Origin of the sequence: Pseudomonas sp. NIBRBAC000502773 (assembly GCF_006517195.1) — a bacterium.
Taxonomy (GTDB): domain Bacteria; phylum Pseudomonadota; class Gammaproteobacteria; order Pseudomonadales; family Pseudomonadaceae; genus Aquipseudomonas; species Aquipseudomonas marginalis.
This window is the reverse complement of sequence record NZ_CP041189.1, coordinates 6,632,668-6,689,964: the sequence shown is the minus strand read 5'-3', so window position 1 is coordinate 6,689,964 and position 57,297 is coordinate 6,632,668. Positions and strand designations below refer to the sequence as shown.

The window sequence follows — 57,297 nt, the reverse complement described above, 5'->3', positions numbered from 1 at the left end:
GAAGCGGCCATCGACCTGGCCGGTATCGTCAGCCATGTGACCTTGCTGGAGTTCGACAGCAAGTTGCGCGCCGATGCGGTATTGCAGCGCAAGCTGTACAGCCTGCCTAACGTTGACGTGATCAGCAGCGCGCTGACCAGTGAAGTCAAAGGTGATGGCCAGAAAGTGACAGGCCTGGCCTACAAGGACCGCGATACCGGTGAGTTCAAGACCCTGGACCTGGAAGGCATCTTTGTACAGATCGGTTTGCTGCCCAACACCGACTGGCTCAAAGGCACTGTGGAACTGACCCCCCGTGGCGAGATCATTGTCGATGCCCGTGGCGAAACTTCACTGCCAGGGGTATTCGCCGCCGGTGACGTGACGACCGTGCCGTACAAGCAGATCGTGATTGCAGTAGGCGAGGGCGCCAAGGCTTCCCTGAGTGCTTTCGATCACTTGATCCGTACCTCCGCTCCGGCGTAAGCCCAGGTCCGGAAACGAAAAACCCCATGAGTGATCATGGGGTTTTTTGTTGTGCGTTAGAAACTTACAGCGGTGCTGGCTGAATAATCTCAACCCAGTACCCATCCGGATCCTTGATGAACGCCAGGCTTTTCATGCGGCCATCGGTCAGGCGTTTCTGGAAATCGCAGCCCAATGCTTCGAAGCGTTCGCATGCGGCGACGATATCGGGCACCGAGATGCAGATATGGCCAAAGCCACGCGGGTCGGTGTTGCCGTTGTGGTAGGCGAAGTCGGCATCGTTTTCGGTGCCGTGGTTGTGGGTCAGTTCCAGGATGCCTGGGATCGACTTCATCCATTGGGTGCGCGCGGCGGCGTCGGCCGGGATCTGGGACTTGTCCACCAGGGCCAGGAAGTACAGGCTGAATTCGGCTTCCGGGAAGTCGCGCTTTTCAACCAGGGAAAAACCCAGGACCCGGGTGTAGAAGTCCAGGGACTTGGTGATGTCCTTGACCCGCAGCATGGTGTGGTTGAACACGAAGTTAGAGGTGGCGGTATCGGGTTGGGCGGTGACGCCCGGGAAGGTGTTCAGTTCGTGCAGGCTCATGGGCCCTCCAGAGAAAAATGGGGCAAACGCGGCTCCAGGTGCGAGGAGCGTTCCCTTGGCTTGCGGCTGGCGTCCGTGCAGCCGGAGCATGATACGCAAGGCTCGCCTGCTGCGCCAAATGAAAAAGCGCGCGCAGGTCTTGCGACCGGCCGGTGGCGGGGCTCACACTTTGTCGCTTGAACCTTGGGTGTCTTTTGCAATGATCGAATGTCGTTTACCGCTGTTGAGCGCTCTGTGTTTGCTGTTGGCCAGCCCTTGGGCGTGGGCGGGCGACCCGGAAATTCATTGGCCCAGCGGCTGGCAGGTCGAGGAGGTGGTGCCCGACGGCGACGCGCCGGCCACCCCGCAGCCGGTCTCGCGGCAGCGTGCGATCAAGAACGACGAAAATGGCAACACGTTGATGGTGATGGAGTTGACGGGGACGCCGATCGAAGCCGGACATAACGTTAATCTTCAGGGCGTATTGTTGGAGATGCGCAAGTCCATCCAGAAGGATTTTGCCCAAGGCGGTTACCAGAGTGTGTGCAGCAAGATGCACTCGACAACACTGAGTCGTCTTGAAGCCGTGGAAACTACGTGTGTGATTACCGAGAATGGACGGCACGTGCTTTCACAAACATTGGTCGGGGCTGTTGATACCGAAAAAGCGTATGTTTTTTCATACGCGGGTCAAGCCGACGCTTACGAAGCCAGCAAGGACGAAGTCAGTTTGGTGCGCGCCAGCCTCAAACTTTAAGTGCGTTTCGCCCGTCGATTCCGAACAAAGTGAAATGTTATTTAAGTTCTGTTTCAAACCCTTGAATAAAAAAGCCCCGCATGTGCGGGGCTCTTTGTTAGTGCGTTGTGATCAGCCGCGAAGCCAGGAGTCTACAGTGGCGGCGCCATACTGTTCTTTCCAGGCCTTGAGGCCACGGTGGTTACCGCCCTTGGTTTCGATCAGTTCGCCAGTGTGCGGGTTGTGGTAAACCTTGACCACGCGCGCACGGCGCTGTTTGGGTGCGCTGGCGGCGGCAGCGCTGGTCTTGCCCGGGTTTGGATCAAGGATCAGGATGATGTCGCGCAGGCCTTTGCCGTAGGTTTTCATCAGGCCTTGAAGCTTTTCTTCGAATTCGATTTCTTTCTTCAGGCCAGCGTCGTTCTTCAGGGACTCCAGCTGGGCAAGCTGCTCTTGAAGGGCTTTTTCTGCTGCGCGAAATTCGGCGAGTCTGGACAAAATCTGTACTCCAATAGTGTATTTGGCTGATGTCAACTACAGACAAAGCTATAAGCCAATAGCGTTAAGGCGACTCACAGAAGAAGTCGTCCTGCGAGTTCTGCACAGGCAAGAAAAATTGTAGTAGTTAATCCGCCACGAGTAAATCATGTCTTTTGTCTTATTAACATTATTTCAACACCGCTAGTGCATGGCTATTCAATGGCTGGCCAGATTTTTAATGAATTCATCGCTGGGTAATGGCTTTCCAAACAGATAGCCCTGGAGGAAATCCACGCCGTGAGCGGCCAGGTACTCGCATTGCTCGGCGGTCTCTACACCTTCTGCAACGATGCCCAGGTCCAGCTTGCCGGATAATTCGATGATGCTGTCCAGAATATGCCGCGATAGTGCATCGGCCCCGATCATGGCGACAAAACTCTGGTCGATCTTCAAGTAATCCACATTGAAGTTGCGCAAATAGCCCAGGCTGGAATGGCCGGTACCAAAGTCATCGATGGCAATCATCACACCCAGTTGATGCAGGGCGTCGAACAGTCGGCGGGTAATATCCGTGGGCTCGATCAGTTCGCGCTCGGTCAGCTCCAGCACCAAGGTCACCTGGCCCGGTGCAAAGGCGGCGAGAAACTCACGGCAATCCTCCACCAGGGCAAGGTCGTGGCAATGGCGCGCGGTGATATTCACGCCGATATGGAAGCCCGGGCTGAACTGCGTCGCATGGGGCGCCAGTTGGGCGGCGGTCTGGCGCAGCAGGGCGCGGGTCATCGGCACGATCAGGCCGGAGTGTTCAGCCAGCGGGATAAACAGGTCGGGCCGGACCAGGCCTTCCTTGGGGTGCTGCCAGCGCATCAGCACTTCGCAGCCGGCCCATTCGCGGGTGTCACCGCGTACCACCGGCTGGAAGTACGGGATGAACTCATTGGCCCCCAAGGCCCGCTGCAGCTCATGGGTGGGCGCCGAGGAGCGCTTTTGCAGCCAGTGCGCAAGCAGGCCCGCAAGGACGCCAAAGAACACCACCAGGCTGAACAGCGCCGGGTAACGCGCCTGCATATAGCGCCACACTTCACCGGCCGGCATGCCGGCGTCGACGCTGTAGCGATAGCGCTCGGACGCCAGATGATGATGGGCCACGGCAAATACCGGGACGGCGGTGTCGTGCACGTTGCCGTCCGCGCCGAGCCAGTGAGGCCCGACTTGCAGCACGAGCTGGGCATAGCGGCTGATCAGGCGCAGGGCGTTGGTCAGGTGATAGCCGTCGATGGAGGCAAACGCCGCTTTGTCGCCGTCGACCAGGCGGTAGACCAGCAACGCGGTATCCGGTGTAACCGGGTTGCCGTTCATCAACCACAGGCGGCCATCGACGTAGTCATCCGGGTTTACCGGTGACTCGTAGTTGCTGCCGAACAGGGAGCTGCAATAGATGTTTTTCTGCCAGGACAAGGTCGTCGCCCGCACAAACGGCCGGCGCGTGACCTGTTCACGCAGCGCCAGTTGCGCGCCACTGTCACACGGTTGTCCGGCCAGGGGCAGCAAGGTCTGGGCGGCGAGGGCGGTATTGTCGAGCATCAGGTCGAATTGACGTATGGCTTCCTGGGCGGTTTGCGCTGTGCTTTGTTCAAGGGTGCGCTCGGCCTGCCAATACAGGATGGCCGCACCCAGCAGGATCGGCAGCACACCCGCCAACAGGCTGATCGCATAGCGGGTGAGAAGTCTTCGCGGGCCTTTGACAGTGAGGGGCATGGGTTCAGGCCTGTTGCGCAGGGGGCGGGCTTTACCGGCAGGCCGGCGGGGAATGTTCCGATGATAGATGGCCCGTTTGGAATTTGCTCGCCCTGACAAGGTTTTGCGCAATCTCGATAAAGGCCAGGGTCGCCGGTGACGACTGCCGCCGATCCAGCACCGCCAGGCCGATCTGGCGCGGCACACGGGGCGAGAGCGGTCGCTTCACATAGCGCGGATCAAGTGCCTGGGGCAGCGACGCTTCGGCGACGATGCTCAGGCCGTCCCCACGGCTGACCGCTTCCAGGGTGCTCAGCAGTTGCGCGCAGCGGTAACGCACCTTTGGCCGCAGTTGGCCGACGTCGAACAGGCGGGTGACTAACTCCGAGGAGCCGGCTTCGGTCAGGATAAAGGCATCGTCACACAGGTCCGGCAGGGTCAGCGTGTCCCGCGCAGCCAATGGATGATCTGCCGGCAGCAGCGCCACCATCTGGTCCTCGAACACGGCAAAGGTGTCGAAGCGCTCCTGTTCCAGCACCACAAAGCCCACATCGATCCGTCGCTCATCCAGCCACTGCAGCACCTGGCGGTCGGGCCCTTCGTCCACATGCACCTCAATCCCCGGATGGGCGCTGCGAAACTGGCTGAGGATGGTAGGCAGCAGGCGAATCGACGCGGTCGGCCCGAACGAGCCGATGCGCAAAGTACCGCGTCGCATGCCACGGGCATCGGCCGCTTCTTGTTGCAGGGTGTTGGCCAGGCCGAGCATGGCACGGGCACGTCCGAGTAATTGCTGGCCGATGTCGCTGGGTTCTACCAGCGACTGGTGGCGCCGAAACAGCTCCACACCCAGTTCCTGCTCCAGGGCCTTGATAGCATGGGACACCGCCGATTGGCTGATGCCCAGGCGGTGGGCGGCACTGGTGAAGCCCTGCAGCTCGGCGACCAGCGAGAAGATTTCCAATTGGGTCAGGGTCATGAGTGAAAGCTCATTTTACGATGATCAGATATTAGCTGAAGAATACGCCAATTCTCTCCGTACTTAGAGCCATCCCCATGCATCCCGCCTCCGATTACCTGACTTATTGCAAACTCGCCGCCGTCACCATGATCTGGGGCGGCACCTTTGTCGCCGGGCGCTTCCTGGCCGACCAACTCAATCCGCTGCTGGCCGCCAGCCTGCGTTTTATCCTCGCCAGCCTGGCGTTGTTGCTGTTCATCGCCTGCGCGCGTATTCGTCTGTTACGCCCGAACCTTCGGCAGTTTGCGCAACTGGCGGTACTGGGCTTCTGCGGGATTTTTTTCTACAACCTGTGCTTCTTCTATGGCTTGCAGTACATCAATGCGTCGCGGGCTTCGTTGATCGTGGCGTTGAACCCGGCGGTGATCGGCCTGGCGAGCTGGCTGTTATTCAAGGAGCGGCTGAGTCGGATCAAGCTGCTGGGGATCCTGTTGTGCCTGGTCGGTGCCGGGACGGTCATTGTCAGTCGTAACCCGCAGTTGTTGCAGGCCACCGCCGATGCCTGGATCGGCGATCTGCTGATCCTTGGCTGCGTGGCAGGGTGGGGCGTTTATTCGTTGTGTGCCCGTGGGCTCAACCAAAGCCTGGGGCCATTGCAGACGGTCACCTGGTCGGTGCTGCTGGGCACGTTGATGTTGACCAGTACCGCGTTTGTTACCGCAAGCGTCAGCGTAGAAGCGCTCGGCCGCTTGCAGCTCACCCAGTGGCTCAGCCTGGCCTACCTCGGCGTGTTGGGCTCGGCGCTGGCGTATATCGGTTACTACGACGGCATCCGGCGTATCGGCGCGACGCGCTCCGGCGTGTTTATCGCACTCAACCCACTGACGGCGGTGATCTGCGGTGCCTTGCTGCTGGGGGAGCAACTGACGGCGCCCATGCTGGCGGGCGGGGCCGTCATCCTGCTGGGCATCTACCTGTGCAACAAACCCCTTGCACAGCCCAGGGCAATGGGGATTTGATAAGAGTACGGACAAATACGGTTACGCTGTGTAGAATCGATTTACGCATACAAGAATATGGACTTGCGCTCACGCAAGCCTCGGCCGTCAGAGACTGATGTAACCATGAAGCTACTCGGCTCCCCCCTCATCTTTGGTGACTTCCTCGCCCGCAGTGTGCGAGGCCTTTCCTGCGCGCCGCCCTCCGACCTCATCCTTGCTCGCACATAACCAATTGCTACCCACAAGAATGATGAGGCACCGGCCATGACCGACCACTACGAAAACCCAATGGGCCTGATGGGCTTTGAATTTATCGAATTCGCATCGCCGACCCCGGGCACCCTGGAGCCGATCTTCGAGATCATGGGCTTCACCAAAGTCGCGAATCACCGCTCCAAGAACGTCCAGCTGTTCCGCCAGGGCGAGATCAACCTGATCCTCAACAATGAGCCCAACAGCATCGCCTCCTATTTCGCCGCCGAGCACGGCCCGTCGGTGTGCGGCATGGCGTTCCGCGTCAAGGACTCGCAAAAAGCCTACAACCGCGCCCTGGAACTGGGTGCCCAGCCCATCCATATCGAAACCGGCCCGATGGAGCTGAACCTGCCGGCCATCAAGGGCATCGGCGGCGCGCCGCTGTACCTGATCGACCGTTTTGGTGAGGGCAGCTCGATCTATGACATCGACTTCGTCTACCTCGACGGCGTCGAGCGCAACCCGCAAGGTGCCGGCCTCAAGGTCATCGACCACCTGACCCACAACGTCTACCGCGGGCGCATGGCCTACTGGGCCGGCTTCTACGAGAAACTGTTCAACTTCCGTGAAGCGCGCTACTTCGATATCAAGGGTGAATACACCGGCCTGACGTCCAAGGCCATGAGCGCCCCGGACGGCATGATCCGCATCCCGCTGAACGAAGAGTCGTCCAAGGGCGCCGGGCAGATCGAAGAGTTCCTGATGCAGTTCAATGGCGAGGGCATCCAGCACGTCGCGTTCCTCACCGACGACCTGGTCAAGACCTGGGACGCACTCAAGAAGATCGGCATGCGCTTCATGACCGCGCCGCCGGACACCTACTACGAAATGCTCGAAGGTCGCCTGCCGAACCACGGCGAACCGGTGGATCAATTGCAGGCGCGGGGCATCCTGCTGGACGGCTCGTCCATCGAAGGCGACAAGCGCCTGTTGCTGCAGATCTTCTCGGAAACCCTGATGGGCCCGGTGTTCTTCGAGTTCATCCAGCGCAAGGGCGATGATGGGTTTGGCGAGGGTAACTTCAAGGCGCTGTTCGAGTCCATCGAGCGGGACCAGGTACGTCGTGGTGTGTTGACCGCCGACTGAGCATGAAAAAAGCCCGACCGAGGGACGCCTCGGTCGGGCTTTTTGTCGCTTGGCATTCAGGCCCGGCGCTGGCGCACCAAATGCTTGAACCCTTCGAACACCAGGACCATGACCGCCATCCAGATCGGGATGTAAGTCAACCATTCGCCAGCCTTGATGCCTTCACCCAGCAGCAGCGCCACTACCAGCAACAGCACCGGCTCGACATAACTGAGCAGTCCGAACAGGCTGAACGCCAGCAGGCGGCTGGCGATGATATAGCTCACCAGCGCCGAGGCGCTGATCAGGCCCAGCATCGGGATCAACCCGTACAGCTTGGGGTGGGCATCCATCACCGCGAAGCCCTGTTCGCCGCTTTGCACAAACCACCAGGCCACCGGCAGCATCAGCGCCATGTCCAGCCACAGTCCGCCAAGATGGTCGGTCTTGAGGTATTTGCGCGCAATGAAATACAGCGGGTAGCCGATGATCACCACCAGCGTCGCCCAGGAAAAACCGCCGGCCTGGAACAGCTCGTTGATTACCCCAAGGCCGGCAAAAAACACTGCAAGCTTTTGCAGGTAGGACAGCTGTTCGCCCCATACCAGGCGCCCGGTCAGCACCATGGTCAGCGGCAGCAGGAAGTAACCCACCGATACATCCAGGCTGCGCCCGTTCAGCGGCGCCCACATGAACAACCACAACTGCACGCCCAGCAACGCCGACGACAGCACCACACCGCCGATCAGCCGCGGCTTGGCTGCGAGTACTTGCAGCAATTCCCACACCCGCCGCCATTCGCCGCTGACGATCATGAACACCGTCATGCACGGCACGGTCAGCAACATGCGCCAGCCGAAAATTTCCAGGCCGCTCAATGGCGTCAGCAATGACGTGAAGTAATACATCACGGCAAACAACACCGAGGCCGACACCGATAACACGACACCTTTAGACACGTTGTCCTCGCGAAAACCGATTTCAAACAAGTAGAGGGAGTTTCAACAGGGGATTATGGTGCTTTTGAAGCGGGAAGGGTGCGCTGTTTTGGGGCGTTTTTCAGGAAAATGTCTCGCTGCCGCTGTCTGGGTCTGCTTGGTCGGGGCAGCCGGGGCAGTCGGGGTGTTGTTGTTGTTGTTGTTGTTGTTGTTGTGGTGGTGAGCGGGCTTGCCCCGCGCTGGGCTGCGAAGCAACCCTTCAAAGCCGTCGCGCTTTTCCAGGAAAACCTCGTCGCCAGTTATTGGGGCTGCTGCGCAGCCCAGCGCGGGGCAAGCCCGCTCACCACAGCAAGCCTGCTCACCACAACAAGCCCGCTCGCCACAGAAGGCCGCTGCGCAACCCTTACTTGGTCAATCAGGCTATGCGCGCGCCACTCGGCCCGAGACAAAATGGCCCACATCATTGAACCCCGGTGTGGATGAATGCCCCGGCGTTACCAACGAATCAATGAACGCTTCATCCTCAGCCGTGATCTTCACGTCCAGCGCACCGGTGTAGGCGTCCCACTGCGCCTCAGTGCGCGGCCCCACGATCGCCGAGCTCACCGCCGCGTTGTTCAGCACCCAGGCGATGGCAAACTCGACAATCCCCACGCCACGGCCCTGGGTGTATTGCTGAATCTGCTGGGCGATACGCAACGACTCCATGCGCCATTCGGTTTCCAGGATGCGTTTGTCCTGGCGTGCCGCGCGGCTGCCGGCCTCCGGGGTGACGTCCGGCGCGTATTTACCGCTGAGTACTCCACGCGCCAGAGGGCTGTAAGGCACCACGCCCAGGCCGTATGCGGCGGCGGCAGTGATCTGTTCGACTTCAGCCTGGCGGTTGACGATGTTGTAAAGCGGCTGGCTGATTACCGGCCTGTCCACGCCCAGGCGCTCGGCGACGCGGATCACCTCGGCAATCCGCCAGCCACGATAGTTGGACAGTCCCCAGTAACGGATCTTGCCCTGGCGAATCAGGTCGCCGATGGCCGATACCGTCACCTCCAGCGGGGTGTCGTGATCTTCGCGGTGCAGGTAGTAGATGTCGAGGTAGTCGGTATCGAGGCGGGTGAGGCTGGCTTCCAGCGCGTTGAAGATGCGCTTGCGGCTCAAGCCGCTGCGGTTGGGCAGGCCCTCGGTGGGGCCAATGGCGACTTTAGACGCCACCACCCAATCCTGACGATGGCGAGCGATGGCTTCGCCGACGATTTCCTCGGAGCGCCCTCCGGTGTAGACATCCGCCGTGTCGATGAAATTGATGCCCTGGTCCCAGGCCTTGTCGATGATGCGCAGCGAGTCCTCGGTGTGGGTCTGTTCGCCAAACATCATGGTGCCCAGGGTCAAGGCGCTGACCTTCAAACCGGACTGGCCCAATGTGCGGTAAATCATGCAAAGCTCCTTGCGGCTGTGAGACATGGCCTATGCAATAGCAGACTCGACGGCTCTGGAACAAGCCCTGCGCGCGTTTCTTCATGCACTCAGCAAGGCCTGGCAACGCACTTGTAGAAACCGGTGCAGCACTTTCACCCGCTCCGACACTTGCAGGCGGTGCGGGCACATCAGGTTGAACGGCGTGGGTTCGCCCTGCCAGTCCGGCAGCAGGTGCACCAGCCGTCCGGCCTTGAGGTCCCGGGCGATGTCGAGGTTGGCCTTGTAGGCAATCCCGTGGCCGGCCAGTGCCCAACGCCGCACAATCTCACCGTCATCGCTCAGGTAGTCGCCCGTCACTTCCACTTCCTGCAACGTGGTGCCCTGGCGGAAGTACCAGATGCTGTTGGCCCGGCCCTGGCGCATGTACCGCAGCGTATTGTGTTGCGCCAACTCCGCCGGGGTGTGCGGCGTGCCGTGGCGTGCCAGGTAGTCGGGGCTGGCGCAGGGCAGGCGTTGGTGATCGGGCACCACCGGCAGCGCCACCAGGCTGGAGTCCCGTGGGACGCCGAAGCGCAGGGCGATGTCGACGGTGTCGCGGAACAGGTCGGCATTGCTGTCGTTGAGCAGTAGTTGCAGGCGGATGTGCGGGTGTTCCAGCTTGAACTCATCCAGCCAGCCCAGCACCACATTACGGCCGAAATCCGAGGGTGCGGCCAACTGCAACAAGCCGGTCAGGCCCTGGCTCTGCTGCTTGAGCGCTTGCTCGCCTTCGGCCAAGGCGGCCAGGGCCTCGCGCACGCTGTCGAGGTAACGCCGGCCTTCTTCGGTCAGGCGCATGCTGCGGGTGGAGCGTGCCAGCAGGCGGGTACCCAAGCGGGTTTCCAGGCGCTTGAGGGCAATGCTCGCCGCTGCGGGGGTCAGGCCGAGCCCGCGTGCGGCGGCAGACAGGCTGCCGGTGTCGGCGGTGCGCGCGAACACTTCAAGGTCGAGGATTGAGCTCATTTGTAAAAATCCTTTAAAGATCTTGTCGTTTTACCGGGATTTTTCGCCGATTGCCAAGCTGGGAAGATGAACGCTCACTTTCTGACCCAGGACACTACCCCATGAATTCCTCACTCAACGGCAAAACGGTCATCGTCATTGGCGGCAGCAGCGGCATCGGTGCAGCCGTGGCCAAGGCCGCTGCTGCACGCGGTGCCCAGGTGGTGCTGGCGGGGCGGCGCCTATCGTCAGGCCGCGACAACGGCCTGCGCAGCGAACCGGTGGACGTCACCGATGCCGCGTCCCTGCAACGGTTGTTCGAAACCGTCGGGCGGTTTGACCATCTGGTGTACACCTCCGGCCCCTCGGTGCGCGCCAAGGCCCTGGCCGAAACCGATCTGGGCGAGGCTCAGGACAACTTTAACGTGAAACTCTGGGGCGCCTTGCGGGCGATCCAGCACGCGCTGCCTTTCCTCGATGAGCACGGCAGCATCAGCCTGACCTCCGGGCAACTGGGGCGTAAATGGGTGCCGGGGCAGTTCATCAAAGTCGGTATCAACGCTGCCACTGAAGCCCTGGGCAAGCAGTTGGCCAAGGAGTTGGCGCCGCGTCGGGTCAACGTGGTGAGCCCTGGTGTAATTGATACCCCGGCGTATGCGGGGTTGGCCGAGGACCAGCGCCTGGCGATGTTGGCCAAGGCGGGGGACGCGCTGCCGGTGGGGCGTGTGGGGCAGGCCGAGGACGTGGCGGCGGGGTATGTGCTGGCCATGGAAAATGGCTTTATGACCGGTGCTGTCATTGATATCAACGGCGGCGGCCTGCTGTAAACGCAGACCCATTGTGGGAGGGGGCAAGTCGAATCGACGCACCGCCCTCCCACATGGACCGCGTTAAACCTTCAAGGTCCGCGTCATCCGCAACGCCAGCACAACGCCCGCCACAATCACCGCCGCCAGCAGGTACAGCGCCACATCCGTGGACCCGGTGGTATCCTTCACAAAACCGACGATATACGGGCTGAGGAAGCCGGCCATCTGGCCCATGGAGTTGATCAGCGCCAGGCCGCCGGCGGCTGCGCCCGCGCTGAGCATGGCGGTCGGCACCGGCCAGAACATTGGCAGGCCGGTGAGGGCGCCCATGGTGGCGATGGTCAGGCCGAGTATGGCGATGGCCGGCGTGGTGGCGAAGTTCACCGCGATCACCAGGCCGATGGCACCCATCAGCATCGGCACCACCAAGTGCCAGCGACGCTCCTTGCGCAAGTCCGCCGAGCGGCCCACCAGCAACATGAACACCGCTGCCAGCAGGTACGGAATCGCACTGAGCCAGCCGATCACCAGGTTATCGCTGAAGCCCAGGTTCTTGATGATCGACGGCAGCCAGAAGTTGATGGCGTATACGCCACTCTGGATGCAGAAGTAGATCAGGCCGAACGCCCAGATCGCCGGGTTCTTGAACACTTCGGCGAGTGAATCGCTGGTGGTTTTCGGCTTGTTGGCCAGGTCGGTGGCCTGGTCGGCTTCCAGCACGGCGCGTTCGTGGGGCTTGAGCCACTTGGCATGGGCAAAGCTGTCGCTGAGCAGGAAGTAGGCGAGGGCGCCGAGGATCACGGTCGGGATGCCTTGCAGCAGGAACATCCATTGCCAGCCTGCCAGGCCGCCCTGGCCGGCGGCGAAGTGGTTGAGGATCCAGCCGGAAAACGGGCTGCCAAGCAAACCGGACACCGGGATCGCCGACATGAACAGCGCCATGATCCGCCCACGACGAAACGTCGGGAACCACTGCGAGAGGTACAGCACCACACCCGGAAAGAAGCCGGCTTCAGCCGCACCGGTAAACAGGCGCAAGGTATAGAAATGCGTCGGCGTGGTGACGAACAACAGGCAGGTGGACAGCGTGCCCCAGACGATCATCATCAAGGCAATCCAGCGCCGTGGACCGAATCTGGTCAGCGCCAGGTTGCTCGGCACGCCACACAGCACGTAGCCGATAAAGAAGATCCCGGCACCCAGGCCGTACACGGTTTCGCTGAATTTCAGCGCATCGAGCATCTGCAACTTGGCAAAGCCAACGTTGACCCGGTCGAGGTAGTTGAACAGATAGCAGATGAAAATGAAGGGGATCAGGCGCAGGGTAATGCGCTTGTAGATGGCGTTTTTATCGTCATCGGTGGCCAGTGTGACAGCGGCGCTCTGTGACATGGGAGTCTCTCTTTATTATGATTTTTCGCGATGCGAAGGTAACGTCGATCGCCCAATGAGTCTCGGCCACGTGGCGGGGTGCTGTCTTTGTGCTTGCGCACAGGGATGCATGCTTTGCGCTGTGCCGATGAACAACCACGCTTTCAAGGACTTTCTTTTAAGGAGATGGCCGCATGTTCGAGCTGGATCATGACCTGGCGCAGGATATCGTCAATCGCACCATGGCGATCCTGCCTTATAACGTCAACGTCATGGACAGCCAAGGCCTGATCCTCGGCAGCGGCGAACCCGAGCGCATCAACACCCGCCACGAAGGCGCACAACTGGTGCTGGCCAACGGTCGTGTGGTCGAGATCGACGGGCAGACCGCCAAGCACCTCAAGGGCGTGCAGCCGGGCATTAACCTGCCGCTGATGCACGATCAGCGCTTGATTGGCGTGCTGGGTATCACCGGCGAGCCCGAGCTGTTGCGCACCTATGCCGAATTGGTGCGCATGACCGCCGAAATGCTCGTCAGCCATCGTCATCAGCAAGCCGAGCAGCAATGGCGACGCCAGCGTTGCGATGATCTGTTGGCGTTGCTCCTCGCCGACAGCGGCGACTCACCACGCCTGGTCGACGAAGCCCAGCAATTGGGCCTCAAGCCGCAGCTGGCACGCACGCCGTACCTGTTCGAACTGGGGGCGGGCCAATCGGCGGAGGCCTTGAACACCTGGCTGACCTCGCGCTATCCGGACAGTTGGTGCGTGAGCTCGGCGCAGTTCTCGCTGCTGTGGTGCCGACCGGCGGCGCAGCAGGTGGACAATCCACGGTTGCTGGAAAAGCTCCAGGGCCTGGGCTGGAACATCCTGCGGGTGGCCGTCGGCGGCCAGGCGGATGGCCTGGCCGGATTGCGCCGGTGTTATCGGCGGGTCGGCGATTTGCTGGCCTACGGTCGCGATGTACTGCCGCACTCGCGGCTGTTGACCCTCAACCGCTACCGCCTGCCCGTGATGCTCTGGCGTCATCGCAACGACGATGCCCTGGACGAACTGCTCAACCCCTTGCGCAAGGTGCTGGCCAAGGACAGCAACGGCCAACTCCTGGCCACGCTGCGCAGTTGGTGCGAACACGATGGGCAAAGCCAGGCCTGTGCCGACGCCCTCGGCATTCACCGCAACAGCCTGCGTTACCGTATGGAGCGCATCGCCGAACTCAGCGGCGTCGACCCGCTGACCCTGGATGGCATGCTGGCGCTGTACCTCGGCGTGCAGCTGCTGCCCCAGGCTTTGTCGGAATGAACAACAAACCTTACCCGTACTTGTGCATCGGACCGGCGTCAGCGGCGGTGCCAACTGGCAGCATGGGCGTGATAAAAATCGGAGAAAGCCCATGAAAGTCATCATCGCCCCCGACTCGTTCAAGGACAGCCTGAGTGCCGAGGGCGTCGCCCAGGCCATTGCCGCAGGGCTGGCGCAAGTCTGGCCGGACGCACAGTTGATCCAGTGCCCGATGGCGGACGGTGGTGAAGGCACGGTGGACGCGGTGCTCGCCGCTTGTAACGGCCAATTGCGCCAACAGGCGGTGCGCGGGCCTTTGGGCACTGCGGTGGAAGCACGCTGGGGCTGGCTGGCCGACAGCCACACCGCGATCATCGAAATGGCCGAAGCCAGCGGCCTGCAATTGGTAGCGCCAGGCCAGCGCGATGCGTGCACCAGCAGCACCTACGGCACTGGCGAGCTGATTCGCGCGGCCCTGGATCTGGGGGCCCGGCGCATCATCCTGGCGATTGGCGGCAGCGCCACCAACGACGGCGGCGCGGGGGCGATGCAAGCCCTGGGCGTGCAACTGTTCGACGCTGCGGATCAGGCCTTGCCACCGGGAGGCCTGGCCTTGTCGCGGTTGGCGCGTATAAACCTGGAAAAACTCGACCCGCGCCTGGCCCAGGTACGCTTTGAAATCGCCGCCGATGTGAACAACCCGCTGTGCGGCCCCCACGGTGCCTCAGCGATATTCGGCCCGCAAAAAGGCGCCAACCCCGAGCAGGTGCAACAACTGGACGCCGCCCTCGGCCACTTCGCCGATCACTGCGCCAACGTCCTGCCCAAGGACGTGCGTGACGAGCCCGGCAGCGGCGCCGCCGGCGGCCTGGGTTTCGCCGCCAAGGCGTTCCTCGGCGCGCAGTTCCGCGCGGGCGTGGAAGTCGTCGCCGAGTTGGTAGGCCTTGACGACGCCGTACGCGGCGCCGACCTGGTCATCACCGGCGAAGGCCGCTTCGACGCCCAGACCCTGCGCGGCAAAACCCCCTTCGGCGTGGCCCGCATCGCCCGGCAACACGGCGTACCGGTGATTGTCATCGCCGGCACCCTGGGCGACGGCTACGAGCAGATGTACGCCCATGGCGTGGCAGCGGCGTTTGCCTTGCCGAGCGGCCCGATAAGCCTGGAGCAGGCCTGCAGTGAGGCGCCGCGTTTGCTGCGCGAGCGCGCGGCGGATATTGCGCGGGTGTGGCGTGTGGCGGCCAAGCGCTGACGCATCACGTCGAACATGGGACAATCCGCGCCATTTTTCGACACGGAGAGTCCCCATGCTGCGCCCCGTACTCCTCGCCCTGCTGCTGACCGGCAGCGCCAACCAGGCCTTCGCTCAACCGCCCGCTGAAACCGTACCGCTGCTGCGGGAAATCAAGAACTGGGTCACCGGGTGCGATAACCTGCGCAATTGTCATGCCCTCAGCGCGCCCAGTGGCGTCGATGAAGAAGACTACAGCTCCCTGACCTTGCATATCTGGCATCAGGCCGGTCCCGAAGGGTATCTGCGCTTGCGCTTCGACCACCGCGGCGAAGCGCTGGACCTGTCGACCTTGCTGTTGGACGGTCAGCCGCTGGGCCTGGAGCTGACCCGGGATCTGCATGTGGAACTGGACGATCAGGGCGGCGATCCCGAAGTGCAGTCTTACGGCGTGATCGAGGACGCTGCGGCGCGGCGCTGGTTGCAGCGTTTGCGCAATGGCCAGCGCCTGCAATTGCCGGGCGATGAGCAGGCCCATGTGTCGCTGAGCGGCCTGAGCGCTTCGCTGCTGTTGATGGATGCGGTGCAGGGGCGGGTGGATAACGTGACGGCCCTGGCACGCCCCGGAAAAGCGCCGGCCCATGAGGTGCCGCCACGTTTGCCGACACCGGTGCTGCGCAAGTTCCCTGTGCCGCCGGCGTTGACCGCGCAGGAACAGGCCGGCCTGGTGGCCGCTGCATTGCAGGCCGTCACGCCGGAGGAGGGTGAGCCCGAGGCAAAGGCCGGGGCGCTGACGGCGCAACAGGCGATGACGGTGGTGCGTTACGACTGCGCGGCCTACAACTGTGAGTTCGACGTGGTCAGCCGCCAGCGTCAGGCGCCCTATGCGCAAACGCCGCTGGAGATTGAGCCCTTGCCGTTGGACGGCGCTGCGCTGCAAGGCTCGGTGGGCTATGACGAAGCCACCGGCACCTTGAGTTATTTCTACAAGCAGCGCGGCATCGGTGACTGTGGCGGCGGTGGTGTCTGGGTGTTTGACGGTAAGGCGTTCCAGCTCAGTGAGTTTCATAGGATGCCGCGCTGCACCGGTGTCGGTTACGGCGACTGGCCGTCGTTATGGACGACCGTGCCGGCGCCCTAGCCAGGGAGCAGGCACGGCCTCTACACTGGTCGGCCACGTGTCTTTCAAAGGATGAAACCCCATGCACGCACCTGAACCCCATATCGTGATCCAGCGCTTTACCGAGGCCCACCTTGAAGGTGTGGCGGCGCTCTATAACGAACCGGCCGTGTGCCGGCAGGTGCTGCAGATGCCGTTCCAGTCGGTGGATGTCTGGCGCAAACGCCTGGTCACCGACAACGAGCGGCGCCTGCAACTGGTGGCGGTGCACGGCGGCGAGGTGATCGGCCAACTGGGCCTGGAACAGTACCTGCGCGTACGCCAGGCCCATGTCGGTTCGTTCGGCATGGGCGTGGCGACGGCCTGGCAGGGCAAGGGCGTGGGCTCGCGGCTGTTGACGGCCGCGCTGGACGTGGCCGACAACTGGATGAACCTGCACCGGGTGGAACTCACGGTGTACGCCGACAACGACGCCGCGCACCACCTGTACCGCAAGTTCGGCTTCGAGGTCGAAGGGCGCTTGCGTGATTACGCCCTGCGCGATGGGGTGTTTGTCGACACCCTGAGCATGGCGCGCCTGCGCCAGTCGGCTTAATCCGCGAGTGCAAACGCCACCGCAGCCTGCGCATGCAGCTCGGTGGTGTCCAGCAGCGGCAGGTCGCTGTGTTCGGGCTTGACCAGCAGGCTGATTTCCGTGCAGCCGAGGATGACCGCCTGGGCACCCCGTGCGGCCAGGGACTCGATGACCCGAAGGTAAACCTGGCGTGACGCATCGCTGATCACGCCGACGCACAATTCCTCATAGATAATCCGGTGCACGGCGCGGCGCTCCTCCGCGTCCGGCACCAGCACGGTGAGGCCCTGGGCGGCCAGGCGCGACGTGAGAAAATCCTGCTCCATGGTGAACGCGGTGCCGAGCAAGCCGACGGTCAAGGTACCGGCCGCCACCGCCGCCGCAGCGGCCGCATCGGCGATATGCAGGAACGGAATCGACACCGCCGCCTCGATACGCGGCGCCACCAAATGCATGGTGTTGGTACACAGCACCACACACTCGGCGCCGCCGGCCTGCAAACGGCGCGCGGCGTCTTCCAGGATCAGCGCGGTGTCATCCCAACGCCCGGCGTGCTGGGCCTGTTCCACCGGGCCGAAGTCCACGCTGTACATCAACACCTGGGCCGAGCGCAGCGGGCCGAGCTGGTCGCGCACGCGCTGGTTGATGATACGGTAGTACTCGGCGCTGGACTCCCAGCTCATGCCGCCGATAAGGCCGATGGTGCGCATGCGATGCTCCTGACAGGGAAAGTCGCTTCACCTTACCCATCAGCCGCTGAATAGTCATACGCAGTTGCCCGCCAAATGACCGGAGCAGTTTCACATGTCCAGGTTGACCCATCCCGGCCGGGGTTGCTCCGCGGCAATGGCGTGGATGGGTTTACCCGTGGCCTGCTCCACGCGCCGCGCCACCTCCGGGTCGTCGGTGAACGGCAACATGCTGGCTTCGTCCAGGCTCGTCTCGGACTGCCCGCGCAGGCAATACTCCACCGCAGCGTACAGGCACACCACGATCAGCAAGCTCCACATATCAGGCGATCCGCGCATCGAGCCGGGCCACGTTCAAGTCTGCGACCCGCACCGTGCGCCAGGTGTTGTAGGCCATCAGCAACATGCCCGTGAGGAAAAACACGCCCCCCGTAAACCGCACCACAAACCCCGGATGGCTGGCCTGCAAGGCTTCGACAAACGAGTAGGTGAGGGTGCCGTCGTCGTTCACCGCGCGCCACATCAGGCCTTGGGTGATGCCGTTGACCCACATCGACGCGATGTACAGCACCGTGCCGATGGTTGCCAGCCAGAAGTGCAGGTTGATCAGCGCCACGCTGTGCATCTGCTCGCGGCCGAACAGCTTGGGGATCATGTGGTACAGCGAGCCGAAGGTGATCATCGCCACCCAGCCCAGGGCTCCGGCGTGTACGTGGCCGATGGTCCAGTCGGTGTAGTGGGAGAGGGCGTTGACGGTCTTGATCGCCATCATCGGACCTTCGAAGGTCGACATGCCATAGAACGCCAGGGACAGCACCAGGAAGCGCAGGATCGGGTCGGTGCGCAGCTTATGCCAGGCACCGGACAAGGTCATCATGCCGTTGATCATGCCGCCCCAGCTCGGGGCCAGCAGGATCAGCGACATGGCCATGCCCAGTGACTGCGCCCAATCGGGCAAGGCGGTGTAGTGCAAATGGTGCGGGCCGGCCCAGATGTACAGGGTGATCAACGCCCAGAAGTGCACGATGGACAGTCGATAGGAGTACACCGGCCGGCCCACTTGCTTGGGCACGAAGTAATACATCATCCCCAGGAAACCGGTGGTCAGGAAAAAGCCCACGGCGTTATGCCCGTACCACCACTGCACCATGGCATCGGTCGCGCCGGAATACACCGGGTAGGACTTGAACCAATCCACCGGGATTGCCAGGTGATTGACCACGTGCAACATGGCGATCACCAGGATAAACGCGCCGAAAAACCAGTTGCCCACGTAGATATGCCGGGTCTTGCGCCTTACCACCGTGGTGAAGAACACAATGGCGTAGGCCACCCACACCACGGTCATCCACACCGCGCCGGAAAACTCGATCTCGGCGTATTCCTTGGTGGTGGTGTAGCCCAGGGGCAGGCTGACCAGCATGATCACGATCACCGACTGCCAGCCCCAGAAGGTAAACGCGGCGAGACGGTCGGAAAACAGGCGCACCTGGCAGGTCCGTTGCACCGCATAGTAGCTGGCGGCAAATTGCGCACTGCCGGCGAAGCCAAAGATCACCAGGCTGGTGTGCAACGGCCGCAGCCGGCCGAACGTGGTCCAGGGCAGGTCCAGGTTCATCTGCGGCCAGACCAGTTGTGAGGCGATCCACACGCCCATGGCCATGCCCACCACGCCCCACACAAGGGTGGCGATCACGAATTGGCGGACGACTTTATAGTTGTAGGCCTGCTCGGTTGTTGCGGTGCTCATGCTCAGTCCTCCCACGGTTCCAAGTGGCGGGCACTGTAGGAAACGCGGGAAAAACAAAACAGGCTCAGAAAAAGCTCATTACAGCGGATCAGTCGACAAGCACGCCCACTGGCCTGTCAGCGTTAATCGTACGGTGAGTGGCCGCATCTGCCATGATCGGGCATCGCAACCTGGCACACCCAAGGAAATCCGCAATGGACGATGTACAGCAACTGGGCGAGATGCTTCGTCATTACGCCGATAGCGAAGCGCACAAGAAGCAACAGTTCGATGTGCAGTCGGCGCGCTGGACGCACAAGCTCGACGAGCTGTTCGGGCAGATCGAGCAATGGCTGGAACCGGTCAAGACTGTCGGCCTGCTGGAGGTGCACCGTGAAGCCTATGTCGCCAGCGGGCCGGGCGTGCCGGTGGAGACCTCGACCTTCAAGACCGAAAAGCTGCTGGTGCAGATCACCGGTAAGACCGTGGAGTTCGTGCCTGAAGTCATGGGCGTGGGCGGCTTGATCTCGGTGTCAGTGATGGGCTTGACCGCTGCCCGCCACGGCAGTGTGTCGCTGGTGCTGCCGGCCGACAAAAACGACTGGCTGTGGAAGAAAACCAATGGCCTCAAAGACCCGGACACCTTTGGCTTCGACGCCAATTTCCTGGCCTCGCAGTTGCAGAGCCTGATTCCGCGCGAACGCGGCTGAGGGGCTCCCGCTTCGCGCAACGTCGATGGGGACGCCGGTGTGTCAAACACTGGGTGGAAATACGTATTTTTTGCCCAGGATTGGCTATACCTACAGCTCCATGTTTAGATGATGATCGCCAGGGAGTTCAATGATGAAACTAAGGCTAATGATCAGTACGCTGTGCGTGGCTTCCATCGCAATGGCCGGCTGCGCCAGCAAGGTCACCCAACCGGACGAGTACTCAGGCTTTCTGTCCGACTACAGCCAACTCAAGGAAGCCAAGTCGCCTTCGGGGGTCGAGGTGATGCGCTGGGTAGACCCCCAACTCGACCTGAGCCGCTATAACGCGGTGTATATCGAACCGACGCAGTTCTACCCCAAGCCCCAGGCCACCACGAAAATCCCCGACAGCACCCTCAATGGCATCAACACCTACTTCAACCAGGCGCTCAAGCGTGAGCTGGGCAAATCACTGCCCCTGGCCAACGGGCCCGGCCCCGGTGTGATGGTGGTACGTGCGGCGATCACCGCCGTCAGCAGCAAGACCGAAGGCCTCAAACCCTATGAATTCGTGCCCGTGGCCCTGGTGGCGGCAGCGGTGAGTACCGGTACCGGCATCCGCGACCAGGAAACCACCCTCGGCACCGAGGCGCAGTTCCTCGACGGTGCCAGTGGCAAGGTGCTCGCCCAAGTGGTGCGCAAGGGCACGGGCAAGCCGCTGTCCAACGACTCGCAGGTGATGAAGGCCGATGACGTGAAAGGCGTGATCGATGGCTGGGCGTCGGACTTGCATCAGTCGTATGTGAAGCTGAAAAAACACTAGGGACTAGAACGCATTCCTGGCGGGTTTATTGTAGTAGCTGAGCAGGGCGTCGTAGCGACGGGTGATGACGTAGTAGTCGTCACTGAGTTGCTGCGGCGAGGCATGTTCCCGCCAGTGCTGATGCAGGGTGCGCAACGCCTGGAGGTACGCGTCGGCTGATGAGCGGGTGGCGTACCAGAGGTGAGTGGCTTCCTCCTCACGTTTGCTGCGCGGCATTTTTACCAGGAAGTCCCTGCTGGCATCGCTGGCCTGTTGCAGCGTCTCGATCAAGCTGAGCAGTTGCTGGGGCGTCAGGCTGGCGTCGCGGACACCCTGGTCAATCCGGTTCATCGCCTGGCGGGCCGCGATCATATGGTTGAGCAGGTGCCAATGCAGGTCCCGGCCGAAGCGCGATTCGATTCGCGCCAGTTGTACCGGACGCAGATGGATGTCTTCGTTTTCCAACTGGGTGCGTAACTCGGCGGATGCCTGCAGGTATTCTTCGCCCCGCTGAGCCAGTTTCCCTTCCAGACTCTTGTTCATGGCCTGCGCCACAAACTGGCGCATGTTCGACGGCATACCTTCGGTTTGTATCGGGTCAACCATGTCCGCCAGCGAGGTGAATTTATTCAGCTTGTCGGCATACACCGTGGCGAGAGTACCGAGGTGGCTTCCGGGCTGCTGGCGCTCCAGTTTGAGTGTGTACAGCTGCGAACAGACCGCCGCCTGGATAAGGCGTGGCTCGGGCTCGTCACGGTCGCCAAACTTATCCTGGGTGGGCGCTTCGGGCTGTGTCGAACGCATACGGTAGTACGCCAGGCGCGTATCGCGATCAATGCGGTTCACGCAGTCAATGATCGGCGCCAGTGCGCTGGCCGTCGCGGTGGAAGGGCTGTCCCGTTGGTCGAGCCATAATTGCATGCGTTGCAGGGGTTTGGTGGCGCCGGCCACACCGAGCAATCCCAGGCCCAATACCAGGCTGATGGGTAACAACCATTTCGGATTCATTGCGCGGCCTCCTGGCCATACCACTGTGCCTGGGTGGCGGGCGCCTGACAGTCGGGGGCGGTGCGAGGCATGCGGCTGCACAGGCGTTCGGGCCACTGTTGCAGGCCCTGGTTACGGGTCACGTGTTGCTGGTTGTCGAGCACCTTCAAGCCGGCGTACAGCACAATCCCACTGGTGACCAACAGCACTATGCCCAGGGCCGTCCAGCGCGGGTGGCGAGCGGTCCAGGGGGTGTGGCTGTTCATGAAGGGCCGCTTGATCACCCCGATAACCGCCAGCGTCGCGGCCAGCGCCAGGCTGGCAAACGGGCCGAACGCGTAACCCAGCGCTGCGGCAAGGACCAGCCCTGGCAGCAGATCCCGTATCGGCAGCAACGGCAGGTGAGTAGGGCTGAGCCAGCGCGGCAGGTGCTCACTGAGTCGTTCATCGAGCACGCGGTACTGATGAGCCAGCGGGCGCCAGACCTGCCAAGCCAATCCGGCACCTATCACGGCGCCCAACGACCACAGCAGGCCGTAGCCCAAGGTCGGCAGCACATTGCCGGCCAGGGGCTCGGCATTCACCAGCACGCCCACCAGGCAGCTCAATACCAGTGCGACAATCCAGGGCCAGGTGTCCATGGCCGTGTCCCAGCCTTGCCAGAAATACACGGTACCGCCGGGCATCGCTTCGGCTTCGGCCACATGGTCGGCGTAGATATCTGCGCTGAGTGCCTGGCAGGCTTTCCAGTCATGTTCATCGAAGCGTTGGGCGAAGGCACGGCGCTGACCCAGGCTCATCGGAGCCAATAGCAGCCGGGCGGCACGTTGTTGCGGGCTGTTGGGCGCTTCGGCGGCCAGTGCCCGTTGACGTGCCATGAAGACCGGGCCTTGCTGGCGTTGCAACAGCCGCGCCCAATCCCCCGCCGGGCAGTCGTGACCGGCGCCGCCATGCCAGTGCTGGCCGGCGCATACCGCGTCGAACACGGCGCTCGACCAGTAGTGACTCTGCGCAAGCAGGCGGGCCAGCCATTGGTTGAACCACTCGGCATGGGGATGATTGTTCACCCAGGGATGTTCGGAACGTGCGGCATAGGCAGCCAGGAAAGCGGCCTCGTCCTTTTGCTCAAGGGCCTGGCGCAAGGGTTGCTGCAACGCGCCGCGGTGCTTGCGCTCTAGTCTTTCGATCAGTTCACCGGGCAACTCCAGGCGCTGCCAGGCCGTCAGCCAGTTGAAGGTTTCAAAGGCCCAGCGGGTGTCTTCGGGGTTGAGATGCCCCTCGATGTCGCGTAACAACAGCTGGATTTCAAAGTGCAACGCATTGCCATGGGCCATGGCTGCCTGGTAGTGGTCGGCAAGGCCGTCGCCCAGGATGTCGATGGCCACTTCGTCAGCTTCCTGCTGCCCCTGACTCCACTCCAGCGCGGCCTCATAGGCTTCGCGCAGGCGCTGGAAACCCTCGGGATCATCATCCGGTCGGGTTTTCTTCAGCAGGGCGGCGTATTGGCGCTTGATCGCGCGGCTATCGGCATCCGGGGCCAGGCCGAGGACATGCCAGCAAGTCATGTGCAGTGCAACTCCATAGACAATCGCGCGCACGTTACCCGTTTTACGGGTTGATAAACCAGCGGTAGCACGGGTTGGCGCTTACAGCAGAAATGGCCTGGCCTGACGCGGTCGCGACCGGGCACGCGTCGTCACTTGAGCGGCGTCAACGGCGGCAGTTTCCACTGGCCGTTACCCACCTCAGGCGTGGGCAGGTAAATCCGCAGGGTTGCGTAGAAGGGCCCGGGAGGGGCAGGCAACCAGTTGCTCTGCTCGGCTTTTGGCGGCTCGTGGTGCTGCAGGGCCAGGGTCAGGCCGCCATCGGCGTCGCGCTTGAGGCCGGACAGCATGTGCGAGTTGATCAGGTAGCGTTTCTTGTGGTTGGGCACCAGTTGCTTGGTCTTGGCGTCGTACATGGTCAGCGACCAGAACGCATCGGCCGGTGGCAACTGGTCCTTGGCGAAATGCACGGTGTAGCTGTGGCGTGCGCCGTTGGCAGGCTTGCCCTCGCTGTCGATGACGTAGTTCAGGTACGCGACCTCATCGCCGGAGTTACCGAAAATCCCCATGTCCGCACCGGCGTAGCGGTACAGGTAGTTGTTGTTCAGGTGGTCGCGGCTGCCGTACAAATCGGCACTGGAGACCTGATGGGTGTCGATCTTGTCCTTTTTGAACGCGGCAAACTCGGCGCGGGCATCGGAGATACCGTCTTCCAGGGCCTTGCGCTGTTCAGCGGTCAACGCCTTGACCTTGAAGGGCGCGCCTGGGGCGATACCGATCTTGGCGAAGCGTGCCAGCAGGTCTTTCTCGCTGTCCTGGGGCGCGGCGAAGGCCAGCATGAAGTTCAGGTAGCGAAACAGTTGCGGGCCTTCGGTCATGGTCGCCATGGGCTTGGGCCACTCCACTTTCGGAGCCTTGGCCGGCGCGGCTTGCTTCACGTAGCTGCTCAGTGACTGCACTTTGTAGCCGTTCTGGATCTGCTTGACCTTGTTCAGGTCCTTCTCGTCGAACAACTGCGTACGGTAGAGGGCGTAGGCGATGTTGCTTTCGCTGTACACCACACGGTCCACGTTGACCGGCTGCTGACCTTTCCAGTCAGGGCCGGCGATCATGTAGTGGCCGCCGTTGTTGCCGGTGCTGCGGGTGCCCAGGTAGGCGATGTTCTGTGTGTAGAGATCGATCAACTGCACCGAGTAATAACGGTTGTCTTCGATCCTGGGCAGTGTCAGGACCTGAGGCTCGCTGCGCAGGTCCAGCCAGACAAAGGAGTAGGGCGTGTCCAGGTTCGGGGTGACGACCGCGGTGTCCTTGGGGGTGAACACCTGAGCTGTATTGCCGATATGGTTGAACGGCGCCTTGAAGTTGGCGCCGCCCTTGTCGACGGCCTGGGTGTAGAGCGTCTTGTACATCTCCACCACTGGGTAGCCATACAGGTAGGCTTCCTTGGCGATGGCCCGGGCTTCGCTGGGGGTGGCGGTGAAATCGGCCCAGGCGCCGGTACTCATGAGTATCGAGAGGCTCGCCAACAGCAGGCGCGTCGGTTTTCCAATCATGTTGTCGCGTCCTTCCAAAGTGCGTTTGACTGACGGGGAATAAAGGCGATGAGTTTCCTGTTTTATTTCCCGAACGTCACGTTAATCCCTGCGAATTATGCGAACTCATCAATGCCGATCCGTACGGCGGCTTGAACCTGTGGGTAAAGACGCACAAATAGCCGCCTTGATGGGCGGCACTGTGTAAAAGAGGGGGCTCAGGCGGCAGGCAGCATCGATTTGACTTTGTCGCGCAATTGATCGATGGAGAACGGCTTGGCGATCACCTGCATGCCGGCAGGTACATCGATGTTCTCGGCATAGCCGCTGGCAAACAGGATCGGCAGGGTGGGCCGCACTTCACGCACCTTGGCTGCCAATTGCTTACCGTCCATATCCGGCAGGCCGACGTCGGTCATCATCAGGTCGAGGTGCTGCGCGGCATTTTCGACAATCTTCAAGGCTTCTTCAGCGTCCGCAGCTTCAAGCACCAGGAACTCCAACTCTTCGAGCACATCAACGATCAACATGCGCACGATGGCATCGTCTTCGACGACAAGGAGGGTGGAGGGGGCTGCGGACATAATGAGGGTTCCCGAAAAAAATGGAGGTGCAGGTCTTTAGCGGTTGAAAGACCATTCTCTAATGAGTCGCGTCAATCTCGGCAAGTTCCGTTGGCGCGGGCATTGTGACGGGATTGGAGGAAAATGTCGCGTTAACCACGAGGGTCCGCGAGCTGTCAGTGGCACCTTCCTGCGCGCCGTTCAACACCTTGCTTTTTCAGAAGCCCCCAGCCCTGACAGGGGCCGGGGCAATCCCATGCATCAGGACGGCAAGGGCGTGGACACCATCATTGAAACCGCAAAACTGTCGACCTTGTCTGTGACGATGTCATCGGGATGGAAAGCGCTCACGTGGAATTCCTTTTTGCCCGCCGGCGAAACCTTAGGCTTCAAGGTCGCGCTGACACCGCCGCTGTTGAGGATTTTTTCGATGCCTTCGCGCATGGACTCTACGTTGTCAAAACTGACCAGCCCGCCATTGGGTTCGAAGAAAAACCACTCTTTTTGGCCATCCTTGACTCTGACACCTGCCAGCATGGCGTGATCTTCCGTGCTGATTCTCAGGTATTTTGACGTCGTGGACTTGCTCAGGTCGTCGATGATGGACTGATGACTGATCAGTGAAGGGGCGGCGTTTATATGGAAGGTGTCCTTTGTGTTTACGGCGTACTGCAGTGTTTTTATATCGTGATTGAATTTGTCATGCAGCGAAGAGGGCAATTTAGTGGTGGAGGCCTTGCGAAGATTGTCGAGGAATATTTTTTCGTCGCCTCGATGCAAGGCGAGCGCCATGGCATTCGAGAGCCCGGCGCAATCGCCCCTGGAGGTCAAATCAACACGGCCGAGGTAGTCCGCCTGGGCAAAGCGATTGATGGAAACCCCGGGATTCCCGACGTCGCTGGCAAGCAGCGCCGTGAAATACTCGCCCTCTTCAATTCTTCTGGCCTTCAACTCCCTGGCCAGAATTCCCATTTCTTCCGGTGTCCTGCCAGGTTTTGCCGCTAACGCCACCAACGCCTCGAAACTGCGCTCTCCAGCGTAATCCGACAGGTCATCCAATGCACCGCTTCGATAACCGTGGTTGAATTTCGGAAGCGCGTTGGAGGTCCTCGCGTTAGCGATATTCGTTCCGACACTCGTCAGGTGCGTATCCGCGACGCTATCGAACAGACTGCCGCGCAGGGGGGAGAAATCCTCGATTGGCGGGCCATAGGGCAGGTTCCGGACAGGGTCATAACTGAACCACTGATCGTTTTTCAACACGGCAAAGCCTTCGACGCTTTGCTCTCCGACCTTATAAGACCCTATCAGCGTCGGGCCATATTGCTTGTTTGCCGCCTTCAACAGGTCATAGCTTCCCGATGCGCCACGCACCTTGTTGATCAGCACCTGCCCGGAATCGCCGAGAAATCTTGCGCCGCGCGTGGTCAGCTTGACGGCTCCCGTCGCCGCGCTCCTCACTCCGCTCAGCGGGTTGAGCGAGCTGATAAGGCTGCTGCCGATGACGCGACCCGCTTGCAATGCCTTTACGGCAGCGGACGCCGAGGACGAAGCCACCTTGGCGACCTTTGCGGCAGCACCGTACCCCATGGTCAGCAGCCCTAGAGCATCCAGGCCAAGGTCCATAAGCCCAGCTTCATAGTCACCGTCGCGAAAGTTGACAATGGCCGATCTCAAGGGAATCAAGTTGAGAAAAAACTGCCTCACTCGCTCATCACCTTCTTTCTGCTGATCGAGTGTCGTGCTTCCATTGGCTTGCTGCCATTGGTTCCTGATACCAAGGTGCTCAAAAAAAGCGTCTGCCAAGTGGTGTGTTCGGGCTGAGGTGAAACTCGGTGGGGGACGAGAAGGGTCCTCCGGTGGCTGTTCCTGTTCTAGCAGGACCTGGTGCTTAGGTTTGAATTGTTCTACCTTGGTCAATATATTCGCGTCGCGCCACTCACCCCGTTTGATGGCTGCCTCACTCTGTCGCTTGACGATGCGTTTGTTCGTGATATCGATCTCATAAACACTGACCTCGGTTTTTCCGTCAACCTGCCTTTCGGTTCTTACCAGCAATTCATTGAGCTTGGATTGGAAGGTGGGCGGATTTATGAAACCCCTGCCAATCTTGTATTGGTTGTATTGAAATAAATCGACTTTACCGAACTCCAGGTTTTTCCGATCCTCCAGTGGCAGCTCGGAAATCATGTGTTTTACCTGGGTCTCAATGCCATCTTTGAGTGATTCGATTGCCGATTCGTATTGCCCTAGAAATATCCCATTGACGTTGAGCCGGGGTTGCTGATTGATCACATCGATCGGGAGGTCAGGGTCGTCGGTTTTCCAGTTGACGTTGATGCCCATCATGGCCATGTCCAGCATCGAGTGCTTGCCATCCAGTTGCTTGGCTTTGTCATCGGTGACGGTTGAGAGACTTTTCGACTCAAAGTCCGTGCGCTCACCAAAATGCTCCTTGAGTCTTTCCAGGGCGATGGCTTTTCTACTTGGAATCTCGGCAGTGATTGATTGGGAGGCCTTGATTCTGGCACTTAACTGGTCATTGAACGCGGTCCGGATGCTGTCCACTTCCTCAGGGGTGTAGAGGGCGTCGTCCTTCTTTGCAACCAGCCCGTTGGACACGCCCCAATCCAGCAACAGGGCCGTGATGGTGTGTTCCGCAGGATCATTCAAGGCTTGTGCGGCACTCATGACGTGGCCGTAGCTCATTTGTGATGCGGTACCCGGCGCACTTGATTCCACCTTGGCCACCGCAAGGCAGAAACTCACCCAGGCCTGGCTGCCGTTCACCAGCGTATCGGGAATATCCTTGACCAGGAACTGGGGCGCTGTGTACGACAGCAACAGGTGGGTGGCCAGCTTGGCCGTGGCTGGCGTAGCCCGGCCTTTAGCCACCAGATGATCACTGAGCCCCTTGACGATGGCTGACGGTGGCAGGCCCCAATAGTCTTGATGGCTCAAGTCAAAGCCGGCGATTGAGTTTCTGACAGGCAACCCGACGGATTCACGATCGAGACCGATGTGAAGGGCGGCCAACACGTAATCGCTGATGCTGGTTGGCGTGGCGATACCATTCAGCCCGTCCTGGATCCCTTGCCCTATTGTCTGGGCCATCGGGGACTTGAGCAGGGTGTCCAGCGCCCGGGTCGGGTCTTGCAGTTCGACGTCCGAAAGAGCGCTGGCCTTGATAAGCGCACCCAGCGCCGCTTTGGCCAGCTCCGCCCGGGCTAATGAGGGCTCTGCCTGGATATTGCGGCGCAGGATGCTGGACTCGACGATGACCCGTATCTTGCGGCGTTGTTCCTGGGTCAGGGGAAGAGGCCAGGATAATCCCCCGCCGAGATCACCCAGCGGCGGTTCCAGGGCGCGGGCGTTCGCGGCATCTGCCAAGTGAACCAGGTCGGCTCGGGTTTCAGGGATAGGTAAATCATGGTGCTTGATAAAGCTTTCCAGGTTGACAGTGGAGTCGCTGCCCGGCGCGCCGGACGGGTGAAAGGCCGAGTGTGGATCAATGACTGTTTGAGTGGTTTTCAAATGTGACAACACGGCTGCTGGAGTCGCGTCCTCTCCCAGGCTCTTCGTCGCCTCGGTGAGCTGGTGCGCGAGGTTTTTCCAGTTCTGTGCGTTTGCCTGTGCGCGTGCTTTTGGTGAAAGAGGCAGCGACTCATCCGAGGAGCGCCGTGCAGGTGTGGAAGTTGGGTCGCTGTGTATGGACAGGGTGTTACCAGGGGTGGCCTGCGACTGAGCAGGCGTCGATGCGATGGAGTGATCTATAACCTGGGGCCGTGGCTGGAGGCTCAATGAGGATGCCATCTTCATTACCTTTGGTTGTTGGTCCTCCCTGGACCTGATTCAGACCTCCGTTGAGTGTTGGGGACGCACCAAAGTGTTCCTCCAGCATTGGTTCCATAAATGTCGGGCATCGGCACTGGCAAGTTTGGGGTGTTCATGTGTTTAAACCTTAATCCGCGTCAGAAACGTAGCCCTCTACCGGCACTTTGGGGCAAACTCCCGGTTTTTCCCTATTTGGCCAAGGCATGCCCATGACTCCCGCGTCGTCCGTCGATGAAAAGAGCTTTCGTACACTGCTCAGCCGAAACGTGGCATTGCCCCTGGGTGTGGGCGTGCTCAGCGCGGTGTTTTTCGTCTGTCTGATCACCTATTTGCTCTCGGTGATCCAGTGGGTGGAACACACGGACCGGGTCATCAACAACCTCAACGAGTCGTCCAAGCTGACCGTCGATCTTGAAACCGGCATGCGTGGTTTCCTGATCACCGGGGATGAGCACTTCCTCGACCCGTACGAAGTGGCCAAGCCGCGCATCATTGCCGACCTGCGTAACTTGCAGGAGCTGGTGGCGGACAACCCGCAACAGGTGGACCGCCTGAAACGCCTTGAAGCCCTGCAAGCCGAATGGAACAAATACGCCCAGTCGATGATCGACCTGCAGCGCGAAAGCGGTGACTACCGCAACGCCGTCAAGTCCGGCCGGGGCAAGCGCCTGACCGACGAAATTCGCAAGGAATACGAAGACGCGGTGGCGATGGAGCAGCAGTTCCGGATCACTCGCAATGAACAAGTCACGCGCACCACAGTGATCAGCGTCACCCTCTATCTGTTGTTCGTTCTCGGCCTGAGCGGGATCCTGGCCTATATCGGCAGGAAAAATTTACTCTCTCTATCAGATAGTTATAGTGCAAACCTCGCGTCGCAACAGAAGATCGCGCAGCGCCTGGAGCGGCAGGCATGGCTGCGTAACGGGCAGACCGAACTGGCCGAACAGGTGCTCGGCCAACTCACCCTGAACATGTTGGGACGCAATATCCTGCAGTTCTTTGCCCAATACATGGGCTCGGCGGTGGCGGCGCTGTATGTCCGCGAAGAGCACGGCGGCCTCAAGCGTGTGGCCACCTATGGCTTCTCCCGCGAGCAGGAGCAACTGGAGCAGTCGATCTACAGCGATGAGGGCATCGTCGGGCAGGCCGCCCAGCTCGATCGCCTGATTCGTCTGGACGACGTGCCGGTGGACTACTTCAAGGTCAGCTCCGGCCTGGGCGAAGGCTCGACCCGCAGCGTGCTGGTGGTTCCCACCAGCGATGACGACCGCGTCAACGGTGTGATCGAACTGGGCTTTTTGCGCCCGCTGGAGGAGCGCGACGTCGAACTGCTGGAGCTGATCGCCGGCAACATCGGCACCTCCATCGAAGCCGCCCGTTATCGCCAACGCCTGCAGGAAGTGCTGGCCGAAACCCAGCAACTGAACGAAGAACTGCAGGTACAGCAGGAAGAACTCAAGACCGCCAACGAAGAACTCGAAGAACAGTCGCGCATTCTCAAGGAGTCCCAGGCTCACCTGGAAACCCAGCAGGCCGAGCTGGAGCAGACCAACGAGCAACTGGCCGAACAGACCCAGACCCTGGCTGAGCAGCGCGACGCCATGGACCGCAAGAACGTCGAACTCAACCAGGCCCAGCTGGAGCTGGAAGATCGCGCCGATGAATTGCAGCGCTCCAGCAAGTACAAGTCCGAATTCCTCGCCAACATGTCCCACGAACTGCGCACGCCGCTGAACAGTTCGTTGATCCTGGCCAAGTTGCTGGCGGAAAACCCCCAGGAAAACCTCAGCGCCGAACAGGTCAAGTTTGCCGAGTCGATCTATTCGGCGGGTAATGATCTGCTCAACCTGATCAACGACATCCTGGATATTTCCAAGGTGGAAGCCGGCAAGCTGGAAGTGCGCCCGGAAAACTCAAGCGTCACACGCCTGGTCGATGGCCTGCGCGGGATGTTCGAGCCGTTGGCCGCCGACCGTAAGCTGGGCTTCCAGGTACAGGTGCAGGCCGATGCACCGATCATGCTGTTCACCGACCGCCAGCGCCTGGAACAGATCCTCAAGAACCTGCTCTCCAACGCGATCAAGTTCACCGAGCAAGGCGAGGTCAGCCTGTCGGTGTCCCGCGCGCCGGGGGAAGGCATCGCCTTTACCGTGCGCGATTCGGGCATCGGGATTGCCCCGGACCAGCAGGAAAGCATCTTCGAGGCGTTCCGCCAGGCCGATGGCACCACCAACCGCCGTTACGGCGGCACGGGCCTGGGCCTGTCGATTTCCCGTGACCTGGCCGCGTTGCTGGGCGGCTATATCAGCGTGACCAGTGAGCCTGGCAAAGGCAGTACCTTCACCCTGGTGCTGCCGGAGCAGTATGTCGAACGCGAGGAAGATGCCGCGCCGATCGAGCAACCGCGCCAGGTGGTGACAGCGCCCGCACCCACGCCCATCGCAATTTCGCCGCTGCCGGTGGCCGACGCCAAGCAGATCCCGCGCTTCGCCGATGACCGCGATAAAGCGCCGTTCACCACCCGCTGCATCCTGGTGGTGGAGGACGAACCGAACTTCGCCCGCATCCTGTTCGACCTGGCCCATGAGCTGGGTTACCAGTGCCTGGTGGCCCATGGCGCGGACGAGGGCTACAGCCTGGCCGAGGAGTACATTCCCGATGCAATCCTGCTTGACATGCGCCTGCCGGACCATTCCGGGCTGACTGTGTTGCAACGTCTCAAGGAGCATGCCAACACACGCCATATCCCGGTGCACGTGATTTCCGTGGAAGACCGCGTCGAAGCCGCCATGCACATGGGCGCCATCGGCTATGCGGTAAAACCGACGACGCGCGAAGAGCTCAAGGACGTGTTTGCGCGCCTTGAGGCCAAGCTGACCCAGAAGGTCAAGCGCGTATTGCTGGTGGAGGACGATGACCTGCAGCGCGACAGCATTGCCCGCCTGATCGGCGACGATGACATCGAGATCACCGATGTCGGCTATGCCCAGGCGGCCCTGGAGCTGCTGCGCACCAACGTCTATGACTGCATGATCATCGACCTCAAGCTGCCGGACATGCTGGGCAACGAGTTGCTCAAGCGCATGGCCACCGAAGATATCTGCTCGTTCCCGCCGGTAATCGTCTACACCGGGCGCAACCTGACCCGCGATGAAGAGGCCGAACTGCGCAAGTATTCGCGCTCGATCATCATCAAGGGCGCCCGTTCGCCAGAGCGCCTGCTCGACGAAGTCACACTCTTTCTGCACAAAGTCGAATCCCAGCTGTCCCATGACCGCCAGAAGATGCTCAAGACCGCCCGCAGCCGCGACAAGGTCTTCGAGGGGCGCAAGATCCTGTTGGTGGACGACGATGTGCGTAACATCTTCGCCCTGACCAGCGCCCTGGAACACAAAGGTGCCGTGGTGGTGATCGGGCGTAACGGCCGCGAAGCCATCGAGAGACTCAATGAAGTCGACGATATCGACCTGGTGCTGATGGACGTGATGATGCCGGAGATGGACGGCTACGAGGCCACCGCCTTGATCCGCCAGGACCCGCGCTGGAAGAAACTGCCGATCATCGCGGTGACGGCCAAGGCCATGAAAGACGACCAGGAGCGCTGCCTCGCGGCGGGTTCCAACGATTACCTGGCCAAGCCGATCGACCTGGATCGCCTGTTCTCGCTGATTCGCGTGTGGCTACCGAAGATGGAACGCATTTAAGTGGAGCAACGTTTTTTGGAGAAGAGCAGCGATATTGAGCTGCGCCTGTTGATCGAGGCGATTTACCTCAAGTACAGCTACGACTTTCGCGATTACTCCGGTGCGTCGGTCAAACGCCGCGTGGCCCATGCCTTGCGCCAGTTTGACTGCGCCACGATTTCAGCGCTGCAGGAGCGGGTGCTGCACGACCCGGCGGCGTTCATGCAGTTGCTGCAGTTCCTGACGATCCCGGTGAGCGAGATGTTTCGCGATCCGTCGCACTTCCTGGCGATCCGTCAGGAAGTGGTGCCGCTGCTCAAGACCTACCCGTCGATCAAGATCTGGATTGCCGGCTGCAGCACAGGGGAGGAGGTGTACTCCATGGCCATCCTGCTGCGTGAGGAAGGGCTGCTGGAACGTACGATCATCTATGCCACCGATATCAACCCCGCGTCCCTGGATAAAGCCAAGCAAGGCATCTTCTCCCTGGAGAACGTGCGGGCCTACACCGCCAATTATCAGCAGGCCGGGGGGCAGCGTTCATTTGCCGACTACTACACGGCGGCTTACGATTACGCGATCTTCGACAAATCGCTGCGTGAGAATGTGACGTTTGCCGACCACAGCCTGGCGACCGATAGTGTATTCTCAGAAACTCAATTAATTTCATGTCGTAACGTACTGATTTACTTCAATAAAAAATTGCAGGATCGAGCGTTTGGGTTGTTTCACGAGTCGCTGTGCCATCGCGGCTTCCTGGTCCTGGGCAGTAAGGAAACCCTGGACTTTTCCGCCTACAGCAAGCAATTCGAACCCTTGGTCAAGCAGGAACGGATCTACCGCAAATCATGAACGACGTTGCCGCCAACCCGATTCGCGGGATTGAAGCCATCGTCGTCGGCGCCTCCGCCGGCGGCGTCGAGGCGTTGCTGAGTATTTTCAGCGAACTGCCCGACACCTTCGGCCTGCCGATCATTGCCGTATTGCACCTGCCGGATGAGCGCCGCAGCCAACTGGCGGAAGTCTTTGCGCGACGCCTCCCGATTCCGGTAAGGGAAGGGCAGGACAAGGAAGCGATCCAGGCGGGCACGTTGTATTTCGCCGGGCCTGGTTATCACCTTTCGGTCGAGCATGACCGCAGCCTGTCCCTCAGCCAGGAAGAGCGGGTACACCATTCCCGGCCGGCGATCGACTACCTGTTTGCCTCCGCCGCCGATGCCTATGGCAAGGGCCTGCTGGCGATTTTGTTGACGGGGGCCAACCAGGACGGCGCCCACGGGCTGGCCCATGTCAAGCATTCGGGCGGCACCACGGTGGTCCAGGACCCCAGCGAAGCGCGGATTGCCGTGATGCCGCGGGCGGCCCTGGCCCTGCACACCCCTGACCATATTCTGACCCTGAGCCGCATTGCCGCATTGCTGGCTTCCCTGGAATCCTCCCCATGTTAAGTACTGTCCAGGCCAAACTGCTGATCGTCGACGATCTGCCGGAAAACCTGCTGGCCCTCGAAGCGTTGATCAAGCGCGAGGACCGTCAGGTCTTCAAGGCATTGAGCGCCGATGAAGCCTTGTCCCTGTTGCTGGAGCACGAGTTCGCCATGGCGATTCTCGATGTGCAGATGCCCGGCATGAACGGGTTCGAACTGGCCGAGCTGATGCGCGGCACCGAGAAAACCAAAAACATTCCGATTGTGTTCGTCAGCGCCGCCGGCCGTGAACTCAATTATGCGTTCAAGGGCTATGAAAGTGGCGCCGTGGACTTCCTGCACAAGCCGCTGGATATCCACGCGGTCAAGAGCAAGGTCAATGTGTTTGTCGACCTGTACCGCCAGAGCAAGGCGATGAAGCAGCAAGTCGAAGCCCTGGAGCGCAGCCGCCGCGAGCAGGAGCTGTTGCTCACGCGCCTGCAGGCTACCCAGGCCGAGCTGGAGCAGGCGGTGCGCATGCGCGACGACTTCATGTCGATCGTCGCCCACGAGGTGCGTACGCCCCTTAACGGCCTGATTCTCGAAACCCAGCTGCGCAAGATGCACCTGGCCCGGGATAACGCCGCCGCGTTCACCCTGGACAAGATGCACGCCATGGTCGACCGCGATGAGCGCCAGATCCAGAGCCTGATCCGCCTGATCGAAGACATGCTCGACGTCTCGCGTATCCGCACCGGCAAACTGTCGATACGCCCGGGGCGCTTCGACCTGGCGCAATTGGTGAGCAACCTGGTGGAGAATTTCGCACCGCAGGTGGCTGCCGCCGAATCGTCGATGCACCTCGCGGCCGAGGGGCCGGTGGTGGGCAATTGGGATGAGTTTCGTATCGAACAGGTGGTCACCAACCTGCTGACCAACGCCCTGCGCTACGGGGCCAAGAGCCCGGTGGAGGTGCGCGTGTATACCGAGCATGGCGAAGCCAGGGTAGAAGTGCGTGACCACGGGATCGGCATCAGCGAAGAGAACCAGAAGCGTATTTTCCAGCAGTTCGAACGGGTGTCAGCCAGCCAGGTTGCCGCGGGACTGGGCCTTGGGTTGTTTATTTCCGAGCAGATCGTGGCCGCCCATGGCGGCACCATCGAGGTCGAGAGCCAGATAGGCGAGGGCGCCTTGTTCCGGGTGTGCCTGCCCCTTGAACCGTCGGCATGAAATCAATCGTCACCCCGACGCAACCTCTACGTGACCCCATGGTCGTAATTGCAGCAATTGACCGGACAAAGGCTTCCCATGAGTGAAGATGCACAAGATGTCGTACTGATCGTCGAGGACGACGAATCCATTATGTTTGTGCTGGGTGAGTACCTGGCCGGCCTGGGGTATCGGGTATTGAAGGCGATCAACGGGGAGCAGGCCTTTGAAATCCTCGCCACCAAGCCGCATCTGGACCTGATGGTCACCGACTACCGTTTGCCCGGTGGGATTTCCGGCGTGCAGATCGCCGAGCCGGCGATCAAGTTGCGCCCGGAACTCAAAGTCATCTTTATCAGCGGTTACCCGCAGGAGATTCTCGACTGCAACAGCCCGATCACGCGCAATGCGCCGATCCTGGCCAAGCCATTTGATCTGGATACGTTGCAAGAGCATATACAGCGGTTGTTGGCCTGATTATGTTCACGGGCTTTACCAGCTATTCCATTACCCAACATGAGTAATGGAATAGCTGTTTTAGTTCACATGGGATAGGACATTATCCGGCAGTGTTCCATGGTTTCGTTCCATAGAAAGCGGGGCGATAGTTAACCACTTCTTGCCCTAGCCTCACTTGCCCATTCCATCCGATGCTGAAAATGGGTCTGTTATGCTCATTATCTACCGTTAGAATTCTGTCAAGTCTCCCTTCAAAGTCTCTTTTAAGTTTCTCTTCGGCAAGGTTTAAAAGACTGCTCTCATCTGCCTGCGGATTTTTGATTTTGGCGATATTCAAATTATCTTGAAAAGGCTTTTCGAAGTCGTTCGCCTTGACAGTGACGCTACCTTCGAAAGAAGCCACGGGCTTTCCGGTAAGCTCCTTAAACTTGGCGGCAAAAGAGTGGGTGCCGGCTTCTCCTGAGAAACAGGTGACAAAACGTATGCTGTCGTATTTCTGCGGGTCGATACCACTCTTCTTAAGCAGTTCGAGAAATTGCGCGGGTGAGTAAGACTTACCGACCGAGTCGGATACTGTGGAACCCAAATTAAATAACTTTCCGGCCGAGTCGGACACTGTGGGATCCAAACTAAATAACTTTTTAAGCGGGTTTCTTTCCCAGCCATGGGCAACAATAGTTAGCCGGGATGTGCCTTGAACGTCGTTCACAAAAGTGAATATCTCTTTATCCAGCGCTTTGAGCTCCCTCATCGAACCGCCCATATCAATGACATTGTCCGCCGCCAGCTGTCTTCCGAGTAAAGAGGTTCTGTCATTGGCGCCGCCAGGGTTCATGCTGAAACCCTCGAGCGGCCGGCCATAAACTTTATCCGCCTTGGCCGAATAGCGAAAGACTTTGCCGGTTCTGTTGTCGACTTTGGCGAGCGTCCTGTATTGGCTAATCCCGTCGGCACTCTTGACCGCTACTTCGGCGATATCCGCTCTTTGAGCCAGCTTGATCAAGTCCACACTCTGCGCGGTACCTGTCAGTCTGCTCAATCCTTGGAGTCCGGTGGAAACGAGTTTTTGCCCGCCGTTTCCTATCAAGCGCACCAGATCATCCATACCTCCCGCCGGGTTGGCGGCCGCGAGCACCGCACCACCGGCAATTTTGGCAATACTTATGGCTTTGACTGCACCGCTTGTACCGACCTTCCCGAGAATACCGGCCGCTTTGACACCTGGGGCGATAAAGCTCACGCCATCCATAATGAACAGCATGATGGACTCAGCAGTATTACCCTTGATGGCGCTTTCTATGGCGTTTTTAAACGGGATCAAACCTAATAGAAACTCCTGGCCGGCTTTGTATATCCGCTCCGTTTTTTCTATACCGCTCTCGCCGCGGGCGCCATTTTTGGACAGCTCATAATCAGGTGTAAAATGCTGGCTTGCCGCTATTTCAGCCAGATACTCGGTCTTTTTGCCAAAATAAGACATGGGTGCGGTGACTGAAGAGGTGCCGGGTGATTCTGCCGCCCATTCCTTATTGGGGGGAGCCGATAAACGAGTATTTCGGATGTGGTTGTTTGCTCTCGAGGTGGCTTTCCAGTCTTATACGCTTCCCAATCAAGTGCATGAGTTCTGTTTATCTCGATGTTCCTCATATCTGGTACGCCTCCAAGACTGAGTTTCTTGGGAAGATCCGTACGTTTGCGAATCAACATGGAGTTAGGAAACACCTCGTAATAGCGGACATCCTCTCCGAGTTCCGAACAAATGAGCACTCCCCCCAAACCTTTCGCGGATTTTGCCTCCGAATCGGGTATAAGATGGGTGTAATGTCCTTCAATGGCCGGGCGCAAGTAATAAAATTCCTGCTTTCCACGCTCAAGGTGTTTGCGATCCTCTTCAGGCAATTTAGAGAACATATTTTTCAAGAGGTTCTTATAATTGACCTTCAAGGCACTATGATATTCATCGAAGCGTTTTTCGAAAAGCCAGTTAGGGTTCAATAATTTTGGTCCTTTGAATACATCAACGGACTGTTTCGAATCTATCGACCTCCACTGAGGAAGATGTAATTGGTCAGACATGTATGCATCAAGGGGCGAGAAAAAGTGGTCATCCATGCCTCCCCCAGTGGTGGACTGCAGGAAATTTTTCTCAAAAGGTATTTTATCGCCATACGCCTCTTTCAAGTTTTCCAGTGCCAGTGCACGACGTGTGGGCATTGGCGCCATGAGGTACCTGGGTATTTTCGACAACTCTCCAACTTGCTGATTTAATTTTTCCTGGCACAGTTTTAAATCTTCCGGCGTAAACTCTCTGATATGTGATTTCGTGATTAAGCCGTTGAGCTTACCCCAGAGCAAAAGTGACTCGTTGGTGAACGCGTTCCGAAGGGTTTGCTCTTCGCTGCTGAGCGCGGGCAGGTTGGCGTACTCCATGACTTGGGTAAACGACATATGTGAACTGGCACCAGGCGCCTGGGCCTCAATGAACTTGACTGCCGCCCTTAAGCTCATCCAGGAAGGTGAGCCATAGACAACGTTGCTGGGAGTGTCCTTGATCAGCAGCTCGGGGGCTGCCCGTGAGAGCAACAGATACGCACCTAGAGGCGCTACCGCGCTCGTGGTCCTCTTGTCTCGGGTTAGCTTGTCCTCCAGTGTCCGCTTGACCTGTGCCAGGGGAAGCCCATGCAGGTCATCCGCCTCCAGGCAGAATCCAGCCGTATGATGCAGCCTGGGACTGAACACAGACTGGCTGTCCAGGGTAGCCATGATTGCCGTCAAGGCCCAATCCTGGGCACTTCCCTCAGTTTCTGCGCCGCCCATCTTTTCTTGAAGTGCCTTGCCCAACCTTTGGCCTTTTTCGGAATGGATCAGTTTTTCTATCGCACGACGAGGGTGACTTAAATCTGCAGAGTCAAAGGCAAAACCATTCGCGAGGTAGCCCAACGCTCCATATTGTTTACCATCGCGCTGCTGTTCACCGAGACCTGAGACAAGATCCTCCCCATTCAAATAAACTTGGTTGAACACAAGTTTTTGCGACTCCTGGTCCAACGGTACGGGCCAGGAAAACCCACCCCCAAGTCACCATGCGCCGGTTCACTCAATGAAGGCGATTTAAGGGCAAGGATCATATCTGCCACTTGAAGGGGGCCTGCTGGCTTGCTCCAGCCGCTTCCTAAAATGAAGTTTTCAAGGCTGACCGTATTAGTGTCCTGATTTTCCTGGGTCAGGGCATAGCTGGAATTGGGATGAACGTCTATCGTGGTCGTTTTCAAATAGTCGGCGATTTGCTGCGGTTCCCTGCCAGGAATGTTTTGCAGCTTGTTCCTCAACATGTGTTTATTCTGAGTATCTGCCAGCGCTATTTTTTCAGTGACCAGCGCATCGTCAGATCGGTCATGAGCCAATCTTTCCACATCAAGAGAGGACAGTTCGTTAAAAGACTTTTTCCCCTCAAGTTCTGCGGCACGTGTTTCCAAAGCTTCCTTCGTATACAGCGGTCTGCTCGCTCCATAGAAACTCTCCACGGCCTCAAGGGGCGCGGAAGAGTTAGAGGTCGGCGCCATGACCAGCGTCGCGTTCGGCGTCGTGGACCACCTCATCTGAGTAACATTTCTCGCACTGAGACTATAGAAGAACTCGTTAATGTCAGAAGTCGTCGCCGCGACCGGTGCCCTTTCCGCTCCGATAATGGCAGCGGCTCTCATGACGGGAGCTACAACCACGGGCCACATAATGTCTTGTTCCCGTCCAATTAACGCCTCGCGCTGGCCATTAATCGTAACGGTCATTTGGTCGGTAGAGGGATACAGCTCTATGGGCTTCGACAGGTCAATGTTTTTGCCTTTTGCCCACTCAGTGAACTGCGGGCTCTTGATTGCATCATGAAAATGAGACCACCATTTACCGAAGGACGAATCGCTCGGGATATTATCGATATGTGTGGGCATTACATTTTTTGTCGCGCCCTGACGCAATGCTGCGGCATAAAGGCCCGAAAGTTTACTATCACCTGAAACTTCATTCTCAGCACTATGAGGTATTGGCTGCTGTGCGCGCGCAATTGGTTGTTGCGGGTTGGACGCCTGAGAATTTTCCACGGACGTTGAGTTTGGAGGGCGAGCGTTGATAGTTTCAGTTGACAGCATGCGAGTACCTTTTGTGAGGTCGTGGATGAGTGCTTTTTATTTATGAGCTTATCCATATAGTGTCCACGCCAAACAACGGGTTCCATGATGGAAACATGAAGAACAAAATCGGGCTATTGATGAGAGCATGAGGAAAATTATTAGAGTGCTAGTTGCCGCCTCAAAGAGAAATTGGCCTGAATACAAGAACATAACGGTTATAGAGTGCGATAGCGTCATAGAAACCGTTTAGGCTGAGGAGGTTAAGTTTTCTCCAAAAAAATCTTCAAATATGCTGAAACATAGCTTCGCCACCTGAAGCAAGCCGCCCATGACTCAGACAAGTTTTTCGGTTTTGAATACTCCAGCAAGCGTAAACGAACACACCGCCAACGGCCCCTCTTGTAGATGGATCAGGGCGTGCCCTGGAACGGCTTGCCGCTGAAGCCACCAATATCAATACGCTGCGCATCAAATAACGGCCTTCATACCGAATGAAAAACGTTATGCTCGAATCATCTCCCGCACCTTCGCCGTCAACAAATCAAACGTAAACGGCTTGGTGATCAACTGCATCCCCGGATCCAGGAATCCGCCACGCACCGCCGCATGCTCGGCATACCCGGTAATAAACAACACCTTCAAGTCCGGTCGAATCTGCCTACCGATCTCTGCCAGTTGTCGCCCATTCATGCCGGGCAAGCCGACGTCGCTGATCATCAGGTCAATGCGTTGGCTGGATTCGATAATCGGCAGTGCGCTGTCAGCATCGCCCGCTTCGACAAAGGCGTAGCCCAGCTCACTCAATACCTGGCTGACCAGCACGCGCACCGCCGGGTCGTCCTCGACGATCAGCACGGTTTCCCCGCTGTTGGCGATCGGCAACAGGGCAGGGTCCACGGTCACATCGGGGGTGATTTCGCCGACGAAACGCGGCAGGAACAGGCTCACCGTGGTGCCTTTGCCTACCTCACTGTGGAGAGTCACATGCCCGCGCGACTGGCGTGCGAAACCGTAGATCATCGACAAGCCCAGGCCGGTGCCCTGGCCAATGGGCTTGGTGGTAAAGAAGGGGTCGAAGACCCGGCCCAACAGGCTTTCCGGAATACCGCAGCCGGTGTCGCTGACGCTCAGCTCCACGTAGTCGCCGGGCTTGAGCGTGCCGTAGGCGGCGGTGAAGACGCTGTCGAGGTGACGGTTGCAGGTTTCGACAACCAGGCGGCCCCCACTCGGCATGGCATCCCGGGCGTTGAGCGCCAGGTTGAGCAGGGCACTTTCCAGTTGATTGGGGTCGGCCTCGGCGGTCCACAACTGAGTGTCCAGGCGCATGTCCAAGGCGATGCTTTCGTTGAGGCTGCGTTGCAGCAGCTCGCCCATGGACGTCACCAGCTGGTTGATCTGTACCGGCTTGGAATCCAGCGATTGGCGCCGCGAGAACGCCAGCAGGCGGTGGGTGAGGCCGGCGGCGCGGTTGGCGGAAGTCACGCCGAGATCGATCAGGCTGTCCAGATCGTCCAGCTTGCCGCGGGACACACGCCTTCGCAGCAGCTCCAGGCTGCCGATAATGCCGGTGAGCATGTTGTTGAAGTCATGGGCGATACCGCCGGTCAATTGGCCGACGGCTTCCATCTTCTGGGATTGGCGCAAGGCTTCTTCATTGCTGCGCAACTGCGCCGTGCGTTCTTCGACTTGCTGCTCCAGCGTCTCAAGGGTGCGCTGCAGACGCAGTTCGCTCTCGCTCAGATCGATCAACCTGTCCCGTGCTTCATATTGCCGACGCCGTCCGCGCAGGGCGGCGCTCACCAGGCTGATCAAGGTCACGGGGTGGAAGGGGCGCTCCAGGAACGTCACGTTGCCCAGCAGGCCGCTGAGGTGGGATGAACCGTTCTGCTCGCTGCCGCCGTGATGGGTCATCAGCACGATGGGCAAGTCGGACCAGGCGGGCTGCTGGTGCAGGTATTCCAGCAGGGGCTCCAGGTCCGCGCCGCGCAGGGCTTCGGCTGCGATGATCAGCATCCCGGCGCCTTGCTCCACGGCCTCGCACAATGCGGGCAGGCTGCTGGCAACCATGCCGGTGTAGCCAGCTTCCTTGAGCATCATCAGCGCCAACGAACCATCACGGCCCATGGGCGCCAGGACGATTGCGCGTTCGGATACGGGGGAAAGGGTGGTCACACGGCCTCATCCTTGAGCAAAGGCGAACCGGCGCCCATGTAGGTCGGGATGCCGCGCAAAACCCCCTGGAAATTGTCCAACGGTTCCCCGACGGTCATGCCGCGGCTGCTGATACGGTATTCACGGATAGTCGACTCGTGGGCGCCGGTGCGTTTCTTGATAATCGAGATGGCGCGGCGCACCTTGCCCAGCGCCTCGAAATAACGCAGCAGAATCACGGTGTCGGCCAGGTAAGTGATGTCGACAGGGGCCTGCATGTCGCCGACCAGTCCATGTTGCGCGACGGTCATGAACGTCGCCGCGCCACGGCGGTTGAGGTACAGCAGTAGTTCGTGCATATGCAGGATCAGCGCGTTTTCTTCCGGCATCGCCGCCTGGTAGCCATTGATACTGTCGATGACCACGGTTTTGATCCCGCGCTCGTCCACGCAACGGCGCACGCGGTGGGAAAACTCGCCGGGGGACAGCTCGGCCGCGTCCACCTGTTCGATCAGCAGGTTGCCGGTGGCCTGCAGAGCGGCGAGGTCGATGCCCATATTGTTCATGCGCTCGAACAGCAAACCCAGTTCTTCATCGAAGATAAACAGCGCGGCCTTTTCGCCACGGCCTACCGCCGCTGCGGCGAAAATCATCGAGATCAGCGACTTGCCGGTACCGGCCGGGCCAAGAATCAGGCTGCTGGAGCCGGTCTCGACGCCGCCACCCATCAGGGCATCCAGCTCGCGAATACCGCTGCTCAAGGTCTGGCGTAGGTAACCGCCACGATGCTCGGCGGCGACCAGGCGCGGGAATACGTGGATGCCATCGTGCATGATGGTGAAGTCGTGAAACCCACCCCGATATTTCTGCCCGCGATATTTCACCACCCGCACGCGACGGCGTTCGGCGCCGTAGTTGGGGGTCAGCTCTTCCAGGCGAATCACCCCGTGGGCCACGCTGTGCACGGTTTTGTCGAGGGATTCGGTAGTCAGGTCGTCGAGCAGCAGCACGGTGGCGTCGTAGCGCACGAAGTAATGCTTGATCGCCAGGATCTGGCGTCGATAGCGCAGCGAGCTTTGCGCGAGCAGGCGGATTTCCGAGAGGCTGTCGATGACCACTCGGGTCGGCTTGACCCGCTCCACCACTTCGAAGATCTGCCGGGTCGCTTCGCCCAGTTCCAGGTCCGAAGAGTACAGCAGGCTCTGCTGATGCTCGGCATCCAGCAGGCTCTCCGGCGGGGTCAGTTCGAAGATATGAATATTGTCGTCCAGGTCCCAACCGTGGGACTCGGCGCCCTGGCGCAACTCACGCTCGGTTTCGGACAGTGTGATGTAGAGCGTTCGCTCACCCGCTTTCGCCCCGGCCTGCAGGAAGTGCAGGGCGACCGTGGTTTTACCGGTGCCAGGTTCACCTTCCAGCAGGAACAGGTGGCTGCGCGATAGCCCTCCGGCAAGAATGTCGTCGAGACCTTCGATGCCGATGGCTGCTTTTTCGGTTAACAACGCTTTGGATGTAGACAAGAAGTGCCCTCAGGTCACATACGAGTAGAGGATGCGCATCCAGGTGGACGCGCCATATTCTCTTGACCGTAGCGCTTTGTGGCGGTTCAAACTGATGCGCGATTATTGTGCCTACAGGCCTTGCTGCAGTGCCGGATCGTCAGGGTTTTGCTGTTCGAGCTGGGCGAGCAGCACCTGCACATTCTGCAATTGGCCGCTTTCTTTCCAATAGTTGACCAGCAACACCCGCGCCTTGCGATTGGCCGGGTGGCGCTGGACGATTTCCTCCAGCTGGCGCTGGGCCGCTTCCAATTCCTGCTGGGCATGCAGGGTCGTGGCGAGGTCGTAGCGGTAATCCTGATTGTCCGGTTCCAGCTCCACGGCCTTGGACAGGCCGAGCAGGGCATAGGTGCGCTCGCCATGGTGCAACAGCCACATACCCAGGGCATGTTGCAGGTAGGCCGACTCAGGATGCGCCGCCAGTTGCCGGGCCAGCAGTTGGCGGGACTCATCGGTCTTGCCCTGTTTATCCAGCAACTCGATCTGCGCGACCACCGCTTGCAGGTTGTCCGGTTGCAAACGCATGGCCTGTTCCAGGGCGTTTTGCGCCTCCGGCAGCAGGGCGCTGTGAATGTACAGGCGCGCCAGTTGAATCCAGCCTTCGGCCGTTTCCGGCTGGGCCTTGAGCTTTTTCACGAACTCGTCCAATACCTGCTGCAACGGCCCGAAGTACAGGCCCAAGGTGTCGGGCGACAGGCCGAGCAGGGCATTGGCGGCGGCAAAGCGTACGCTTTGTTCGGGATCATCGAGCACCGGGCCCAGCAGCAGCGTGCGCTGGCCGCTGGGCACCAGGCCGACAATGCTGTGGATGGCCGCTTCGCGCACCTGCGGGGCGTCGCTGGTGAGGTCTTTGTCGGCGAGCTTCAAGGCCTGGGGGCTGGGGTAGTTGGGCAATTCGGCATGCAGCGCGGCGCGGCGTTCGGGGGACAGGTCCGGCCGGCCCAATTGCTGATACAACACGCGCGCGGCGCCCGGCTCACCGTTACGTGCCTGCTTCAAGGCTTTCGAATAACCGTGGGCAATGGCCGCAGGCACGGCCACCTGGGTGGTGCGGGAGAAATACCAGGTGATCAGCACAATCAACAACAGGGCGCACAGGCCGACGATGGAGTAACGGCGTGACTTTGACATGCAGGCGTCCGAAAAGCTGAAGAAGCAAAGCCGCAAGCTTCGGCCAGACCACGGCAGGTGTCAAACCCGCGTCAGGTCAGCACGTATTCCACCGGTTCCAGGGCCGGCGGCAGGTCGGTTTCGCCGAGGGCGGCGAGCAGCTCACGCTCCAGGGTGCGCAGGATCGCATTGCAGGGCAGGTCGTTTTCGTCAAAGCCGAAAGGGTCTTCCAGGTCGTCGCCGATTTCATCGAGGCCGAAGAAGGTGTAGCTGACAATGGCGGTAAACACCGGCGTCAGCCAGCCCAGGGGTTCGGCCATGGCGAACGGCAAGAGGATGCAGAACAGGTAAATGGTGCGGTGCAGCAGCAAGGTATAAGGGAAGGGCAGCGGCGTGCTCTTGATGCGCTCGCACGCGGCCTGTACCTGGCTGAGGCTGACCAGGCGGGTTTCCAACTGGGTGTAACGCCATTCGCTGAGGGCGCCTTGCTCGGCCAAAGCGGAAAATCCCGCGCCAATCTGTTGCAGCACCCGGTCAGGGAGGTTGGGATGACTCGCTTGCACACGGGTCCAAGGCTCTATCGCCCGGGCTTCGTCTTCGTGGCGCAAGCGCGCGACCAGCCCGTGGGCGAAGCCGCCCAGGCCCCGCAGCAGGCGCCCACGCTCCGCCGGGTCAGTGAGCACCTGGGTCTCGCGAATCAGCGAGCGCACCTCGATGATCATCTGCCCCAGCTGCTTGCGGCCTTCCCACCAGCGGTCATAGCAGGCGTTATTGCGAAAACTCATGAAGATCGACAGCGACAGCCCGAGCAGCGTAAAGGGCGTGGCGTTGACCTTGGAGAAATAGGCCGGGTGCAGGGTTTCCACCAACACGATCACCGACGCCAGCAGCGTGACCAGCAGGCTGCGCAGGGCGATGCGCTTGGCAATCGAGCCCTTGAGGGAAAACAGGATACCCAGAAGGTTCGGTTTGGGACGTACGATCATCGCGGGGAGGACTTCTTCGGTGGCGCAGGCCCTCAGGTTAGGAGCTTGCACGGCGCACGTCCAATCGCTTGGGCTGACCGGCCGATCAGCGCGGTCGATGATTGGCCAAACCAGTCAGCCATGTTGAAGGCTTTGACCATTGCTGCCGTGGCGTTGCAGAGCGACTATTTCGACGATCTCGACCGTTCAAGGAAACAATAATGCAGATTGAGAACAAGGTTTTTCTGGTAAGCGGCGGCGCGTCCGGCCTCGGTGCAGCCACCGCAGATATGCTGGTCGCGGCCGGCGCCAGGGTCATGCTGGTGGATTTGAATGCCGACGCCGTGGCGGCCAAGGCCAGGCAGCTCGGCGACAACGCCCGCAGTGCAGTGGCGGATATCAGCCAGGAGGCCGCAGCCGAAGCCGCCGTGCAGGCAACGGTCGCGGCGTTTGGCGGTTTGCATGGTTTGGTGAACTGCGCGGGGGTGGTGCGCGGTGAAAAGATCCTCGGCAAGACTGGCCCCCACGGGCTGGCCAGCTTTGCCCAGGTGATCAACGTCAACCTGATCGGCAGCTTTAACCTGCTGCGCCTGGCGGCAGCCGCCATCGCCGAAACTGAAGCGAACGCCGACAGCGAGCGCGGGGTGATCATCAACACCGCTTCGGTGGCTGCGTTCGACGGGCAGATCGGCCAGGCCGCTTATGCGGCGTCCAAAGGCGCGATAGCCAGCCTGACCTTGCCCGCCGCACGGGAGCTGGCGCGCTTCGGCATTCGCGTGATGACCATCGCCCCGGGCATTTTCGAAACCCCGATGATGGCCGGCATGACCCCGGAAGTACGCGACTCCCTGGCCGCCGGCGTGCCGTTTCCGCCGCGCCTGGGCAAGCCTGCCGAATACGCCGCGCTGGTGCGGCACATCATTGAAAACAGCATGCTCAATGGCGAGGTGATCCGTCTCGACGGCGCCTTGCGCATGGCGGCCAAGTAAGGAGGATGAGCCATGAATGATCCCATCGTGATTGTCAGCGCCGTGCGCACCCCCATGGGCGGGTTCCAGGGCGACCTCAAGGGCCTCACCGCGCCGCAACTGGGCTCTGTGGCTATCCGTGCGGCGGTCGAGCGTGCCGGCATCGCCGCCGATGCCGTGGATGAGGTGTTGTTTGGGTGCGTGCTGCCCGCCGGCCTGGGCCAGGCGCCTGCGCGTCAAGCCGCCTTGGGCGCCGGGTTGGATAAGTCCACGCGTTGCACCACCCTCAACAAGATGTGCGGCTCGGGCATGGAAGCGGCGATCCTCGCCCATGATTCCCTGCTGGCCGGCAGCGTCGACGTGGTGATCGCCGGCGGCATGGAAAGCATGTCCAACGCGCCCTACCTGCTGGACCGCGCACGCAGCGGCTATCGCATGGGCCATGGCCGCGTCATCGATCACATGTTCCTTGACGGCCTGGAAGATGCGTATGAAAAGGGCCGCCTGATGGGCACCTTTGCCGAAGAGTGCGCGCAGCTCAACGGCTTCAGCCGTGAGGCGCAGGATGCGTTTGCCATCGCGTCGCTGACCCGTGCACAGGAGGCAATCACCCATGGCAGCTTTGCTGCCGAAATTGTCCCGGTACAGGTCACCGTCGGCAAAGAGCAGAAAACCATCCTGCATGACGAACAACCGCCCAAGGCCAAGCCGGAAAAAATCCCCGGCCTCAAACCGGCGTTCCGCGAAGGCGGCACGGTGACGGCGGCCAATTCCAGCTCGATTTCCGACGGCGCGGCAGCGTTGCTGCTGATGCGTGAGTCCGAGGCGCAAAAGCGTGGGCTCAAGCCGCTGGCGGTGATCCACGGGCATGCGGCGTTTGCCGATGAACCGGGGCTGTTTCCGGTGGCGCCGGTGGGCGCGATTCGCAAGCTGATGAGCAAGACCGGCTGGAGCCTCGACAACGTCGATCTGTTCGAAATCAACGAAGCCTTTGCCGTGGTCAGCCTGGTGACCATGAGCAAGCTGGAAATCCCCCACGCCAAGGTCAACGTCCACGGTGGTGCCTGTGCCCTGGGCCACCCGATTGGCGCGTCCGGCGCGCGGATCCTGGTCACTCTGCTCTCGGCCCTGCGCCAGAAAGGCCTCAAGCGGGGCGTAGCCGCCATTTGTATCGGCGGCGGTGAAGCCACGGCCATGGCCGTCGAATGCCTGTATTAAGGACTGAGCCCAATGCTGCCCAATGACGAACAACTGCAAATCAGCGACGCCGCCCGGCAATTTGCCCAGGAGCGGCTCAAACCGTTTGCCGCCGAGTGGGACCGTGAGCACCGCTTTCCCAAGGAAGCCATCGGCGAGATGGCCGAACTGGGCTTTTTCGGCATGCTGGTGCCCGAACAGTGGGGCGGGTGCGACACCGGTTACCTGGCTTACGCCATGGCCCTGGAGGAAATCGCTGCCGGTGACGGCGCCTGCTCCACCATCATGAGCGTGCACAACTCGGTGGGCTGCGTGCCGATCCTGAACTTCGGCAACGATCAGCAGAAAGAGCAATTCCTCAAGCCCCTGGCCATCGGCGCCATGCTCGGTGCTTTCGCCCTGACTGAGCCGCAAGCCGGTTCGGATGCCAGTGGCCTGAAAACCCGCGCACGCCGTGAAGGCGATCATTACGTGCTCAATGGCTGCAAACAGTTCATCACCTCCGGCCAGAATGCCGGGGTGGTGATTGTGTTCGCGGTGACCGACCCCGCAGCGGGCAAGCGTGGCATCAGCGCGTTTATCGTGCCCACCGATTCGCCGGGCTACAGCGTGGCGCGGGTCGAGGACAAGCTCGGCCAGCATGCCTCCGATACCTGTCAGATCCTGTTCGAGAATGTAAAGGTCCCGGTGGCCAACCGTCTTGGGGAGGAGGGCGAGGGTTACAGGATCGCCCTGGCCAACCTTGAAGGCGGTCGCGTCGGCATCGCCTCGCAATCGGTGGGCATGGCCCGCGCCGCTTTCGAGGCTGCACGCGACTACGCCCGCGAGCGTGAAAGCTTCGGCAAACCGATCATTGAACACCAGGCCGTGGCCTTTCGCCTGGCGGACATGGCCACGCAAATCGCCGTGGCACGGCAGATGGTGCACTACGCAGCCGCCCTGCGGGACAGCGGCAAGCCGGCGTTGGTCGAAGCTTCCATGGCCAAGCTGTTCGCCTCGGAAATGGCCGAAAAAGTCTGTTCGGCCGCCTTGCAAACCCTCGGCGGTTACGGTTACCTGAGCGACTTCCCCGTGGAGCGGATCTACCGCGATGTGCGGGTCTGCCAGATTTACGAAGGCACCAGCGATATTCAACGCATGGTCATCTCACGCAATCTCTAAGGAGCCGATACATGAGTTACGACACCATTTTGCTCGAAGTCCAGGGCCGCGTCGGGTTGATTACCCTCAACCGCCCGCAAGCCCTGAACGCCCTGAATGCGCAGTTGGTCAGTGAGTTGAACCAGGCCCTGGATGGCCTGGAAGCCAACCCGGAAATCGGCTGCATCGTGCTGACCGGCTCGAAAAAAGCCTTCGCCGCCGGCGCCGACATCAAGGAAATGGCCGAGCTGACCTACCCGCAGATCTACCTCGACGATCTGTTCAGCGACAGCGACCGCGTGGCCAACCGCCGCAAGCCGATCATCGCCGCGGTCAACGGCTTCGCCCTGGGCGGTGGCTGCGAGCTGGCGCTGATGTGCGACTTTATCCTGGCCGGTGACGGCGCCAAGTTCGGTCAGCCGGAAATCAACCTCGGCGTGCTGCCGGGCATGGGCGGCACCCAGCGCCTGACTCGAGCGGTGGGCAAGGCCAAGGCCATGGAAATGTGCCTGACCGGACGGTTTATCGATGCGGTGGAAGCCGAGCGCTGCGGGATCGTCGCGCGCATCGTGCCCGCCGATGAACTGCTCGACGAGGCGCTGAAAGTCGCCACGCTGATTGCCGGCAAATCGGTGCCGATCAGCATGATGGTCAAGGAAAGTGTGAACCGCGCGTTTGAAGTGAGCCTGTCGGAAGGCGTGCGCTTTGAGCGCCGGGTGTTCCATGCCGCGTTCGCCACGCAGGACCAGAAGGAAGGCATGGCGGCGTTTGTGGCCAAGCGCGCGCCTGAGTTCAAGGATAAGTAGTCGTTGCAGCTGTATAGCTTCAAGCTGCAAGCTGCAAGTAATCGCCAATGCGCTTTTACTTGAAGCTTGCAGCTTAAGACTTGCAGCTCCTACAGCTGGTAGTTTTTGAGTTCCCGGGCAATCACCATCCGCTGTATCTCGCTGGTCCCTTCGTAAATCTGCGTGATCCGCGCGTCCCGGTAGTAACGCTCCACCGGGTAATCCTCCAAATATCCATAGCCGCCATGAATCTGCATTGCGCTGGAGCAGACTTTCTCGGCCATTTCCGAGGCGAACAGCTTGGCCTGGGACGCTTCCGAGAGGCAGGGCTTGCCGGCGCTGCGCAGGCGCGCCGCGTGCAGGATCAGTAAACGGGCAGCGTTCAAGCGGGTTTGCATGTCCGCCAGCAGGTTGGCCACGCTTTGGTGTTCGATGATCGCCTTGTCGAATTGCACCCGGTCGCGGGCATAGGCCAGCGCTGCCTCGAAGGCCGCACGGGCGATGCCCAGGGCTTGGGCGGCAATGCCGATGCGGCCGCCTTCGAGGTTGGACAGGGCGATGGCCAGGCCTTTGCCGCGCTCGCCGAGCAGGTTGGCCTCGGGCACGCTGCAGTGGTTGAGGGTCACCGCGCAGGTGTCCGAGGCTCGAATACCCATCTTGTGTTCGGTACGGTCGACCACAAACCCTGGGGTATCGGTGGGTACCAGGAACGCGGAAATGCCTTTCTTGCCCAGGTCCGGGTCGGTCACGGCAAATACAATCGCCAGCTTGGCGCGCTTGCCGTTGCTGACGAATTGCTTGGCGCCATTGATGACCCACTGGCCATCGCGCAGTTCGGCGCGCGTACGCAGGTTGTGGGCCTCGGAGCCGGCCTGGGGTTCGGTCAGGCAGAAGCAGCCAATCGCCTGGCCACTGGCGAGGTCGGCCAGCCAGGTGTGTTTCTGGGCATCGGTGCCGTAGTTGAGGATTGGCCCGCAACCCACTGAATTATGGATACTCATCAGTGCGCCGGTGGCGCCATCGCCGGCCGAGATCTCTTCCACGGCCAGGGCATACGCCACGTAGTCGACATAGGTGCCGCCCCATTCTTCCGGCACTACCATGCCCAACAGGCCCAGTTCACCCATCTTCGCCACCAGGGCATCGTCGATCCAGCCGGCTTTTTCCCAGGCTTGGGCATGGGGGGCGATTTCGCCACGGGCGAAGTCGCGCGCCATGTCACGGATCATTACCTGTTCTTCAGTATATTCAATGTCTTGCATGGCTTATTTCGCAACCTGCTCGAAGTGATGGAAGAAGCTGTCGACATGGCTTTTGTCCAGTCCATGGAGCGTCGGCGGGTTCCAGCGAGGGTTCTTGTCCTTGTCGATGATCAGCGCGCGGACCCCTTCGATCAGGTCGCCGCGTTCGAACCATTGGCGGTCAAGGTGCAGCTCCAGGGCAAAGCACTGTTCCAACGGCAGGCGCCGGCCGCGTCGCAGCATTTCCAGGGTCACGGCCATGGCCAGGGGCGAGCGGGTTTGCATCAGGTGGACGGTGTTCAGTGCCCACTCATGGCTGTCGGCGACGGTGACTTCCTGGAGTTGCTCGACGATGCTCGGAATATCCGGCAGGCCGAAGAAGTGGTCGATAGCGGGGCGCAATGCGGCCAGCGGCGGGTCGGGCAGGCGCTGCACCGCCAGCTTGGCCAGCACGCCTTGCAGGTCTTTGAGGGGCGACTCATGCCATTGCAGGCTGTCGAGTTTCTCGTCGAGGCTGGCCAGCTTGGCGCTGTCCAGGTACCAGTTGGCCAACCCGCAATACAGGGCGTCTGCCGCGCGAACCTGCACGCCGGTCACGCCGAGGTAAATGCCCAGCTCGCCGGGAATGCGCGGCAGGAAGTAGCTGCCACCGACGTCCGGGAAGTAACCGATCGCCACCTCCGGCATCGCCAGGCGGCTGCGCTCGGTGACGACGCGCAAATCCGCACCCTGCACCAGGCCCATGCCGCCCCCCAGGACAAACCCGTCCATCAGGGCCAGTACGGGCTTGCGGTAATGGTGGATGGCCAGGTCCAGCGCGTACTCCTCGACGAAGAAGTCTTCGTGCAGGGTGTCGCCGCGTTTGAAACTGTCATACAGGGAGCGGATATCGCCGCCGGCACAAAATGCCTTTTCGCCCGCACCGCGCAGGACTACGGCATGCACCTGCGGGTCGTCTGACCAGGCTTGCAGCTGTTGCGACAGGCTGCGGACCATGTCCAGGGTGATGGCATTCAAGCCGGCGGGGCGATTGAGGGTGAGGTGACCGATATGGTTGCGTACTTCGGCCAGTACGTCGTCCTGACGCCTGTCGGCGCTGCTTGCTTCGCTTGAAACCTGAGCAGTCATCTGTAACTCCCTGCTTTTATTGTTCTTTATCAAGATGGTCGTGCGCAAACACTCCCGTGATCGTACCAGTGCAAATTTGCACAGTACAACCCGGAATCATGCAGGTCGTTTTTGCATTTATGCAGGGTGTCGGGCGCGGGTTCAGGTCACGCGGGTTGCCAGTACTTCACCGATGCTGCGGCGCCGCGCGTGGGTTTCTGCAGCGTGGATCAATTGTTCCAGCTCCGTCGGGGCCACGTCGTAGAATTGCTCCATGTCCGCCAGCGCCAGCTTCAAGTCGGCGGCCGTAATAGCGGGGTCTCGGGCGGCCCTGGGGTCAGGCAGGACAGACGTCGACGTCTCGACAGCTCCCTTGGGGTAGCGCGTTCGCGTCGCATTATTGTAGGCCAGTGCGCAGGCCAGCAAGGCGCCGGCACCGAGTAATACGGCCCCCAATTCGTGCCAGCCCAGGGCGGCGGAGGCAGGGTCGGCCAGGACCAGGCTCATGGCCAGTCCACCGGCGGGCGGGTGCAGGCACCGCAGCCAGCACATCAGCACCACGGCCATGCCGGCCGCCAGGCAGGCACCGCCCAGGGTGCGCCCCAGGACGCGGGCCACCAGCAATGCCACGACACCGGCGCACAGGTAGCTGCCGATGATCGACCAGGGTTGTGCCAGCGCACCGGACGAGACCGCAAACAACAACACTGCCGAAGCCCCCAGCGGGCCCAGCAGGTGCAGCGCCACCTCCATGCCAAAGACCTGGGCGCAGAGCCACACACTGAAGAATGTACCCAAGGCCATGCCAATCGCGGCACGGCTCCATTCGGTGGGGCGGGTGTTGATAGCAGCGGGAAACCAGCGAGAGCGCATTGAAAGGAAATCCATAAACGGCGGGCAAAAAAAAGGCTTGTCTGGTCGCCCGGAAAAGCCCTTTGAAAGTTCCTGCATTTGGGGGAGGAACCCGCGCAGTGTGCCGTGCCTGCCAGGGCACCGCCAATGCATATTAATGAGGGTTAAATACAAAAATAATGAGTTTATCAGGGCATGACGGGAGAATTGAGCTTGCCCAGCACACGAATATCGGTCTCTTCATTGAACAAATGTTTTTGCAGGTTTTCCTGCAACCCTGGCTCCCCGGCCAGTGGACCTTTGAGGGCCACCAGGGCATTGCGCAGCCACATCAGCCGATCCAGCGGCGCAATGGGCAGGTAGCCAATATGGATTTCATTACGGGTCAGTGAAGCTGGGGTATACGGTAAACGGTCATCCGGCACGGTTTGCCCTCTCACGAAGTAAGCCGCAGTGCTGGCTGCGGCTCCTGGCGTCCTTGTTGTTATCCATGGCCTGTGGCGGTAGACAGTTACCGCGCGTGGCCATCGAGTTTACAGTTGGGTTTCAGACGCGGGAAAGGGAAATGACACCAGCCATTACGCATAGCTGCGTAGGATCTTTCTGCGTCGCAACTCAAGGCTGAGGGGCTTTGGCCAGGTACAGCAGCACATAGGGGTTTCGGTCGAACTCACCGCTCAGGGTTGGACTAATTGCACGCAGGCGCGGGTCCTGCAAACCGTCGAAATCCGCCTGGCTCATCACCAGCCACGCCGGCCCTTGCAGCGGTGCCAGGTCAGAGGCTTGTTGGGTAAACAGCGGCACCTGGTCGCAGTCGAGGTTGACCATGTATTTGATCGCCTTGGCGTCTTTGCCCAGGCCGTGCAATACCACGGGGGCGCGCTGTTGCTTGACCTGCTCATGCACTTGCAGGGTAAAGGTGCGGGTGTCGTAGACGCTGCGCTCGAGCGGTTCGACCACGGCAATATAGGTTGCCCACACCGCAAGCACGGCGGCAAGCGCCGGACCCAGCGGCCGCAGGCGAGCCCTGAACAACGCCAGCAATGCCAAGGCTTGCAACACGCCGAGAACGGCGAACACCGGCCCCAGCTCGCTCAACTGCTGCGGATAGCGTGGCCGCGCGAATACCAGCCCGACGATCAGCAGGCCTGGCAGCAGCGTCCATAGACCCAGCATCAGCCCGCGTAGCCCTGCAAACAGCCGCCCCTCAGCGACCTGGAACGGGTACGCCGCAATGATCGCCGCCATCGGCAACATCGGCAGTACATAGCGAGCCTTCTTTGCCTGGGGAATCGACAGGCCCAGCATCACCAGCAAGCCTGCGGCGGCGCAGTACAGCACCAGTTGCAACGCCGGCGTCGGCACGCGTCGCCCACCGACCGCAACCGCCAGCAGCACCAGCAGCGCCACGGGATAGGCGAGGGCGTAGTTGCCCAGCGAGCTGGTGAAGTAATACAACGCACCACTGGAGCCTTCACTGCCGTCCATGCGCCCCAGGAACTGCATGCGGATCACATCCTGCATGAAGCCCTCGCCGCCACTGAGCTTGGCCATCAGCAACAGCAGGCCGACACAGGCCGCCAGCAGCGCCAGGGCCAGCAGGCCAAAGCTGAACAGTTGGCGCCATTGCCGGTTGATCAGGTAGTAGCTGCACAGCACGCCCGTGGGAATGACCAGCCCGATCGGCCCGCGAATCGCAAAGCCGAGGATCAGCAGCAGGTACAGCCAGTACAGGCGTCTGCCCGCACCGAAATGGTCATGGGCATAACCGAGGTAGAACACCGACAGGGCGACGGCGGCGAGCATCTGGTCGAGCGATACCGCACGTGTTTCACTGATGAAGGTACTGCTCAGCAACAACAGCGCGATGCTCAGCAGGCCCCAGCGCTGGGAGTAGGGCGCCGTCAGGCGATACACCAGGATGACGATCACTGCCGAGGCAATCGACGTGGGCAGCCAGGCCGTGAGGCTGGTGACCTGGCCCAGGGGCAGGGACAACAGCCAGGTCATCAGCGTCGAGGTGGCCAGGTAATCGGCATACGGCTGCCCGTACGTGGTGGGAAAAAACCCCGGCCCATGGCGCAGCATCTCCTGGGCAAACACCACGAAACGTGAGTCGAAACCGATAATCGCCTGGTGCCAGCTGCCGGCGATGAACAACAACAGCGCCAGCAATCCCAAGGCGAGGGATTGGCGACGGATCGTCGGGCTGAGCAGGGACGGTTGAGCTTTGTTCACGACTCAGGCTTCCACGACCTGCGGCACCCACTGTTGCTGGGGGATCGGCAACTGGCAGGAATCGCCACGACCGATCGGGTAATACTGGAAGCCTTTGCGCGCCAGGCGCTCGCCGTCATACAGGTTGCGGCCGTCGAAGATCACCGGGGTTTTCAGGCGCTGGTGGATCAGCTCGAAGTCGGGCGCCTTGAACTGCTGCCATTCGGTGCAGACGATCAGCGCATCGGCGCCGAGCAACGTGGATTCCGGCGTGCCCATCAGCATCAACCGCTCCTCGTCAGCGTAGATACGCTGGGTTTCCTGCATGGCTTCCGGGTCGAACGCCCGCACAGTGGCGCCGGCGGCCCACAACGCTTCCATCAGCACGCGGCTGGGTGCATCGCGCATGTCGTCGGTGTTGGGCTTGAACGCCAGGCCCCACAGGGCAAAGGTCTTGCCGCGCAGGTTGCCCTGGAAGAACGCATTGATACGCTCGAACAGCTTGCTCTTCTGGCGCTGGTTGATGGCTTCCACGGCTTCCAGCAGGTCGCTGGAGCAGTTGGCCTGCTTGGCGCTGTGGATCAAGGCACGCATGTCCTTGGGGAAGCACGAGCCGCCGTAGCCGCAGCCGGGGTAGATAAAGTGGTAGCCGATGCGCGAGTCGGCGCCGATGCCCAGGCGCACGGCTTCGATGTCGGCACCCAGGTGTTCGGCCAGTTCGGCGATCTGGTTGATGAAGCTGATCTTGGTCGCCAGCATGCAGTTGGCGGCGTATTTGGTCAGTTCGGCGCTGCGCAGGTCCATGAAGATGATGCGGTCATGGTTGCGGTTGAACGGCGCGTACAGGTCGCGCATCACGTCGCGCACTTCTTCGCGCTCGCAGCCGATGATGATGCGGTCCGGGCGGCGGCAGTCGGCAACGGCGGAGCCTTCCTTGAGGAATTCCGGGTTGGAGACGATATCGAACTCCAGGTGTCGGCCGGCCAGGTGCAGGGCTTTTTCGATATGGGCGCGCAGGGTGTCGCCGGTGCCCACCGGGACGGTGGACTTCTCCACCAGGATCACCGGGTCGATACGGTGGCGGGCCACCGCGTCGCCCACCGACAGCACGTACTTGAGGTCGGCCGAGCCGTCTTCATCCGACGGCGTACCCACCGCGATAAACAGCACTTCGCCGTGTTCGACGGCAAGCTTTTCGTCAAAGGTGAAGTGCAGTCGCCCGCTCTCCAGGTTTTCCTTGACCATGGCCGCCAGCCCCGGCTCGAAGATGCTCACATGGCCTTGCTGCAGGAGCTTGACCTTGTTCTGATCGACGTCCATGCAGATGACATCGTGACCGACTTCGGCTAATACGGTGGCCTGTACCAGACCGACGTAACCACTACCAAATACACTGATTTTCATGGGGCATTCCTGGCGCTTGCAGCGCTAGCACGGCGAGAGTTAATAACCAGCACACCAAGGATGACAAGCGCCACCCCCAGGGTTTTCGAGAGAGAAAAATGTTCGTTGAACACCGGCAGGCTGGCGGCCAGCAGGTACACCAGCGCATAGCTGATGCTCAGCAGCGAATAGGCGCGGCCCAGGGGCAGGTGCTTGAGGGCGCCGAGCCAGCAGAGCATCGACAGCGCGTAGGCCAGGATCGCCAGGCTCACTACGCCCAACGCGGCGAAGTCGATGGCATTGCTGTTGAACGCCGTCAGCCAATCGGTGGGCAAGGGCAGGCGCGTCATGCTCCAGCGCATGCCCAACTGGGCGGCGCTGA

General features: G+C 60.5%; 50 protein-coding genes (2 of these 50 cut by a window edge). 20 read left to right on the top strand and 30 right to left on the bottom strand.

Annotated features, from left to right (window positions below):
• On the top strand, positions 1-465 hold the end of the coding sequence (ahpF, locus tag NIBR502773_RS30485; protein ID WP_141157794.1) for an alkyl hydroperoxide reductase subunit F. Its footprint begins 1,101 nt before the window's first position; the window shows 465 of its 1,566 coding nt (coding positions 1,102-1,566); its start codon lies beyond the left edge, outside the window; the stop codon is at positions 463-465.
• A gap of 64 nt (positions 466-529) precedes the next feature.
• Here ahpF and gloA read toward each other — a convergent pair whose 3' ends face one another.
• Positions 530-1,051 (bottom strand): lactoylglutathione lyase, encoded by a 522-nt coding sequence (gene gloA, locus NIBR502773_RS30480; protein ID WP_115487281.1) that lies wholly within the window; start codon positions 1,049-1,051, stop codon positions 530-532.
• Positions 1,052-1,250: 199 nt separating this feature from the next.
• Between gloA and NIBR502773_RS30475 the strand changes: the two genes are divergently transcribed.
• A complete protein-coding gene (locus NIBR502773_RS30475) occupies positions 1,251-1,787 on the top strand; it encodes a DUF4946 domain-containing protein (protein ID WP_141157900.1) in 537 nt (178 codons plus the stop codon).
• Between the two features lie 111 nt (positions 1,788-1,898).
• Here the strand turns inward: NIBR502773_RS30475 and NIBR502773_RS30470 are convergent, their stop codons facing one another.
• From NIBR502773_RS30470 to NIBR502773_RS30460, 3 genes are all read right to left on the bottom strand, one after another.
• Positions 1,899-2,264, bottom strand: a complete 366-nt coding sequence (locus NIBR502773_RS30470; RefSeq protein WP_027606583.1) for a histone-like nucleoid-structuring protein, MvaT/MvaU family — start codon at positions 2,262-2,264, stop codon at positions 1,899-1,901.
• Positions 2,265-2,462: 198 nt separating this feature from the next.
• On the bottom strand, positions 2,463-4,004 hold the full coding sequence (locus tag NIBR502773_RS30465; RefSeq protein ID WP_141157793.1) for an EAL domain-containing protein: 1,542 nt from the start codon (positions 4,002-4,004) through the stop codon (positions 2,463-2,465).
• 31 nt (positions 4,005-4,035) lie between these two features.
• Positions 4,036-4,962, bottom strand: coding sequence for a LysR family transcriptional regulator (locus NIBR502773_RS30460; protein WP_141157792.1), 927 nt, complete (start codon positions 4,960-4,962; stop codon positions 4,036-4,038).
• 77 nt (positions 4,963-5,039) lie between these two features.
• Here NIBR502773_RS30460 and NIBR502773_RS30455 point away from each other — a divergent pair, with 77 nt between their 5' ends.
• Positions 5,040-5,963, top strand: coding sequence for a DMT family transporter (locus NIBR502773_RS30455; RefSeq protein ID WP_141157791.1), 924 nt, complete (start codon positions 5,040-5,042; stop codon positions 5,961-5,963).
• A 246-nt stretch (positions 5,964-6,209) separates the two neighbouring features.
• On the top strand, positions 6,210-7,286 hold the full coding sequence (gene hppD / locus NIBR502773_RS30450; protein ID WP_027606579.1) for a 4-hydroxyphenylpyruvate dioxygenase: 1,077 nt from the start codon (positions 6,210-6,212) through the stop codon (positions 7,284-7,286).
• A gap of 56 nt (positions 7,287-7,342) precedes the next feature.
• Here hppD and rarD read toward each other — a convergent pair whose 3' ends face one another.
• The 3 genes from rarD to NIBR502773_RS30435 all read right to left on the bottom strand — a co-directional run bounded on the left by rarD (position 7,343) and on the right by NIBR502773_RS30435 (position 10,618).
• Positions 7,343-8,224 (bottom strand): EamA family transporter RarD, encoded by an 882-nt coding sequence (rarD, locus tag NIBR502773_RS30445; RefSeq protein ID WP_065941765.1) that lies wholly within the window; start codon positions 8,222-8,224, stop codon positions 7,343-7,345.
• A gap of 399 nt (positions 8,225-8,623) precedes the next feature.
• The gene (locus NIBR502773_RS30440; RefSeq protein ID WP_141157790.1) at positions 8,624-9,634 is read right to left on the bottom strand and encodes an aldo/keto reductase; all 1,011 of its coding nucleotides are present in this window, start codon (positions 9,632-9,634) and stop codon (positions 8,624-8,626) included.
• Between the two features lie 81 nt (positions 9,635-9,715).
• A complete protein-coding gene (locus NIBR502773_RS30435; protein WP_141157789.1) occupies positions 9,716-10,618 on the bottom strand; it encodes a LysR family transcriptional regulator in 903 nt (300 codons plus the stop codon).
• Between the two features lie 101 nt (positions 10,619-10,719).
• On the opposite strand from NIBR502773_RS30435, the gene NIBR502773_RS30430 reads away from it, so the two are divergent.
• Positions 10,720-11,424 carry an SDR family oxidoreductase gene (locus tag NIBR502773_RS30430; RefSeq protein WP_141157788.1) on the top strand — a complete coding sequence of 235 codons (705 nt, stop codon included), beginning with the start codon at positions 10,720-10,722 and terminating at the stop codon, positions 11,422-11,424.
• A 63-nt stretch (positions 11,425-11,487) separates the two neighbouring features.
• Here the strand turns inward: NIBR502773_RS30430 and NIBR502773_RS30425 are convergent, their stop codons facing one another.
• Complete coding sequence (locus NIBR502773_RS30425) at positions 11,488-12,798, bottom strand: MFS transporter (RefSeq protein ID WP_141157787.1); 1,311 nt, start codon at positions 12,796-12,798, stop codon at positions 11,488-11,490.
• 173 nt (positions 12,799-12,971) lie between these two features.
• Here NIBR502773_RS30425 and NIBR502773_RS30420 point away from each other — a divergent pair, with 173 nt between their 5' ends.
• The 4 genes from NIBR502773_RS30420 (at position 12,972) to NIBR502773_RS30405 (ending at position 17,003) form a co-directional block, all read left to right on the top strand.
• On the top strand, positions 12,972-14,078 hold the full coding sequence (locus NIBR502773_RS30420; RefSeq protein ID WP_092357976.1) for a sugar diacid recognition domain-containing protein: 1,107 nt from the start codon (positions 12,972-12,974) through the stop codon (positions 14,076-14,078).
• A gap of 91 nt (positions 14,079-14,169) precedes the next feature.
• Positions 14,170-15,309: a glycerate kinase gene (locus NIBR502773_RS30415; RefSeq protein ID WP_141157786.1), complete on the top strand. Its 1,140-nt coding sequence runs from the start codon at positions 14,170-14,172 to the stop codon at positions 15,307-15,309.
• Positions 15,310-15,364: 55 nt separating this feature from the next.
• Positions 15,365-16,429: a DUF1176 domain-containing protein gene (locus NIBR502773_RS30410; protein WP_141157785.1), complete on the top strand. Its 1,065-nt coding sequence runs from the start codon at positions 15,365-15,367 to the stop codon at positions 16,427-16,429.
• Positions 16,430-16,490: 61 nt separating this feature from the next.
• On the top strand, positions 16,491-17,003 hold the full coding sequence (locus tag NIBR502773_RS30405) for a GNAT family N-acetyltransferase (protein ID WP_115487297.1): 513 nt from the start codon (positions 16,491-16,493) through the stop codon (positions 17,001-17,003).
• Here the strand turns inward: NIBR502773_RS30405 and NIBR502773_RS30400 are convergent.
• From NIBR502773_RS30400 to ccoN, 3 genes are all read right to left on the bottom strand, one after another.
• Complete coding sequence (locus NIBR502773_RS30400) at positions 17,000-17,692, bottom strand: aspartate/glutamate racemase family protein (RefSeq protein WP_141157784.1); 693 nt, start codon at positions 17,690-17,692, stop codon at positions 17,000-17,002. The two genes, NIBR502773_RS30405 and NIBR502773_RS30400, sit on opposite strands and share 4 nt — an antisense overlap.
• Positions 17,693-17,782: 90 nt before the next feature.
• Positions 17,783-17,992 (bottom strand): cbb3-type cytochrome c oxidase subunit 3, encoded by a 210-nt coding sequence (locus tag NIBR502773_RS30395; protein ID WP_141157783.1) that lies wholly within the window; start codon positions 17,990-17,992, stop codon positions 17,783-17,785.
• Between the two features lies 1 nt (position 17,993).
• Entirely contained in the window at positions 17,994-19,421 is a 1,428-nt protein-coding gene (gene ccoN / locus NIBR502773_RS30390; protein WP_141157782.1) for a cytochrome-c oxidase, cbb3-type subunit I, read from the bottom strand.
• A gap of 194 nt (positions 19,422-19,615) precedes the next feature.
• On the opposite strand from ccoN, the gene NIBR502773_RS30385 reads away from it, so the two are divergent.
• On the top strand, positions 19,616-20,110 hold the full coding sequence (locus NIBR502773_RS30385; RefSeq protein WP_141157781.1) for a hypothetical protein: 495 nt from the start codon (positions 19,616-19,618) through the stop codon (positions 20,108-20,110).
• Between the two features lie 133 nt (positions 20,111-20,243).
• A complete protein-coding gene (locus tag NIBR502773_RS30380; RefSeq protein ID WP_141157780.1) occupies positions 20,244-20,915 on the top strand; it encodes a DUF3313 domain-containing protein in 672 nt (223 codons plus the stop codon).
• Positions 20,916-20,918: 3 nt separating this feature from the next.
• Here the strand turns inward: NIBR502773_RS30380 and NIBR502773_RS30375 are convergent, their stop codons facing one another.
• The 5 genes from NIBR502773_RS30375 to NIBR502773_RS30355 all read right to left on the bottom strand — a co-directional run bounded on the left by NIBR502773_RS30375 (position 20,919) and on the right by NIBR502773_RS30355 (position 29,333).
• Entirely contained in the window at positions 20,919-21,902 is a 984-nt protein-coding gene (locus NIBR502773_RS30375; protein ID WP_141157779.1) for a DUF3829 domain-containing protein, read from the bottom strand.
• The gene (locus NIBR502773_RS30370) at positions 21,899-23,446 is read right to left on the bottom strand and encodes a J domain-containing protein (RefSeq protein WP_141157778.1); all 1,548 of its coding nucleotides are present in this window, start codon (positions 23,444-23,446) and stop codon (positions 21,899-21,901) included. Before NIBR502773_RS30370 ends, NIBR502773_RS30375 begins: the two co-directional genes overlap by 4 nt.
• Positions 23,447-23,577: 131 nt before the next feature.
• Positions 23,578-24,978: a DUF1254 domain-containing protein gene (locus tag NIBR502773_RS30365; protein ID WP_115487303.1), complete on the bottom strand. Its 1,401-nt coding sequence runs from the start codon at positions 24,976-24,978 to the stop codon at positions 23,578-23,580.
• A gap of 197 nt (positions 24,979-25,175) precedes the next feature.
• Positions 25,176-25,541 carry a response regulator gene (locus NIBR502773_RS30360; protein ID WP_115487304.1) on the bottom strand — a complete coding sequence of 122 codons (366 nt, stop codon included), beginning with the start codon at positions 25,539-25,541 and terminating at the stop codon, positions 25,176-25,178.
• A gap of 240 nt (positions 25,542-25,781) precedes the next feature.
• Positions 25,782-29,333, bottom strand: a complete 3,552-nt coding sequence (locus tag NIBR502773_RS30355) for a hypothetical protein (protein ID WP_141157777.1) — start codon at positions 29,331-29,333, stop codon at positions 25,782-25,784.
• Positions 29,334-29,563: 230 nt separating this feature from the next.
• Here NIBR502773_RS30355 and NIBR502773_RS30350 point away from each other — a divergent pair, with 230 nt between their 5' ends.
• The 5 genes from NIBR502773_RS30350 (at position 29,564) to NIBR502773_RS30330 (ending at position 36,131) form a co-directional block, all read left to right on the top strand.
• Positions 29,564-33,061 carry a response regulator gene (locus tag NIBR502773_RS30350; protein WP_141157776.1) on the top strand — a complete coding sequence of 1,166 codons (3,498 nt, stop codon included), beginning with the start codon at positions 29,564-29,566 and terminating at the stop codon, positions 33,059-33,061.
• Positions 33,062-33,892 carry a protein-glutamate O-methyltransferase CheR gene (locus tag NIBR502773_RS30345; RefSeq protein WP_174562736.1) on the top strand — a complete coding sequence of 277 codons (831 nt, stop codon included), beginning with the start codon at positions 33,062-33,064 and terminating at the stop codon, positions 33,890-33,892.
• Positions 33,889-34,488: a chemotaxis protein CheB gene (locus tag NIBR502773_RS30340; protein ID WP_141157775.1), complete on the top strand. Its 600-nt coding sequence runs from the start codon at positions 33,889-33,891 to the stop codon at positions 34,486-34,488. Before NIBR502773_RS30345 ends, NIBR502773_RS30340 begins: the two co-directional genes overlap by 4 nt.
• A complete protein-coding gene (locus NIBR502773_RS30335; protein WP_065927516.1) occupies positions 34,482-35,675 on the top strand; it encodes a hybrid sensor histidine kinase/response regulator in 1,194 nt (397 codons plus the stop codon). Before NIBR502773_RS30340 ends, NIBR502773_RS30335 begins: the two co-directional genes overlap by 7 nt.
• A 78-nt stretch (positions 35,676-35,753) precedes the next feature.
• Entirely contained in the window at positions 35,754-36,131 is a 378-nt protein-coding gene (locus NIBR502773_RS30330; RefSeq protein ID WP_027605876.1) for a response regulator, read from the top strand.
• Between the two features lie 82 nt (positions 36,132-36,213).
• Here NIBR502773_RS30330 and NIBR502773_RS30325 read toward each other — a convergent pair whose 3' ends face one another.
• The 7 genes from NIBR502773_RS30325 to NIBR502773_RS30295 all read right to left on the bottom strand — a co-directional run bounded on the left by NIBR502773_RS30325 (position 36,214) and on the right by NIBR502773_RS30295 (position 46,046).
• Positions 36,214-37,593 (bottom strand): hypothetical protein, encoded by a 1,380-nt coding sequence (locus tag NIBR502773_RS30325; protein ID WP_141157774.1) that lies wholly within the window; start codon positions 37,591-37,593, stop codon positions 36,214-36,216.
• A complete protein-coding gene (locus tag NIBR502773_RS30320) occupies positions 37,551-39,137 on the bottom strand; it encodes a hypothetical protein (protein WP_141157773.1) in 1,587 nt (528 codons plus the stop codon). The genes NIBR502773_RS30325 and NIBR502773_RS30320 overlap by 43 nt, the downstream gene beginning before the upstream one ends.
• The gene (locus tag NIBR502773_RS30315) at positions 39,116-40,258 is read right to left on the bottom strand and encodes a hypothetical protein (RefSeq protein ID WP_141157772.1); all 1,143 of its coding nucleotides are present in this window, start codon (positions 40,256-40,258) and stop codon (positions 39,116-39,118) included. The genes NIBR502773_RS30320 and NIBR502773_RS30315 overlap by 22 nt, the downstream gene beginning before the upstream one ends.
• Positions 40,259-40,741: 483 nt before the next feature.
• The gene (locus tag NIBR502773_RS30310) at positions 40,742-42,412 is read right to left on the bottom strand and encodes a response regulator (protein ID WP_141157771.1); all 1,671 of its coding nucleotides are present in this window, start codon (positions 42,410-42,412) and stop codon (positions 40,742-40,744) included.
• Positions 42,409-43,911, bottom strand: coding sequence for an ATPase domain-containing protein (locus NIBR502773_RS30305; protein ID WP_115487309.1), 1,503 nt, complete (start codon positions 43,909-43,911; stop codon positions 42,409-42,411). The genes NIBR502773_RS30310 and NIBR502773_RS30305 overlap by 4 nt, the downstream gene beginning before the upstream one ends.
• Before the next feature lie 111 nt (positions 43,912-44,022).
• Complete coding sequence (locus NIBR502773_RS30300) at positions 44,023-45,081, bottom strand: tetratricopeptide repeat protein (RefSeq protein WP_065941534.1); 1,059 nt, start codon at positions 45,079-45,081, stop codon at positions 44,023-44,025.
• A gap of 71 nt (positions 45,082-45,152) precedes the next feature.
• Positions 45,153-46,046, bottom strand: a complete 894-nt coding sequence (locus NIBR502773_RS30295; RefSeq protein WP_141157899.1) for a bestrophin family protein — start codon at positions 46,044-46,046, stop codon at positions 45,153-45,155.
• 200 nt (positions 46,047-46,246) lie between these two features.
• Between NIBR502773_RS30295 and NIBR502773_RS30290 the strand changes: the two genes are divergently transcribed.
• The 4 genes from NIBR502773_RS30290 to NIBR502773_RS30275 are packed head-to-tail and all read left to right on the top strand — an operon-like array spanning position 46,247 to position 50,136.
• Positions 46,247-47,014, top strand: coding sequence for an SDR family NAD(P)-dependent oxidoreductase (locus NIBR502773_RS30290; protein WP_141157770.1), 768 nt, complete (start codon positions 46,247-46,249; stop codon positions 47,012-47,014).
• A gap of 12 nt (positions 47,015-47,026) precedes the next feature.
• On the top strand, positions 47,027-48,211 hold the full coding sequence (locus NIBR502773_RS30285; RefSeq protein ID WP_141157769.1) for an acetyl-CoA C-acyltransferase: 1,185 nt from the start codon (positions 47,027-47,029) through the stop codon (positions 48,209-48,211).
• A 12-nt stretch (positions 48,212-48,223) separates the two neighbouring features.
• Complete coding sequence (locus NIBR502773_RS30280) at positions 48,224-49,351, top strand: acyl-CoA dehydrogenase (protein WP_141157768.1); 1,128 nt, start codon at positions 48,224-48,226, stop codon at positions 49,349-49,351.
• Positions 49,352-49,362: 11 nt separating this feature from the next.
• A complete protein-coding gene (locus tag NIBR502773_RS30275) occupies positions 49,363-50,136 on the top strand; it encodes an enoyl-CoA hydratase (RefSeq protein ID WP_115487314.1) in 774 nt (257 codons plus the stop codon).
• A gap of 89 nt (positions 50,137-50,225) precedes the next feature.
• Here the strand turns inward: NIBR502773_RS30275 and NIBR502773_RS30270 are convergent, their stop codons facing one another.
• From NIBR502773_RS30270 to arnF, 7 genes are all read right to left on the bottom strand, one after another.
• Positions 50,226-51,377 carry an acyl-CoA dehydrogenase family protein gene (locus tag NIBR502773_RS30270; protein WP_115487315.1) on the bottom strand — a complete coding sequence of 384 codons (1,152 nt, stop codon included), beginning with the start codon at positions 51,375-51,377 and terminating at the stop codon, positions 50,226-50,228.
• A 3-nt stretch (positions 51,378-51,380) separates the two neighbouring features.
• A complete protein-coding gene (locus tag NIBR502773_RS30265; RefSeq protein ID WP_141157767.1) occupies positions 51,381-52,484 on the bottom strand; it encodes an enoyl-CoA hydratase/isomerase family protein in 1,104 nt (367 codons plus the stop codon).
• 141 nt (positions 52,485-52,625) lie between these two features.
• The gene (locus NIBR502773_RS30260; protein ID WP_141157766.1) at positions 52,626-53,336 is read right to left on the bottom strand and encodes an HPP family protein; all 711 of its coding nucleotides are present in this window, start codon (positions 53,334-53,336) and stop codon (positions 52,626-52,628) included.
• A 167-nt stretch (positions 53,337-53,503) separates the two neighbouring features.
• Complete coding sequence (locus NIBR502773_RS31195) at positions 53,504-53,755, bottom strand: hypothetical protein (protein ID WP_306669991.1); 252 nt, start codon at positions 53,753-53,755, stop codon at positions 53,504-53,506.
• A 175-nt stretch (positions 53,756-53,930) separates the two neighbouring features.
• Positions 53,931-55,553, bottom strand: coding sequence for a glycosyltransferase family 39 protein (locus NIBR502773_RS30250; RefSeq protein WP_141157765.1), 1,623 nt, complete (start codon positions 55,551-55,553; stop codon positions 53,931-53,933).
• 3 nt (positions 55,554-55,556) lie between these two features.
• Positions 55,557-56,936, bottom strand: a complete 1,380-nt coding sequence (locus NIBR502773_RS30245) for a UDP-glucose/GDP-mannose dehydrogenase family protein (protein WP_115487319.1) — start codon at positions 56,934-56,936, stop codon at positions 55,557-55,559.
• Positions 56,933-57,297, bottom strand: the 3' portion of a protein-coding gene (gene arnF, locus NIBR502773_RS30240) for a 4-amino-4-deoxy-L-arabinose-phosphoundecaprenol flippase subunit ArnF (protein ID WP_141157764.1). It continues 49 nt past the right edge of the window; the window shows 365 of its 414 coding nt (coding positions 50-414); its start codon lies beyond the right edge, outside the window; it ends in the stop codon at positions 56,933-56,935. The genes NIBR502773_RS30245 and arnF overlap by 4 nt, the downstream gene beginning before the upstream one ends.

What these genes read in the sequence shown, in the direction of transcription:
- gloA (WP_115487281.1), bottom strand. Translation starts at nt 1,051, where the DNA reads ATGAGCCTGCACGAACTGAACACCTTCCCGGGCGTCACCGCCCAACCC.
- NIBR502773_RS30475 (WP_141157900.1), top strand. Translation starts at nt 1,251, where the DNA reads ATGATCGAATGTCGTTTACCGCTGTTGAGCGCTCTGTGTTTGCTGTTG.
- NIBR502773_RS30465 (WP_141157793.1), bottom strand. Translation starts at nt 4,004, where the DNA reads ATGCCCCTCACTGTCAAAGGCCCGCGAAGACTTCTCACCCGCTATGCG.
- NIBR502773_RS30460 (WP_141157792.1), bottom strand. Translation starts at nt 4,962, where the DNA reads ATGACCCTGACCCAATTGGAAATCTTCTCGCTGGTCGCCGAGCTGCAG.
- NIBR502773_RS30455 (WP_141157791.1), top strand. Translation starts at nt 5,040, where the DNA reads ATGCATCCCGCCTCCGATTACCTGACTTATTGCAAACTCGCCGCCGTC.
- hppD (WP_027606579.1), top strand. Translation starts at nt 6,210, where the DNA reads ATGACCGACCACTACGAAAACCCAATGGGCCTGATGGGCTTTGAATTT.
- NIBR502773_RS30440 (WP_141157790.1), bottom strand. Translation starts at nt 9,634, where the DNA reads ATGATTTACCGCACATTGGGCCAGTCCGGTTTGAAGGTCAGCGCCTTG.
- NIBR502773_RS30435 (WP_141157789.1), bottom strand. Translation starts at nt 10,618, where the DNA reads ATGAGCTCAATCCTCGACCTTGAAGTGTTCGCGCGCACCGCCGACACC.
- NIBR502773_RS30430 (WP_141157788.1), top strand. Translation starts at nt 10,720, where the DNA reads ATGAATTCCTCACTCAACGGCAAAACGGTCATCGTCATTGGCGGCAGC.
- NIBR502773_RS30425 (WP_141157787.1), bottom strand. Translation starts at nt 12,798, where the DNA reads ATGTCACAGAGCGCCGCTGTCACACTGGCCACCGATGACGATAAAAAC.
- NIBR502773_RS30420 (WP_092357976.1), top strand. Translation starts at nt 12,972, where the DNA reads ATGTTCGAGCTGGATCATGACCTGGCGCAGGATATCGTCAATCGCACC.
- NIBR502773_RS30415 (WP_141157786.1), top strand. Translation starts at nt 14,170, where the DNA reads ATGAAAGTCATCATCGCCCCCGACTCGTTCAAGGACAGCCTGAGTGCC.
- NIBR502773_RS30410 (WP_141157785.1), top strand. Translation starts at nt 15,365, where the DNA reads ATGCTGCGCCCCGTACTCCTCGCCCTGCTGCTGACCGGCAGCGCCAAC.
- NIBR502773_RS30405 (WP_115487297.1), top strand. Translation starts at nt 16,491, where the DNA reads ATGCACGCACCTGAACCCCATATCGTGATCCAGCGCTTTACCGAGGCC.
- NIBR502773_RS30400 (WP_141157784.1), bottom strand. Translation starts at nt 17,692, where the DNA reads ATGCGCACCATCGGCCTTATCGGCGGCATGAGCTGGGAGTCCAGCGCC.
- NIBR502773_RS30395 (WP_141157783.1), bottom strand. Translation starts at nt 17,992, where the DNA reads ATGTGGAGCTTGCTGATCGTGGTGTGCCTGTACGCTGCGGTGGAGTAT.
- ccoN (WP_141157782.1), bottom strand. Translation starts at nt 19,421, where the DNA reads ATGAGCACCGCAACAACCGAGCAGGCCTACAACTATAAAGTCGTCCGC.
- NIBR502773_RS30385 (WP_141157781.1), top strand. Translation starts at nt 19,616, where the DNA reads ATGGACGATGTACAGCAACTGGGCGAGATGCTTCGTCATTACGCCGAT.
- NIBR502773_RS30380 (WP_141157780.1), top strand. Translation starts at nt 20,244, where the DNA reads ATGAAACTAAGGCTAATGATCAGTACGCTGTGCGTGGCTTCCATCGCA.
- NIBR502773_RS30375 (WP_141157779.1), bottom strand. Translation starts at nt 21,902, where the DNA reads ATGAATCCGAAATGGTTGTTACCCATCAGCCTGGTATTGGGCCTGGGA.
- NIBR502773_RS30370 (WP_141157778.1), bottom strand. Translation starts at nt 23,446, where the DNA reads ATGACTTGCTGGCATGTCCTCGGCCTGGCCCCGGATGCCGATAGCCGC.
- NIBR502773_RS30365 (WP_115487303.1), bottom strand. Translation starts at nt 24,978, where the DNA reads ATGATTGGAAAACCGACGCGCCTGCTGTTGGCGAGCCTCTCGATACTC.
- NIBR502773_RS30360 (WP_115487304.1), bottom strand. Translation starts at nt 25,541, where the DNA reads ATGTCCGCAGCCCCCTCCACCCTCCTTGTCGTCGAAGACGATGCCATC.
- NIBR502773_RS30355 (WP_141157777.1), bottom strand. Translation starts at nt 29,333, where the DNA reads ATGGCATCCTCATTGAGCCTCCAGCCACGGCCCCAGGTTATAGATCAC.
- NIBR502773_RS30350 (WP_141157776.1), top strand. Translation starts at nt 29,564, where the DNA reads ATGACTCCCGCGTCGTCCGTCGATGAAAAGAGCTTTCGTACACTGCTC.
- NIBR502773_RS30340 (WP_141157775.1), top strand. Translation starts at nt 33,889, where the DNA reads ATGAACGACGTTGCCGCCAACCCGATTCGCGGGATTGAAGCCATCGTC.
- NIBR502773_RS30335 (WP_065927516.1), top strand. Translation starts at nt 34,482, where the DNA reads ATGTTAAGTACTGTCCAGGCCAAACTGCTGATCGTCGACGATCTGCCG.
- NIBR502773_RS30330 (WP_027605876.1), top strand. Translation starts at nt 35,754, where the DNA reads ATGAGTGAAGATGCACAAGATGTCGTACTGATCGTCGAGGACGACGAA.
- NIBR502773_RS30325 (WP_141157774.1), bottom strand. Translation starts at nt 37,593, where the DNA reads ATGTCTTATTTTGGCAAAAAGACCGAGTATCTGGCTGAAATAGCGGCA.
- NIBR502773_RS30315 (WP_141157772.1), bottom strand. Translation starts at nt 40,258, where the DNA reads ATGCTGTCAACTGAAACTATCAACGCTCGCCCTCCAAACTCAACGTCC.
- NIBR502773_RS30300 (WP_065941534.1), bottom strand. Translation starts at nt 45,081, where the DNA reads ATGTCAAAGTCACGCCGTTACTCCATCGTCGGCCTGTGCGCCCTGTTG.
- NIBR502773_RS30295 (WP_141157899.1), bottom strand. Translation starts at nt 46,046, where the DNA reads ATGATCGTACGTCCCAAACCGAACCTTCTGGGTATCCTGTTTTCCCTC.
- NIBR502773_RS30290 (WP_141157770.1), top strand. Translation starts at nt 46,247, where the DNA reads ATGCAGATTGAGAACAAGGTTTTTCTGGTAAGCGGCGGCGCGTCCGGC.
- NIBR502773_RS30285 (WP_141157769.1), top strand. Translation starts at nt 47,027, where the DNA reads ATGAATGATCCCATCGTGATTGTCAGCGCCGTGCGCACCCCCATGGGC.
- NIBR502773_RS30280 (WP_141157768.1), top strand. Translation starts at nt 48,224, where the DNA reads ATGCTGCCCAATGACGAACAACTGCAAATCAGCGACGCCGCCCGGCAA.
- NIBR502773_RS30275 (WP_115487314.1), top strand. Translation starts at nt 49,363, where the DNA reads ATGAGTTACGACACCATTTTGCTCGAAGTCCAGGGCCGCGTCGGGTTG.
- NIBR502773_RS30270 (WP_115487315.1), bottom strand. Translation starts at nt 51,377, where the DNA reads ATGCAAGACATTGAATATACTGAAGAACAGGTAATGATCCGTGACATG.
- NIBR502773_RS30265 (WP_141157767.1), bottom strand. Translation starts at nt 52,484, where the DNA reads ATGACTGCTCAGGTTTCAAGCGAAGCAAGCAGCGCCGACAGGCGTCAG.
- NIBR502773_RS30260 (WP_141157766.1), bottom strand. Translation starts at nt 53,336, where the DNA reads ATGCGCTCTCGCTGGTTTCCCGCTGCTATCAACACCCGCCCCACCGAA.
- NIBR502773_RS30245 (WP_115487319.1), bottom strand. Translation starts at nt 56,936, where the DNA reads ATGAAAATCAGTGTATTTGGTAGTGGTTACGTCGGTCTGGTACAGGCC.